This is a genomic window from Achromobacter aegrifaciens, from assembly GCF_902859735.1.
Lineage (GTDB): Bacteria > Pseudomonadota > Gammaproteobacteria > Burkholderiales > Burkholderiaceae_B > Achromobacter > Achromobacter aegrifaciens.
This window is the reverse complement of sequence record NZ_CADIJY010000016.1, coordinates 53541-101540: the sequence shown is the minus strand read 5'-3', so window position 1 is coordinate 101540 and position 48000 is coordinate 53541. Positions and strand designations below refer to the sequence as shown.

At 64.7% G+C, this 48000-nt stretch carries 39 protein-coding genes, 1 tRNA gene and 1 pseudogene; 19 read left to right on the top strand and 22 right to left on the bottom strand.

Annotated features, from left to right (window positions below):
* The 6 genes from HV766_RS26920 to HV766_RS26895 all read right to left on the bottom strand — a co-directional run.
* Nucleotides 1–2895: retention module-containing protein (locus HV766_RS26920; protein WP_175182149.1), on the bottom strand; the 2895-nt coding region annotated here is incomplete at its 3' end.
* A gap of 84 nt (nt 2896–2979) precedes the next feature.
* Complete coding sequence (locus tag HV766_RS26915; RefSeq protein WP_054458286.1) at nt 2980–3636, bottom strand: helix-turn-helix transcriptional regulator; 657 nt, start codon at nt 3634–3636, stop codon at nt 2980–2982.
* A 19-nt stretch (nt 3637–3655) separates the two neighbouring features.
* Entirely contained in the window at nt 3656–5077 is a 1422-nt protein-coding gene (locus tag HV766_RS26910; protein WP_054458285.1) for an HlyD family type I secretion periplasmic adaptor subunit, read from the bottom strand.
* Nucleotides 5078–5084: 7 nt separating this feature from the next.
* The gene (locus HV766_RS26905) at nt 5085–7250 is read right to left on the bottom strand and encodes a type I secretion system permease/ATPase (RefSeq protein WP_370539850.1); all 2166 of its coding nucleotides are present in this window, start codon (nt 7248–7250) and stop codon (nt 5085–5087) included.
* Nucleotides 7234–7446, bottom strand: coding sequence for a hypothetical protein (locus HV766_RS26900; protein WP_042792889.1), 213 nt, complete (start codon nt 7444–7446; stop codon nt 7234–7236). The genes HV766_RS26905 and HV766_RS26900 overlap by 17 nt, the downstream gene beginning before the upstream one ends.
* A gap of 24 nt (nt 7447–7470) precedes the next feature.
* Nucleotides 7471–8964 (bottom strand): TolC family outer membrane protein, encoded by a 1494-nt coding sequence (locus HV766_RS26895; RefSeq protein WP_054458283.1) that lies wholly within the window; start codon nt 8962–8964, stop codon nt 7471–7473.
* 527 nt (nt 8965–9491) lie between these two features.
* Here HV766_RS26895 and leuC point away from each other — a divergent pair.
* The 11 genes and pseudogenes from leuC to HV766_RS26840 all read left to right on the top strand — a co-directional run bounded on the left by leuC (nt 9492) and on the right by HV766_RS26840 (nt 21625).
* On the top strand, nt 9492–10895 hold the full coding sequence (leuC, locus tag HV766_RS26890) for a 3-isopropylmalate dehydratase large subunit (RefSeq protein WP_119451608.1): 1404 nt from the start codon (nt 9492–9494) through the stop codon (nt 10893–10895).
* A 25-nt stretch (nt 10896–10920) separates the two neighbouring features.
* Nucleotides 10921–11571 carry a 3-isopropylmalate dehydratase small subunit gene (gene leuD / locus HV766_RS26885; RefSeq protein ID WP_054458281.1) on the top strand — a complete coding sequence of 217 codons (651 nt, stop codon included), beginning with the start codon at nt 10921–10923 and terminating at the stop codon, nt 11569–11571.
* Nucleotides 11572–11606: 35 nt separating this feature from the next.
* Nucleotides 11607–12683 (top strand): 3-isopropylmalate dehydrogenase, encoded by a 1077-nt coding sequence (leuB, locus tag HV766_RS26880; RefSeq protein WP_042792892.1) that lies wholly within the window; start codon nt 11607–11609, stop codon nt 12681–12683.
* Between the two features lie 249 nt (nt 12684–12932).
* Nucleotides 12933–14063 (top strand): aspartate-semialdehyde dehydrogenase, encoded by a 1131-nt coding sequence (gene asd / locus HV766_RS26875; RefSeq protein WP_054458280.1) that lies wholly within the window; start codon nt 12933–12935, stop codon nt 14061–14063.
* 257 nt (nt 14064–14320) lie between these two features.
* The gene (locus tag HV766_RS26870) at nt 14321–16186 is read left to right on the top strand and encodes a type IV pilus assembly protein FimV (protein ID WP_175182147.1); all 1866 of its coding nucleotides are present in this window, start codon (nt 14321–14323) and stop codon (nt 16184–16186) included.
* Nucleotides 16187–16189: 3 nt separating this feature from the next.
* Nucleotides 16190–16999 carry a tRNA pseudouridine(38-40) synthase TruA gene (gene truA / locus HV766_RS26865; RefSeq protein ID WP_119451610.1) on the top strand — a complete coding sequence of 270 codons (810 nt, stop codon included), beginning with the start codon at nt 16190–16192 and terminating at the stop codon, nt 16997–16999.
* Nucleotides 17000–17051: 52 nt separating this feature from the next.
* Nucleotides 17052–18263: a TRAP transporter substrate-binding protein gene (locus HV766_RS26860; protein WP_054458315.1), complete on the top strand. Its 1212-nt coding sequence runs from the start codon at nt 17052–17054 to the stop codon at nt 18261–18263.
* Between the two features lie 63 nt (nt 18264–18326).
* A pseudogene (locus HV766_RS26855) lies at nt 18327–18995 on the top strand (phosphoribosylanthranilate isomerase); the annotation flags it as partial.
* A 223-nt stretch (nt 18996–19218) separates the two neighbouring features.
* Nucleotides 19219–19295 (top strand) — tRNA-Val (locus HV766_RS26850).
* Nucleotides 19296–19690: 395 nt separating this feature from the next.
* Complete coding sequence (locus HV766_RS26845; RefSeq protein ID WP_217472169.1) at nt 19691–21271, top strand: GGDEF domain-containing protein; 1581 nt, start codon at nt 19691–19693, stop codon at nt 21269–21271.
* A 159-nt stretch (nt 21272–21430) separates the two neighbouring features.
* A complete protein-coding gene (locus tag HV766_RS26840) occupies nt 21431–21625 on the top strand; it encodes a hypothetical protein (protein ID WP_054458275.1) in 195 nt (64 codons plus the stop codon).
* A gap of 90 nt (nt 21626–21715) precedes the next feature.
* Here HV766_RS26840 and HV766_RS26835 read toward each other — a convergent pair whose 3' ends face one another.
* Both HV766_RS26835 and HV766_RS26830 read right to left on the bottom strand, forming a co-directional pair.
* Complete coding sequence (locus tag HV766_RS26835) at nt 21716–22354, bottom strand: LysE family translocator (RefSeq protein ID WP_125471399.1); 639 nt, start codon at nt 22352–22354, stop codon at nt 21716–21718.
* Between the two features lie 111 nt (nt 22355–22465).
* Nucleotides 22466–23962 carry a methyl-accepting chemotaxis protein gene (locus HV766_RS26830; RefSeq protein ID WP_175182145.1) on the bottom strand — a complete coding sequence of 499 codons (1497 nt, stop codon included), beginning with the start codon at nt 23960–23962 and terminating at the stop codon, nt 22466–22468.
* Between the two features lie 208 nt (nt 23963–24170).
* On the opposite strand from HV766_RS26830, the gene HV766_RS26825 reads away from it, so the two are divergent.
* Entirely contained in the window at nt 24171–24563 is a 393-nt protein-coding gene (locus HV766_RS26825; protein WP_125471401.1) for a YbaN family protein, read from the top strand.
* A gap of 9 nt (nt 24564–24572) precedes the next feature.
* Here the strand turns inward: HV766_RS26825 and HV766_RS26820 are convergent, their stop codons facing one another.
* The 4 genes from HV766_RS26820 to HV766_RS26805 are packed head-to-tail and all read right to left on the bottom strand — an operon-like array spanning nt 24573 to nt 29317.
* The gene (locus HV766_RS26820; RefSeq protein WP_054458272.1) at nt 24573–26354 is read right to left on the bottom strand and encodes an IlvD/Edd family dehydratase; all 1782 of its coding nucleotides are present in this window, start codon (nt 26352–26354) and stop codon (nt 24573–24575) included.
* A 58-nt stretch (nt 26355–26412) separates the two neighbouring features.
* On the bottom strand, nt 26413–27429 hold the full coding sequence (locus HV766_RS26815) for a TRAP transporter substrate-binding protein (protein ID WP_054458271.1): 1017 nt from the start codon (nt 27427–27429) through the stop codon (nt 26413–26415).
* Between the two features lie 22 nt (nt 27430–27451).
* Nucleotides 27452–28732 carry a TRAP transporter large permease gene (locus tag HV766_RS26810; RefSeq protein ID WP_054458270.1) on the bottom strand — a complete coding sequence of 427 codons (1281 nt, stop codon included), beginning with the start codon at nt 28730–28732 and terminating at the stop codon, nt 27452–27454.
* Nucleotides 28733–28774: 42 nt separating this feature from the next.
* The gene (locus HV766_RS26805) at nt 28775–29317 is read right to left on the bottom strand and encodes a TRAP transporter small permease (RefSeq protein ID WP_054458269.1); all 543 of its coding nucleotides are present in this window, start codon (nt 29315–29317) and stop codon (nt 28775–28777) included.
* Nucleotides 29318–29449: 132 nt separating this feature from the next.
* Here HV766_RS26805 and gntR point away from each other — a divergent pair, with 132 nt between their 5' ends.
* The gene (gntR, locus tag HV766_RS26800; protein WP_054458268.1) at nt 29450–30475 is read left to right on the top strand and encodes an HTH-type transcriptional regulator GntR; all 1026 of its coding nucleotides are present in this window, start codon (nt 29450–29452) and stop codon (nt 30473–30475) included.
* Between the two features lie 10 nt (nt 30476–30485).
* On the opposite strand, the gene HV766_RS26795 is transcribed toward gntR, so the two are convergent.
* The 8 genes from HV766_RS26795 to HV766_RS26760 form a co-directional block, all read right to left on the bottom strand.
* Nucleotides 30486–31373 (bottom strand): DMT family transporter, encoded by an 888-nt coding sequence (locus HV766_RS26795; RefSeq protein WP_175161098.1) that lies wholly within the window; start codon nt 31371–31373, stop codon nt 30486–30488.
* 14 nt (nt 31374–31387) lie between these two features.
* On the bottom strand, nt 31388–32452 hold the full coding sequence (locus HV766_RS26790; protein ID WP_175182144.1) for a histone deacetylase family protein: 1065 nt from the start codon (nt 32450–32452) through the stop codon (nt 31388–31390).
* 17 nt (nt 32453–32469) lie between these two features.
* Nucleotides 32470–32760, bottom strand: a complete 291-nt coding sequence (locus tag HV766_RS26785) for a cupin domain-containing protein (RefSeq protein ID WP_054458265.1) — start codon at nt 32758–32760, stop codon at nt 32470–32472.
* A 39-nt stretch (nt 32761–32799) separates the two neighbouring features.
* Nucleotides 32800–34431, bottom strand: coding sequence for an ABC transporter ATP-binding protein (locus tag HV766_RS26780; protein WP_054458264.1), 1632 nt, complete (start codon nt 34429–34431; stop codon nt 32800–32802).
* 9 nt (nt 34432–34440) lie between these two features.
* Nucleotides 34441–35280, bottom strand: coding sequence for an ABC transporter permease (locus tag HV766_RS26775; protein WP_059380519.1), 840 nt, complete (start codon nt 35278–35280; stop codon nt 34441–34443).
* On the bottom strand, nt 35277–36284 hold the full coding sequence (locus HV766_RS26770) for an ABC transporter permease (protein WP_054458263.1): 1008 nt from the start codon (nt 36282–36284) through the stop codon (nt 35277–35279). The genes HV766_RS26775 and HV766_RS26770 overlap by 4 nt, the downstream gene beginning before the upstream one ends.
* A 102-nt stretch (nt 36285–36386) precedes the next feature.
* Complete coding sequence (locus HV766_RS26765; RefSeq protein WP_054458262.1) at nt 36387–37961, bottom strand: ABC transporter substrate-binding protein; 1575 nt, start codon at nt 37959–37961, stop codon at nt 36387–36389.
* Nucleotides 37962–38101: 140 nt separating this feature from the next.
* Complete coding sequence (locus HV766_RS26760; protein ID WP_175182143.1) at nt 38102–38833, bottom strand: FadR/GntR family transcriptional regulator; 732 nt, start codon at nt 38831–38833, stop codon at nt 38102–38104.
* A gap of 291 nt (nt 38834–39124) precedes the next feature.
* On the opposite strand from HV766_RS26760, the gene HV766_RS26755 reads away from it, so the two are divergent.
* The gene (locus tag HV766_RS26755; RefSeq protein ID WP_254593365.1) at nt 39125–40618 is read left to right on the top strand and encodes a glycosyltransferase family 39 protein; all 1494 of its coding nucleotides are present in this window, start codon (nt 39125–39127) and stop codon (nt 40616–40618) included.
* Nucleotides 40619–40625: 7 nt separating this feature from the next.
* Here HV766_RS26755 and HV766_RS26750 read toward each other — a convergent pair whose 3' ends face one another.
* A complete protein-coding gene (locus HV766_RS26750; RefSeq protein WP_054458311.1) occupies nt 40626–40892 on the bottom strand; it encodes a hypothetical protein in 267 nt (88 codons plus the stop codon).
* 167 nt (nt 40893–41059) lie between these two features.
* Between HV766_RS26750 and hemN the strand changes: the two genes are divergently transcribed.
* Entirely contained in the window at nt 41060–42490 is a 1431-nt protein-coding gene (hemN, locus tag HV766_RS26745) for an oxygen-independent coproporphyrinogen III oxidase (RefSeq protein ID WP_175182142.1), read from the top strand.
* A 30-nt stretch (nt 42491–42520) separates the two neighbouring features.
* On the opposite strand, the gene HV766_RS26740 is transcribed toward hemN, so the two are convergent.
* The gene (locus HV766_RS26740) at nt 42521–43261 is read right to left on the bottom strand and encodes a response regulator transcription factor (protein WP_054458258.1); all 741 of its coding nucleotides are present in this window, start codon (nt 43259–43261) and stop codon (nt 42521–42523) included.
* A 589-nt stretch (nt 43262–43850) separates the two neighbouring features.
* Here HV766_RS26740 and thrS point away from each other — a divergent pair.
* The 4 genes from thrS (at nt 43851) to HV766_RS26720 (ending at nt 47921) form a co-directional block, all read left to right on the top strand.
* Nucleotides 43851–45803: a threonine--tRNA ligase gene (gene thrS, locus HV766_RS26735; RefSeq protein ID WP_175182141.1), complete on the top strand. Its 1953-nt coding sequence runs from the start codon at nt 43851–43853 to the stop codon at nt 45801–45803.
* A gap of 20 nt (nt 45804–45823) precedes the next feature.
* The gene (infC, locus tag HV766_RS26730) at nt 45824–46375 is read left to right on the top strand and encodes a translation initiation factor IF-3 (protein ID WP_080551054.1); all 552 of its coding nucleotides are present in this window, start codon (nt 45824–45826) and stop codon (nt 46373–46375) included.
* 154 nt (nt 46376–46529) lie between these two features.
* Nucleotides 46530–47501, top strand: a complete 972-nt coding sequence (gene gshB, locus HV766_RS26725) for a glutathione synthase (RefSeq protein WP_054458256.1) — start codon at nt 46530–46532, stop codon at nt 47499–47501.
* Between the two features lie 18 nt (nt 47502–47519).
* Entirely contained in the window at nt 47520–47921 is a 402-nt protein-coding gene (locus tag HV766_RS26720) for a PTS sugar transporter subunit IIA (RefSeq protein WP_054458255.1), read from the top strand.
* The last annotated feature ends 79 nt before the right edge of the window (nt 47922–48000 follow it).

Below are 48000 nucleotides of genomic sequence, written 5' to 3'. Positions count from 1 at the left end.
GTTGATGGTGACGGTGATGGTGGTGGTGCTGACGTCGCCGTCGGCATCACGGATCGTGTAGGTGAAGGTGTCCTTGAGCTGCTGTCCATCGAGCAGCGCGTTCACGCGCGGGTCGTTGTTGTTCAGCTCGTAGGTGTAGGTGCCGTCGGCCTTGAGGACGATCTTGCCGTACTCGCCGTTGACGGCGGTGTTGACGTTGCCGGTGACGTTCTGGCCGGCGGGGACGGTGCCCTTGGCCACGCCCACGACGTTGGTGACGTCCGCGCCGAGGGTGTCGGCGCCGGTGCCGCTGATGACGTTGCCGGAGGCGGTCAGTGCGGTGTCTTCCGTGACGGAAGCGGTGTCGGGCTTGGCTTCGGGCGCCGTGTCGGTGATCTGGATGACCAGGTCATTGCTGCGGGTCTCGCCGGCAAAGTCCGTAACGGAAACCTGGAAGAGGTCGCGGACCGAATCGTCGCCATTGGAGTGATCGGCGGCTCCGCCAGTTTCCTGGTAGGAGTAGGTGATCTTGCCAGTGGCGGCGTCGTAATTGGTGACGGTCAGCACCCCCTTGTCGGTGGCGATGACTACCGGGTTGGCGGCGCTGGCGTTGCTGACGTCCTTGCCGCCCACCGTGACCTTGTCGACGCCGGCCTCGGCGGAGACGGTCACGGAACCGGTGACCGTGGCGCCAGACGCTTCGGCCACATTGTTATGACCCGCCGTCACATCGCCGTCGCTGTCTTCAGGCGTGATCACCGGAGGAGCGTCGGTCTGGCCGGTGACCGTAATGGTCAGGGTGGCAGTGCTGGTCGCGCCTTGCGCGTCGGACACGGTGTACGTGATCGACGTCGTTGCGGTCTGGCCGTCATTCAAATACTGGAATGCCGTGCCGGGATTGAACGTGTACGTGCCGTCGGCGTTGAGCGTGAACGTGCCGCCATTCGAACCGACGACAGGCTTGCCGACGTCGGCGTCGGCGCCATTGACTTGCGAAACACGGATGGTATCGCCGTCCGGATCGCGGTCGTTGCCCAGCACGCCTTCGGTAACGTGGTCAACGACCAGGGGCTTGTCTTCACCGGTGGTGCCTTCGTCATTGGTGGCGACCGGGACGGGGTTGCCCACGGTCCAGACGAAGGTCTGGGAGACGGTTGCGCCCGACTTGTCGGTGGCGGTGACGGTGATGAGGTACTCGCCCTTGACGCCCGTGTTGGTGTGATCGGACGCCCAGTTGGCGAACTGGCCGGTGAAGGTGCCGGTGGTGGGGTCGAACTTCAGGCCGCCGGGGATGTGGTCGACCGAGTAGACCAGGGAGTCGCCGTCGTCGAGGTCGCTGAAGAAGCCGGACAGGTTGTAGTTGACGACATCGCCGTCCATGTTGTTCTGGTTCTGCAGGGCAACTGCGGTCGGCGCGTCGTTGGTGCCGGTGATTTCGACCGTCAGCGTGGCGGAGCTGGTGCCGCCTTGGCCGTCCGTGACGGTATAGGTGATCGAGCTGGTCGCCGTCTGGCCCGCGGCCAGGTGCTGGAAGGCATTGCCGGGATTGAACGAGTACGAGCCGTCGGGATTCAGGGTGAACGTGCCGCCGTTGGAGCCGGCCGTCGGCGTGCCCACGTTGCCAGTGGCGCCGTTGACTTGCGACACGGTCAGGGTGTCGCCGTCCGGGTCCACGTCGTTGGACAGGACGCCGTTCTGGGCGCTGACGTTGAGCGTGGTGTCTTCGTCGGTGGTGCCGTTATCATCGGCCGCCGTCGGCGCAGGGTTGGTGACGTCCCAGTTGAAGTCCTGGGAAGTCGTGGCGCCGGACGGGTCGGTGGCGGTCACCGTCACCGTGTAGACGCCATTGTTGCCGCCTTGCGAGGCGGAATGGTCGATGGTGCCGGTGATGATGCCGGTGTTCGGGTCGATGGTCAGGCCGGGCGGCAGGCCGGTGGCGGTAAAGGTGAGCTTGTCGCTGGTGTCCGGGTCCGAGAAATGGCTGGAGACGTTGTAGCTCACGCCGGTCTGGGCGTCGATGCCCGAGGTGTCGGCGATGGAGGTGGACACCGGGCCGTCGTTGGTGCCGGTGATCGTCACGACGACGTTCGCCGTGGAGGTGGCGCCGCTGGGATCCGTGATGGTGTACGAAACGGTACTGGTGGCCGTTTCGCCCACGGCCAGGTGGCCGTATTCGTTACCCGGGTTGAAGACGTAGCTGCCGTCGGGCAGGACCGTGAAGGTGCCGCCGTTGCTGCCGTTGACCGTGATGCCGGCCGGGGTCATGGGGCGGCCGCTGACCGAGACGATCGCCAGCGGGTCGCCATCGGGATCCGAGTCGTTCAGCAGCAGGTTGCCGCGCACCAGGCTGTTCTGTTCGCCGCTGCCGGTATCGTTCAGCGCGTTGGGCGGGGTGTTGACGGTGGCCGGAGTGGCTTCATCGTCGCCGCCGGCGCCGGTGCCGGACAGGCGGGGCAGGATCTCCTGGCCACGGCTGGGGTTCGGGTAGGCCAGGTCGAGCGGGGTGGTGGTTTCCAGGATGCGGGCCAGGCGCACGAAGCTGCTGCCGCCGGCATCGCCGCCGCCGGCCACGACGGCAGCGGTGGGATCCAGTTCATCGAACGGGTCGCGGCCGTCGCGCAGGGCGGCCAGCAAGCGGTCGGAGTCGGTGCCGGAGGGCGGAGCCACAGCCGCTTCGGACGGGTCGGCCAGGGGGCCGGTCATGTCGCCGGTCACGGCAACCTCGCGGCCTTCGCCGATGACGATCGGCATGCCGTTCTCGACCTGAAGCGAAACCGTGGCGCCCGAGGCAGTGACCACGTCGCTGCCTGCGGGGACCTTGCTGCCTTGATGCAGTTCAGTCAGGGAACCGTCGCTATTGCGTATCCACGCGCGACCGGAGATTTCGTTGACGACTGCGGGAGAGGTGTTGGCCATGTTGGTTCCGTTTCAGGGAGTTATCCAAGATGGCCAGATACTAGATTGCGCCGCCGGCGCGGGATATTGTCCTCAAGGACAGTATCAGGAAGTAATTTTGATTTTGGCGTCGGCGGGGGCAGATATGCCGTGGACGAGCAGGGCGAGCTGCAGGCGGTCGGTTACGCCCAGCTTTTCGAAAACGGCTGACAGGTGGGCCTTGACCGTGCGTTCGGTGATGCCCAGGGCTTCGGCGATCTGCGCATTGGCCTGGCCGCTGGAGGCATAGCGGGCCACGGTGATTTCACGCTCGGTCAGCACGCCGCCATCCCAGGCGTGCTCGTCCTGGGCGCGCTCGGCGACCAGCTTGAGCAGCCGCGACACCAGCGAACGGCCCATCCAGATGCCGCCGGAGGCGACGACTTCCAGCGCCTGCGACAGCGAGGCGGCCGAGGCATAGCCGTGGCAATAGCCATGTGCGCCGGCGCCCAGCACCCGGGTGCCTTGCTCGTCGTTAGGACTGGGGCTGGCGACCACCACGTGCAGGTCCGCCAGGGTCGCGGCCCAGATGGGATCCTGCCAGGACGGCAGCCGGGGCAGGTCCGCATCCAATACCGCCAGAGTGCGGCCCTGTTCGCGCCAGCGTTGCAGGTCGGCCAGGCCGCGCCCGCGGGCCGCCAGCCAGCGGGCCGGATTCAGGCCGCGCCAATGCTGCCACAACAGGTCGTCGTGCGTAATCAACAGGACAGGAACGGGTTTCATAAGGCCTTGCAGCCCTCCTTTAACGTTCGGTAAAGGCATTCGCCTTGGCGCGCAGTATGGGCTTGAGCAGGTACTGCAGCACCGTGCGCTTGCCAGTCAGGATATGAACCTCCGCCACCATCCCGGGGATGATGGGCAACAGTTTGTCGCCTACCGTGCTGCGATCCGTGCGGACCCGCACCACATAGTAGGAATTGCCTTTCTCGTCGGTCACGGTGTCCGCGCCGATCTGTTCCACCTTGCCTTCGAGGCCGCCGTAAATGGCGAAGTCGTAGGCCGTGAATTTCACTTCTGCCTTCTGGTCGGCATGCAGGAAGCCGATGTCGCGCGGCTGGATGCGGACCTCGAGCAGCAGCGTGTCGTCCTTGGGCACGATCTCGATGATGTCCTTGCCGGGCTGGACCACGCCACCGACCGTGTTGTTGAACAGCGTCTTGACCGTGCCGCGCACCGGGGCGCGGACCTCGGCCAGCTTCACGCGGTCAGCCAGCGCCAGCTTGCCTTGGCGCAGGGTCGCCAGCTTGGTGTTGGTTTCCGACAGCTCGTTGCGGGCCTGGTTGCGGATGTTCAGCTCAGCTTCCTGAAGCTTGCTTTCGGCTTCCTTGATGGAGGCCTGGAAGCGGTCGATCTGGGCTTCGGCGCCTTTTTGTTCGCCGCAGTAGCGGGCCACGTCGCGTTGCAGGCGCAACAGGTCGACTTCGGACACGGCGCCGCTCTTGAGCAGGGGACGGGTCACTTGCAGCTCGCGCGAGGTCAGGCCGCAGCTGGCCGCGGCCTGGTCGCGCTTGGCGATCGTTTCGCGCAGATCTTCCTGGCGTTGCTTGAGTTGTTCGCGTGCGACGTTGACCGTGGCGTTCAATTCAGTGGTGCGCGCTTGCCAGGCATTGCGCTCCATTTCCACCAGCCCGGGCGCCTGCGTCAGCACTTCCTCGGGAGCCACGAAGGGTTCGCCCGTGGCCAGGGCCTGCAGGCGGGCGGCCTTGGCGAGCAGGGAAAGGTATTCGGCGTTGTTCTCGCCCAGCGACGAGGCGAACCGGGTGGAGTCGATCTTCAGCAGGATCTCGCCCGCCTCGACTTCCTGGCCCGGGCGCACCAGGATTTCTTCGACGATGCCGCCGTCCAGACTCTGGATGATCTGGACCTGGCGCGAGGGCACGACCTTGCCTTCGCCGCGGACGACTTCGTCAATGCTGCCGGTGCCGGCCCACAGCAGCAGGCCGCCGGTGGCCAGCAGGCTGACCCACAACAGGATGCGCGAACCGCGCGCCTGCGATTCATGGATGACCCATTCGGCGTTGCCGACGTAGTCGGAGCGTTGCTGGGGCTTGCCTTTTTCGGCGCCGTCCAGCAAGCGGTCGAAGAAGAACACGAAGACGCCGCGCAGCATGCGCCACAGGCTTCCAAACAGGCCGTGCCGGGTTTCGCCAGGATTGTTCAGCATGGTTTCCTCAGCTTCCGCGTCCGACGCGTCCTTGACGCAGTGCCTCGACCACTTGCTCCTTGGGACCGTCAGCCACGATATGGCCGTTGTCGATCACGATCAGGCGGTCGACCAGGTCCAGCAGGGCGGTGCGGTGCGTGACCAGCAGGATCGTCTTCGTGGCGCTGGCTTCACCCAGCCGCTTGCGCAGCTGCGCTTCACTCTGGTGATCCATGTTGCTGCTGGGTTCGTCCAGCAGCAGGATGGGCGGATCGTTGATCAGGGCGCGGGCCACCGCCACCGACTGGCGCTGGCCGCCGGAGAGGGACTCGCCGCGTTCGCCGATGACCATGTCGAAGCCGTCGGGGTGCAGGTTGGCGAAATCGGTGACGCCCGCCATGTTGGCGGCTGCCAGGATGCTGGCGTCGTCAGCGTAGGGCGCGCCCATCGCCAGGTTGTGCTTCAGGCTGCCATAGAACAGCAGCGGGTCCTGCGGCACGTGGCCGATGGCGCGGCGCACGTCGGCCGGATCGATCTGCCGCACGTCCACGCCGTCCAGCAGGACTGCGCCCTCGGTGGGCTGGTACAGCGCCAGGGCCAGCTTCTCCAGCGTGGTCTTGCCGGAGCCGATGCGGCCAATGATGCCGACCTTTTCGCCCGGCTTCAGCTTGAAGGACACTTTCTTCAGCACCGGCTGCTTGCTGCCAGGATAGCTGAAGGTCACGTCGCGGAATTCAATGCCGCCATGGAAGACGGGACGATGCAGGAATTCGGCTTCTGCCGGACGTTCGATCGGCAGCTTCATATAGTTGTCGATCGAGCCCAGCGAGGTGCGAGCGTTCTGGTACTGCATGAGCAACCCGGCGACCTGGCCGAGCGGGGCCAGGCAGCGCCCGGCGATCATGGAGGCGGCGATGATGCCGCCCATGGAAATGGCGGATTCCTGGGCCTGGTAGACGCCGATGATGACGACGGAGATCGACACCAGTTGCTGGACGGCCTGCACGAAGCCGACCGTCGAGGACGAAATCAGCTTCAGTTTGCCGCCGGTCAGGGCGATGTACTCGGTGGCGCGTTCCCAGTTGCGCTGGATGGATCCCTGCGCGTTGAGCGTCTTGACGGACTCCAGGCCGGTCAGGGCCTCGACCAGGGTCGCGTTGCGCTGCGACGACGCTTGGTAGGAGGCCATGGTGAGGGATTCCATGCGGGCTTGCGCGGCCAGCGACACCAGCAGGATCAACACGATCGCGACCAGCGGCGGCAGCACCATCCAGGGCGAAATCCAGGCCAGCGCCAGCAGGAACAGCAGAATGAAGGGCAGGTCCACCAGGGTGGTGATGGTGGCTGACGCGATGAAATCGCGAATGGATTCGAACGAACGCAGGTTGGCGGCGAAGGATCCCACCGACACCGGCCGGCCCTCCATGCGCAGGTCCAGCACGCGTTCCATGATCTGCGCGGACAGGCGCACGTCGACCCGTTTGCTGGCGCTGTCCACGACGTGGGAGCGAGCGGTGCTCAGGATCATGTTGAAGATCACGACCAACGTGATGCCGATGGCCAGCACCCAGAGCGTTTCGACGGCGTTGTTCGGCACGACGCGGTCATACACGTTCATGGTGAACAGCGGCATCGCCATTGCGAAGACGTTGATCAGCAGGGCGGCGATCAGCGCGTCGCGGTACAGGCGCCGGTTTTCCATGATGGCGGCCCAGAACCAATGGCGCTCGCGCACCTTGGCGACTTCGGGCGCGCGCGCGTCGAAACGGAACTGCGGGCGCACGAAGCACACCAGCCCGGTGTATTGGGCCGACAGTTCAGCGGCGCTCATTTCCATCGAGCTGCCGCCCAATTCGGGGTGGCTGACGACGTAGTTTTCGCCGTCTTTCTTCAGCAGCAGGCAGGCGCGTTCGCCGTTGAGCAGCAGGATCGCGGGCAGCAGGTCCTGCGAAATGCTGTCCAGCGTGCGCTTGACCACGCGGGCGGAGAGCTGCGCGCGCGCGGCGGCGCGCGGCAGCAATGCCGGCGTCAGTTTGTGTTCTTCCAGCGGCAGGCCGGCCGACAGCGCCTGGGCCGTCGCCGTCACGCCATGGAGCCGGGTGATTTCAACCAGGCAATCGAGCAGCGGGTCGTCATGCGCCGCGCGCGCGTCCGCGCGCCACTCCCGGGCCGCCATTTCAGATAACTTGTCCATCTTCGTCATCCAGCAGGTCGAGGTGTTCGGAGAGGCGCGCGCGCTGTTGCTTGCGCTGGGTCAGCTTTTGTTGAGCCTGGATAGGCAGGTCGGTCATACGCAAGGTGCCATTGGCTATCAGCGCGTCGATCAGGTCTTCCAGGACGCGGACGAAGTCCGCATCCAGTTGTGAGAAGTCGTTGCCCTGTTTCTGCATATGGTCTCCTTGCGCTTGCGTCACCTAGGGTTTGGCCTTGGGCGAGTTTACCGGGATGAACGTGGGCGGCAGATTGCCCTCGTTGTATTGCACGCGCACGGGCGCCAGGCGGGCCGAGTCGGGGATCGTCGAATTGCAGAGCTTGATGACTTCGTCGGAGACTTCCAGCTTGCCGTTTTCCTCGGGCATTTCGTTGCGCGCGGGCTGCAGCGACAGCGCCGGCAGCAGTGCGTGCGACAGCGCCAGCCAGCGGTATTGCGCGATCTGCAGGTCATACAGCGCGTTGGTCAGGGCGCGGCGCGATTCGAACAATTCGTTTTCGGTGTCCAGCAAGTCCAGCAGCGAACGCTGGCCGATCTGGAATTGTTGGCGGTAGGCTTCGCGCACCTTGGTGGTGGCCACTTCGTGGTCGCGCAGGAAGGGCAGCTTCTGGTTCAGGCTGGCGACGTTGTTCCAAGCCACGGCCAGGTCCTGTTGCACATTGCGGCAGGTGTAGTCGCGGATGTCGCGCGCAGCATAGGACTGCGCGGAGGTCTGGCGCACGCGGGCGGAGTCGGAGCCACCGCGGTACAGGTTGTAGCTCATGACAACCTGGACGCTGGAGTTCTGGATGTCGCGGTTTTGCGGCGTGGGATCGTTCTGGTCGCGGCCGGTGGCGGCCACGAATTCGAACTTCGGCGAGAAGGCGCCCTTGGACGAGGCGACGCCCGCTTGCGCGGCCTGCAGCCCGGCCTGCTTGGACAGGAAGCTGGGGTTGCGGCGCAGCGACTCGTTGAAGTCGGCGGGCTTGACCGGCAGCTTGCCGCTGATATCGGGCGTAGGCTGCATCGCTTCAGGGGGCAGGGCGCCGGTGACGCGCTGGAAACGCTGCTGCACGTCCAGCAGGTTGGCGGTCTCGGTCATCAGATTGGTCTGGGCCAGCGCCAGGCGCCCGCCGGCCTGTTCCAGGTCGACGCGGCGGCCCACGCCCGATTCGGCGCGCTCGTTGATCTGCTTGAGCGTTTCTTCGTGCAGGGTGTAGTTCTGGCGGGCCAGCAGTTCCATGTCGCGGTAGCGCTGCAGGTCGATATAGGCCTGCACTGCGCTGAACGCGGTGTTGTCGCTGGTGGCCAACAGGTCATAGAAGCGCGCCAGCTTGTCGAAGCCGGCTTGCTTGACGTCGTTGCTCGTACGGAAGCCGTCGAAAATCAGCTGACGCAATTCCACGCTGTAGCCGGGACGGCTCCAGCTTTGCGACCCGACTCCGGGCACGTTGTTGCGGTACTCGCGACCCACATAGCCTTGCGCATTGATCTGCGGGAAGAACGCGCCGCGGGCAACGGCCTGGCCTTCCAGCGAAGCCTGGAAATCATGGTACTTGGCCTGGATTTCCGGGTTGCTGAGCAGGGTCTGCTCAACGACCTGGTTCAGTGTGACCCCAGCTGCCCCGGAGGCGGGAGCTGCTGACTGTGCAAATGCCGCAGGAACGAATGCCAGGGCAAGGACCGAAGTCGTGCTTTTGAGCAAAAACGAAGCCATAGTGATTATTCGCGAGTCGAGTTAGGAATTAATGGTCGCCATATTGTGTGGAAATGTCAGATTTGACGAGTCAATATTTGTTAATTCTTGACGAAGTTTTCCGGTCGGCAGTTTGAGTTTCTTCGCGCATCATCTCTTAATTAGCTTGAATTTGCACTAATTTCGCCATATCCCGGATTTTTGATCCGGTTTAATGCAGGATAAATGCGGTTTATTGCGCTTTATTTCGTCGTTTGGGTGAATCCAGCGCACAACGATTATATCGGTTTGATAATTTTGTATCTGTTTTAAATACCCGAATTTGTATCTGTAACTGTTTGATTGCAGTTCGATTGAAGTATGGAAATAGGACGAAGTGACCCTCGCCATGTCCTAGCATGGTAGTGTTAGTACTGGTATATAAGGTGTAGTTGTACTAGGTTGAGACCCTGTGCATAATTCGCTCATGCCGCAGTGGCTGGCGCCCGGGGATCATTGTTTGAACCGCGCGCGGCACGAGCCGGATTGTCTATTTGCAGAGCGCATCCATGGCCCAAACTCTTTACGACAAACTCTGGGACGCCCACGTCGTCCACCAGGAATCAGACGGCACCTGTCTGCTCTATATCGACCGCCACCTGGTGCACGAAGTCACCAGCCCCCAGGCGTTCGAAGGCCTGGCGATGGCCGGCCGCAAGCCGTGGCGCACGGGCGCCAACCTGGCGGTGGCGGACCACAACGTGCCGACGCTGAACCGCGCCCAGGGCATCGACGATCCGATTTCGCGCCTGCAGGTGGACACGCTGGACGCCAACTGCGAAAAGTACGGCATTACCGAATTCCGCATGAATGACCTGCGCCAGGGCATCGTGCACGTGATCGGCCCGGAGCAGGGCGCGACCCTGCCCGGCATGACCGTGGTCTGCGGCGACTCGCACACCAGCACGCACGGCGCGCTGGGCGCGCTGGCCTTCGGCATCGGCACCTCCGAAGTGGAGCACGTGCTGGCGACCCAGACGCTGCTCATGAAGAAAGCCAAGAGCATGCTGATCAAGGTCGACGGCGAATTGCCCTTCGGCTGTACGGCCAAGGACGTGGTCCTGCACATCATCGGCATCATTGGCACGGCCGGCGGCACGGGCTACGCCATCGAGTTCGCCGGCAGCACGATCCGCGCCCTGTCCGTGGAAGGCCGCATGACCGTCTGCAACATGGCCATCGAAGCCGGCGCCCGTTCGGGCATGGTGGCGGTGGACGACAAGACCGTCGAGTACTTCCGCGGCCGTCCCTTCGCGCCCACGGGCGTGCTTTGGGATCAGGCGGTGGGCTACTGGCGCACCCTGCATACCGATGAGGGCGCCAAGTTCGACGCCGTGGTGGAAGTCAACGCCCGCGACATCAAGCCGCAGGTCACCTGGGGCACGTCCCCGGAAATGGTGCTGCCGGTGGATTCCCGCGTGCCGGACCCCGATCGCGAAAAAGACGACGTGCGCCGCAGCGGCATGGAACGCGCCTTGCAGTACATGGGCCTGAAGCCCAACACGCCGCTTACCGATATCCGTGTGGATCGCGTGTTCATCGGTTCTTGCACGAATTCGCGCATCGAAGACCTGCGCGCGGCTGCGGCGGTCGCGCGCGGCAAGCATGTGGCCTCCAATGTGCGCCAGGCCATGGTGGTGCCGGGCTCGGGCCTGGTCAAGCAGCAGGCCGAGCGCGAAGGCCTGGACAAGATCTTCATCGAGGCGGGCTTTGAGTGGCGCGAGCCGGGCTGCTCCATGTGCCTGGCCATGAACGCCGACCGCCTGGAACCGGGCGAACGCTGCGCCTCCACCTCGAACCGCAACTTCGAGGGCCGGCAAGGACAGGGCGGGCGCACCCATCTGGTCAGCCCGGCCATGGCCGCCGCCGCCGCCGTCGCCGGCCATTTCGTCGACGTCCGCACTTTCCGTTAAGCGTCACGCACCGAGTACCGACATCATGCAAGCATTTACCACTCACGAAGGCCTGGTGGCTCCGCTCGACCGCGAAAACGTCGATACGGACCTCATCATTCCCAAGCAGTTCCTCAAATCCATCCAGCGCACCGGCTTCGGTCCGAACCTGTTCGATGAACTGCGCTACCTGGACCATGGCGAACCCGGCATGGACAACAGCAAGCGTCCGCTGAATCCGGATTTCGTGCTGAACCAGCCGCGTTACCAGGGCGCTTCGGTGCTGCTGGCGCGCAAGAACTTCGGCTGCGGCTCCAGCCGCGAGCATGCGCCCTGGGCGCTGACGCAGTTCGGTTTCCGCGCCATCATCGCGCCGTCCTATGCCGACATTTTCTTCAACAACAGCTTCAAGAACGGCCTCTTGCCCATCGTTCTGTCGGAACTGGAAGTCGCGCGCCTGTTCGACGAAGTGAAGGCTTTCCCCGGCTACAAGCTGCGCGTCGACCTCGACCGCCAGGTCGTGGTGGCGGCGGATGGGCGCGAGATGGGTTTCGACATCGAACCGTTCCGCAAATACTGTCTGCTCAACGGCTTTGACGATATCGGGCTGACCCTGCGCCAGTCGGACAAGATTCGCGCCTTCGAGGCTGAGCGCCTGGCCCGCCATCCATGGCTGGAAAGCCGTCCCATCGCCTGACGCCACCATTCTTCTGATTACAGGATCGTTTTCGTATGACTCACAACATCGCAGTCTTGCCGGGTGACGGCATCGGCCCGGAAATCGTCGAACAGGCCGTGCGCGTCCTGAAGGCGCTGGACGTGTCCTTCGATATCAAGCAAGCGCCCGTGGGCGGCGCCGCCTTCGATGCGTTCGAACATCCGCTGCCGCCGGCCACGTTGAACCTGGCCAAGGAGTCGGACGCCGTGCTGTTCGGCGCCGTGGGCGACTGGAAGTACGACAGCCTGCCGCGCGAGTTCCGCCCCGAGCAGGCCATTCTGGGCCTGCGCAAGGCGCTCGGCCTGTTTGCCAACCTGCGTCCTGCCATCCTGTATCCGGAACTGGCCAGCGCCTCGTCGCTGAAGCCCGAGATCGTGTCCGGCCTGGACATCCTGATCATCCGCGAGCTGACTGGCGACATTTATTTCGGCACGCCGCGCGGCGTACGTTCTTCACCCGACGGCGCCTTCGCCGGCGAACGCGAAGGCTACGACACCATGCGCTATGCGGAATCCGAAGTGCGCCGCATTGCGCGCATCGGTTTCGAATCGGCCCGCAAGCGCAACAAGAAGCTGTGCAGCGTGGACAAGGCCAACGTGCTGGAGACCTCGCAGTTCTGGCGCGACATCGTCATCGAAGTCGCGCGCGAGTATCCCGACGTGGAGCTGTCGCACATGTATGTCGACAACGCCGCGATGCAGCTGGTGCGCAACCCGCGCCAGTTCGACGTAATCGTGACCGGCAACCTGTTCGGCGACATCCTGTCCGACGAAGCCGCCATGCTGACCGGTTCGATCGGCATGCTGCCTTCGGCTTCGCTGAACGCAGGCGGCCAAGGCTTATATGAACCCAGCCATGGCTCCGCGCCCGATATCGCCGGCCAAGGCATCGCCAATCCGCTGGCGACCATCCTGTCCGCGGCCATGCTGCTGCGCTATTCGCTGAATCTGGCGCCGCAGGCCGACCGCATCGAGGCCGCCGTGCGCCGCGTGCTGGCCGACGGCCTGCGCACCGCCGACATCTTCGAACCGGGCACGACCAAGGTCGGCACGGCGCAGATGGGCGACGCGGTGCTCAAGGCGCTGGCCTGATCTTCTCGGGATCGAGCCGCCGGGCGCTAGCGCGCGTGGCGGTTGAAGCACCGTAAAACAAGGGGTGGCCCGGCTGGGCCGCCCCTTGTTTTGCTGTTGTGGCGTCGCCTCGAAAGCGCCCTGTATCCATTGCGGCCCCTATTATTTCTAGCTGCGCCGCAACATCCGGCCGTGCATTCTGATAAATTGTTGAATTGCACGGCTTTTTCCCCTGGACCCTAGTCTCCACACCTTTAAAGAGCGATTGAAATGAATCAAGCAGTAGGCCTTGTCGGCTGGCGCGGTATGGTCGGCTCGGTGCTCATGCAACGCATGCGCGACGAGAACGACTTCGCACTGATCGAACCGGTGTTTTTCTCCACCAGCAACGCTGGCGGCGCCGCGCCCACTTGGGCCACTGGCGCAGGCCCGCTGCAAGACGCCTACAACATTGACGCTCTGAAAAAACTGCCGATCATCGTGACGGCGCAAGGCGGCGACTACACCTCCGAGGTCTATCCCAAGCTGCGCGGCGCAGGCTGGAACGGCATCTGGATCGATGCCGCCAGCACCCTGCGCATGGCCGATGACGCCATCATCGTGCTGGATCCGGTCAACCGTCCGGTCATCGACGCGGCGCTCAAGCGCGGCGTGCGCAACTTCATCGGCGGCAACTGCACGGTCAGCTGCATGCTGATGGGCCTGGCCGGCCTGTTCAACAACGACCTGGTCGAATGGATGACCTCCATGACCTACCAGGCGGCTTCCGGCGGCGGCGCGCAACACATGCGCGAACTGCTGACCCAGTTCGGCGAGATCAATCAATCGGTCAAGTCGCTGCTGGACGATCCCGCGTCGGCCATCCTGGAAATCGACCGCGGCGTGCTGGCCAAGCAAAAGGACCCGGCGCTGCCCCACGAGCACTTCGGCGTGCCGCTGGGCGGCAACCTGATTCCCTGGATCGACAAGGACCTGGGCAACGGCATGTCCAAGGAAGAGTGGAAGGGCGAGGTCGAGACCAACAAGATCCTGGGCCGCGGCGCAGCCTTCGGCACGCCCGCTACGCCGATCGACGGCCTGTGCGTGCGCATCGGCGCGATGCGCTGCCACAGCCAGGCGCTGACCATCAAGCTCAAGCGCGATGTGCCGCTGGACGAGATCGAAGCGCTGATCGCCGAAGGCACGCAGTGGGCGAAGGTCGTGCCCAACACCAAGGAAGCCACGGTTTCCGCGCTGACTCCGGTCGCCGTTACCGGCACGCTGGACATTCCGGTGGGCCGCCTGCGCAAGCTGTCGATGGGCTCGCAATACCTGGGCGCTTTCACCGTGGGCGACCAGTTGCTGTGGGGCGCCGCCGAGCCGCTGCGCCGCATGCTGCGCATTGCGCTGGCCGAAGCCTGATGCCGTCGCAGGCGGCGTTCGGCGCCGCCTGACCAGGCGCGCAAGGCAAGCAAGGGCACCTCAGGGTGCCCTTGCCGTTTGCGCAGAGTCTGTGCTGTATCGGCGGACAGGCCCGCCAGCAAACGCGGCCGGGCCTTTCAGGTTTGTGAAATGCGCATGATCCATTACACTTTTCCCGTGAATTGATGCCTGTTCTCACCGAGATGGCGTGAGCCGGCTCCAGCCCGCAAGTCGACTACAAGACGGAATTCCAGCTTATGACCCAGCGTTCGCGCCAAGTGAAGCATGCCCGCCGTTTAAAAGCCCTGCAGTGGGCGATTGCGCTGGCGATTGGCTCAAGCGTGTGCAGTACCGCCATGGCCATGCGCGTGGGGCATTCGCGGGTGGTTTCCGTGCCGGGCGCGCCGCTGCAGGCGGTGGTGGGATTGCAGGAGCTCACGCCCGAGGAAATCGCATCGCTCAAGGTGTCGGTGGCTGACGAGGCCTCCTGGCAACGCGCAGGTCTGAAGCCGCCGGTTCCACTGGCAAGCATGGTGGTCCGGGTCGAGGACGGCCTGGACGCCACGCGCAAGAATCTGCGCGTGCGGGCCTCGCAGCCGCCGGCCAGCGGCGCGGTTGATCTGCTGCTGAATATCAACTCCAGTTCCGGGCAGCGCCAGGTGCAGGTCAGCATTCTGGTGCCGTTGCGCGGCACGACGGCTGACGTGACGCCGGCTGCGGTCGGCACGCCGGGGCGCGCGGCGGGATCGCGTTCGGTCAACGTGAAGTCCGGCGACAATCTTTTCGCTATCGCGCAGCGCAATGCGGTGCCCAACGCATCGGTCTATCAGATGCTGGTGGCCTTGTGGCGCGCCAATCCCGAGGCCTTCATCCAGAACAATATGAATCTGGTGAAAGCCGGCCAGAGGCTGACGATTCCCGATGCGGCTACCGTGCGCGCGGTGGATCCGGCCGAGGCGCGGCGCATCTTCAATGAACATGCCGAGGCGTTCGCGAAGTACCGCGCCCGCATCGGCGCGGCGGCCGGCGCGAATCCCTCCGTGGTCCAGGGGCAGGGCGCGGCTTCGGGCAGCGTCGCGCCTCCTGCTGATGCCGGGGCGGCCAGCGCATCGCCGCCGCAGGATCGCGTGCGGCTGTCCTCGGGGCAGGCGCAAGACAGCGCATCGGCGCAAGCAGAGGCGCAGGCCGATGCCAAGACGTCGACTGAGCGCGCCATGGCCGATGTCCAGGGGCGCGTGAGCCAGTTGCAAAGCAACGTCGACGATTTGAACAAGGCGGTGGCACAGCAAGGCGCCGCTGGTGGCGCTTCTGGTACTGCGGCGTCGCCGGGCGCGGCAGGCGCTTCGGGTGCAACAGGCGCTTCGGGTGCAACAGGCGCTTCGGGTGCAACAGGCGCTTCGGGTGCAACAGGTGCTTCGGGTGCAACAGGTGCTTCGGGTGCAACAGGCGCTTCGGGCGCAACAGGCGCTTCGGGTGCAACAGGCGCTTCGGGTGCAACAGGCGCTTCGGGTGCAGCAGGCGCTTCGGGAGCGGCAGGCGCTTCGGGAGCAGCAGGCCCTTCGGGTGCGGCAGGCGCTTCGGGTGCGGCAGGCGCTTCGGGTGCGGCAGGCGCTTCGGGAGCTGCAGGCGCTTCGGGAGCAGCAGGCACTTCGGGAGCAGCAGGCACTTCGGGTGCAACAGGCGCGTCGGGCGCGGCGGGCGCTTCGGGCGCGACAGGCGCGTCGGGTACGCCGGGCGCTCCGGGCGCAGCAGGTACGCCCGGCGCAACAGGGTCGGCAGGACCTGCGAACACCTCGAGCGCCCCAGGCGCTTCTGGGGCATCTACGCCAGATCAGGCCGCTGGCACGCCGGCAGGCAAGGATTCCGCTTCGGACATGCCCGGGTGGCTGGCCGACAATCTGCTCGTTATCGTCACTGCAGTGCTGGCGCTGATCGCATTCGCGATTGCCTGGCTCTTGCGCCGGGCCGGTGCGCGGCGCGGGGACGATGACGAGGAAACCTACGAATTCAACGAGCCAGCGCTGGATACGGCGGCGCTGAACCGCAAGCTCGGAAGCATCAATCTCGACCTGGACGAACCGCCCACGGACGAACCGCACCGTGTCGGCGGGCCACGGGTTTGATACATGTCTAGAGTTGCATTGGGGCTGGCGTACGACGGCTCCGCCTGGCAGGGTTGGCAGACACAGCCGCATCGGCAAACGGTGCAGGACACGTTGGAGGCCGCCCTAGGCAGTTTTTGTGGTGTGGAAGGGCCGGTGGCGACGATCTGCGCCGGCCGCACCGATACCGGGGTGCACGGCGCGATGCAGGTGATCCATCTGGACACTGAACTCGACCGCCGGATGGAGTCCTGGGTCCGGGGGGTGAATGCTTTCCTGCCTCCCAGCATTTCAGTCCAGTGGGCGCAGCCGGTATCGGACGAATTCCACGCGCGGTTTTCCGCGCGCGCCCGTACCTACGTATATTTGTTATGGCGCGGCCGGGTGCGGCCGGCATTATGGGCGGGCCGGGCGGGCTGGTGCTTTCAACCGCTGGACGTCGATGCCATGCGGGCCGCGGCGAATGCCTTGCTGGGCGAGCACGATTTTTCCAGCTTCCGTTCCTCGCAGTGCCAGGCCAAGCATCCTGTGCGCCATCTCTACCGGCTGGATATCGATGAGCGCGGGCCGTTCCTGGTGTTCACGCTGAAGGCCAATGCCTTCCTGCATCATATGGTGCGCAACATCATGGGCGCGCTGTTGCAGATCGGGCAAGGGCGCGAATCGGTGGACTGGATGGCGCAGTTGCTGTCCTGGCGCGACCGCAAGCGGGGCGCGCCGACCTTCGCACCCGATGGGCTGTACCTGTCCGCCATCGATTATCCGGAAGAGTTCGGCCTGGATGAGCTCGACGGGGGATCGCAGTTGCTGTCGCCGTTTACTCAAACCTATTAGGGATGCCGCCGGCAACGGCGATGCCTGCCCGTATCCGATGGAGGCTTTTGCCATGCAACGCCGCGCGTTTTTGAAGCAGACCGCCCTGGGCGGCGCCGCTCTGGTCGCTCCGGCGTTCGCGCAGGAAGTTCCGTTGGCCGAGGAAAACGCCAGCCCGGCCCCGTCGGCGCCGCCAGCGGGACCGCAAGAGGCTCCGCCCAGCCCGCCGCCCGCTCCGGCCGCCGCGCCCGAAGCGCCGGCGGTGGTGGCAGCCCCAGCCAAGGTCGCTTGGCGGCTGGCCTCCAGTTTTCCCAACGAGTCTCCCACCTTGTTCGCCGGCGCCGAAGACGTGGCGCGTTACGTGAACGAGGTGACGGACGGGCGCTTCAGCATCGAAATCTTTCCCGCCGGCGACCTGGTGCAGCCGGGGCAGGTGCTGGAAGCCGTGCAGCATCGCGTCGTCGATTGTGGCCATACGGCGTCGACCCGCTACTTCGATGTCGACCCCGCGCTGTGCTTTGACGCCGGCGTGCCGTTCGGCCTGAACACGCGGCAGATGAACGCCTGGATGACGCAGGGGGAAGGCCTGGCGCTCACGCGCGTGCTGTTCGACAAGTACAACATCCTGAACTTTCCCTGCGGTTATACCGGCGCGCAGATGGGCGGCTGGTTTCGCGGGGAAATCAAGACCGTGGACGACCTGCGCGGGCTCAAGGTGAAGGCGGGCGGGTTTGCCCGCCATGTGCTGGCGCGGATGGGCGCCACGCCCGTGGACGTGCCGGTGGCCGAAGCCTATGCCGCGCTGGAGCAGGGCGTCGTGGACGCCGTGGCTTGGATCGGCCCTTACGACGATGAAAACCTGGCGCTCTATAAAGTTGCCAGGAATTACTACTTTCCGGGCTGGTGGGCGGGCACGCTGCAGCTATCCTTGTATGTGAACCAGGACGCCTACGACGAACTGCCCAAGCCGTATCAGTCCGCTTTGACGCTGGCATGCCGTATGGCGACTGCCAACATGATCGCCAAGTACGACGCGGGCAATCCGGATGCGCTGCGCCGACTGGTGTCGCGCGGCGCGCAGTTGAAAGCGTTTCCCAAGCCGGTCCTGCAGGCGAGCTACGAAGCCTCGCTGGCCGCCTACCAGGAAATGAGCGCCAAGGATCCCATGTTCAAGAAGCTGTACGACAGCATGGCGGCGTTTCGCGACAAGGAAACGCCCTGGTTCCGTCTGGCCGAGGGCAGCTTCGACAATCTCGTGGCCACCGTGGGTCAGCCCGGCGCGTAGGCGCTGCCTGCACGCCGGATATACTGATTCGACCGGCCGCGCAGGGCGGCCAAGCCAGCGAAGAGTTTCATGCGCACACGCATCAAGATCTGTGGATTGACCCGGGAACAGGATATCGACGCCGCCGTCGCGGCAGGCGTCGATGCGATCGGCTTTGTGTTTTACCCCAAGAGCAAGCGTTGCCTGACGCCGACGCGCGCAGCCCAGTTGCGGCGCATGGTGCCCGCCTTTGTCGACGTGGTGGCCTTGTTCGTGAATGCGCAAGAGGCCGAGGTGCAGGCCGTGCTGGACCAGGTCAAGCCGGAGCTGCTGCAGTTCCATGGCGATGAAACGCCGCAGGACTGCGCGCACTACGGTCATCGTTTTTTGCGGGCATTCCGTGCCGGCGCGCCCGGCCTGGACACCGCGGAAAACCTGGCCTCCACATGCCGCGCCTATGGCGAAGCCGCGGGCTGGCTGTTCGACAGCTACAGCGCGGGCTACGGTGGCAGCGGTCATGGTTTCGACTACGCGTTGCTTGACGAAGTGAGGGCCGATCCGGTGTCTCGGCCCCTGATCCTGTCGGGCGGCTTGAACGCGGAAAACGTCGGGCAGGCCGTGGAATTGGTCAGGCCTTGGGCGGTCGATGTAAGTAGCGGCGTGGAGCTTGAGCAAGGAATTAAAAGTTCTGATAGAATCTCGTTCTTCGTTGCTGCGGCGCAAGCGGCAGACGCGAAGCTGAAGGGAAATTAGTAGTGTGGTGCAGGCGGTTTGAAGTAGTGGGGCAAGGCTGAAAAGCGGCGTCCAAGGTTCCCAGGAACTGGCACTTCAAAACGCGTTGCGCAGACAAGCTTGAAGGCATGCGAAAGTAAACCTCGCAAACGCCGCAAACTTCGAAGCGCAATAAATAATGCAAAAAATCTTGCCAGACGATTTGCATAGTTTAAAAAAGCACTATATAATTCTTCTTCTTTGCAGGCGGTTAGCTCAGCTGGTTAGAGCGCCACGTTGACATCGTGGAGGTCGTTGGTTCGATTCCAATACCGCCTACCAAATTCCTGCAAAGTGCTGTCAAGCACGGCAAAGAGAAAGCCGCTAGATCAATGATCTGGCGGCTTTTTTGTTTGGGTTTCGTCCGTTGCATGCCACGCGCCATGCCACAAAGCATGGTTTTCGCGGGGCAATGGCAAAGGCGCGAAAACTCTTCAGCTATCGACGCCAGCCGTTAGCCCTGCATTTACACAAGCCTGTGCGTTCTGCGCAGTTCGCGGTAAATCGCCGAATCATATTGAAGTAAGCCACGCATAATGGAAATATGGCGATTCATTAGCGTGTGGCCGAACATTTTGGCCACGTTCCATTGACCGGCCGCCAGACATTTCCTTTCAGTACAACTGGCGGATTGGCCGATGATTGCCTAAGGCCGTTGGTTTGAATCAGGGGACCCTGTGAGCGAAGAATTGTCGCGACAAGGTAGACGTGAACGGCAGGGCCATTCCCTCGTGCGTCGCGTGACGCTCGGTCTGGCCCTGGCATGGTTTGCGTTGGTGATAGCTATTGCACGCTGGATGTCGCAGGGAATGGAGGCATCGCGGCTGGACAGCCTAGCCGCCAGCGCCGAATACGAGGCAAGAATTACTGCGCGCGTCATGGATCGGTTATTCACCGAGATGGTGAGCGTAGCGAACATGGTGGCCCGCCAGGGCCAAGTGATCCAGCTTGCCGTCCGTTACCGTACGGATCCACCCGGCGCAGCCGACTTGTCTCGAGAGCAGCGAGCGGCCCTGTTTACGCGGGATCCATTGGTGCGCAGGGTAGGCGACTTCATGAATGAGCTGGCCAGCGATCTGCGATACGCCCGCATTTATATGAACAATATGTCGGACGATACGGTGACGGCCAGTAACTGGGCGGAACCCGACAGCATCGTCGGCATGATCTATTCGGGTCGGGCTTATCTCGAAGACGCATTGCGTGATGGCTATGGCAGTTACTTCGGCATTGCCCGGTTGAACAAGAGTCCATCGTATTTCGTCGCCAGCCGCATCGAAGACTCGAATGACATGCCGCAGGGCTCGGTGACGGTAAAGTTCGATGCGCCGGATGTGGCGCTTTACCTGGCCGGGCGACATATCGCGTTGGTTGTGAATCGCCAGGGAAGGGTAACCACGGCTTCGTCCGAGCCGTTCATGCTGCGTAATGTCGCAGCCCTTTTACCTGCCGATTCGGTACTGCCTTCCGATGGCGATGAAGACCTCGGCGAACCCCTGGATATTCGCGCCATACCCGGCTCCATCCAATCCGGCCGTTGGCTCATCGATGGCAGGCCCTATCTGGCGAGGCGGCAGGCGCTGGCTAATGGGCAATACCACTTGATCACGCTGGCCTCGCTGGAATCTTTGGCGCCCATGCGCAAGCGGCATATGTGGGCGACGGGATTGGTGGCGATGGTCGGTCTGGTCCTGATCCTTCTCTCCAGCCATGTGGTCGCGCAAATGGTGAGACGCCGCCAAGATGAACGGCATGCCGCCAACCATGATGCGCTTACCGGCTTGCCGAATCGGCGAGCGATCATGGCGGAGTTGGAGCGGTATTTCTCGGAAGCGAATCGGACGCAGCGGTCTGTTCAAGTCGCGTTTATAGATCTGGATGGGTTCAAGACGATTAACGATACCTACGGCCACGACATCGGCGACAAATTCTTGATCGAGGTTGGCCGACGTCTGTCGGCAGGCCTGCGTTCTGGAGAGGTGCTGGGTCGATGGGGGGGCGACGAATTCGTCGTCGTTGGCTTGGGCGCAAGGTCAGGGCCGACGGCTGATGCTGTGGTTGAAACAATGCGCACGCGCCTGGCCCCGTTGCTCAGCGGCATCTACACCCTGGACGACTGCAGTTTTCACTACGCCGGCGCGAGCTTTGGCATTGTGAATGCCGACCCATCGGCCAGCGCGCTGCAGGCCGTCCTCAGGGAAGCAGATCAATTGATGTATGCAGACAAGCAGGCGCGGCGTGAGATGCAGATTGCGTAACCGCCTGCCGGGCTGAGCCCGGGAATACCTGCATCCGTCAGCCTTCTCGATACCCCCTAGGCCGTCATGCTGCGGCTCAATATACTGTATAAAAATACAGTATATTTGAGGTCGGCAGCAGCGCAATTCGGCCCGGTTTCGGCCGAGAGGGGACGAAGCATGATCGATGAGGAATGGACGCAGCGGGACGACTATTACTGGCAAGGGCCAGCGGGCTGGACGATCTCCCGGGTCTTCGTGGACGGGATGTGGCAGTACGAACTATGGTTCAGCCGCGGCGGCGGAGGCACGATTTACGGAATGCGCGCCTCATTGGAAGGCGCGCAAGAGCTCTATCAGCAAAAGCTGCGGTAAGTTCTTGCCTGTCTGCAGGGAAGCGCCACCCGCGGCGTGGCTTCTATCTGCTGCGGCTGCTCGTGTTGCGCATCGGAAACCCGACTTTTCCTAGATTCCGTTTTTGGGCGCATTAAGAATCAGCCGCAAGCCCAGCGCCGCAATAACGCCCGCCGCTGCCCGGTCTATCCATTGCTTCGCCCGTAGATAAACCTCGCGCGGGCCCTTGGTCGAAAAACAGAGCGCCACGATCGCATACCAGCCGAATTCGACCAGGAACACCAGGGGCGGCAGCGCGAAATAGGTCCATGCCGGCGGATGCTGAGGCAGCAGCGCGGCGAAGATGCTGCCATACCAGATGGCCGTCTTGGGGTTGCTCAACTGGGTCGTGAGACCGATCCAGAAGGAACGACGTCCATTGCGTGATGCTGGCGCGCTGCTGCCGGGCATGGCAAAAGGCTGCCTGGCGTTGCGCCAGATGCCGGCAGCCACGTAAAGCAGATAGGCGCCGCCCGCGATTTTCAGCGCGACGTACAGCCATTCCACGCTTTGCAACAGGGAATACAGCCCCGCCAGCGCCAGGCCGGCGAACAGCATGCCGCCTGCGCCCATGCCGAAGGCCGAGGCCAGGCCGTCCCAGCGGGACTGGCCGATGGCCTTGCGCGCGACGATGATGAAGCTTGGTCCCGGCAGCATGGCTCCGAGCCACAGCGCACCGAGGATAGCGAGTATGGAAGCAAAGGGAGTCATGGTCGTTGGGGGCTGGAGCCATGGGAGACAATGATTCTTCCATGAAAGTCCGGCCCTGCAAAGGACGGTGAAGCGGCTGCTGGCGGCAGGCGTTTCGCGCAATTCCGGGTCTTAGCCGCTCGCCAGCGCCAGCGGCGCGGTGCGCCCTGGAGCGGCCGCCCTCGGGGCGGACTGCGCTTGCGGCTGCCGTTCATCCTGCAGGCGGAATACGCCCACGGCTTGCAGCAGCTCGGTCGCCTGCGATTGGAGGGCCGCCGAGGCGTCGGCGGCCTGGGCTACCCGGGCCGCGTTCTGCCGGGTCAGTTCGTCCATCTGGGTCACGGCCTGGTTGACTTCGTCGATGTCCGTACCCTGGACCCGGCCCGCGTCGCCGATCTGACCGACGATGGCGGCCACGCGCTCGATGCTGGCCACGACTTCGCGGATCACGCCGGCGGCATGGTCGGCCTGGCGGAAACCGCTGCTGGTCTTCTCCAGCGAGCCGTCGATCAGGGTGCGGATCTCGCGCGCGGCGCTGGCGCTGCGTTGGGCCAGCGCGCGGACCTCGGTGGCGACGACCGCGAAGCCTCGCCCGCTTTCACCGGCGCGGGCTGCTTCCACCGCCGCGTTCAAGGCGAGGATGTTGGTCTGGAATGCGATGCTGTCGATCAAGCCGGTGATTTCGGAGATCTTGTTGGCTTCCTGCTGGATTTCTCCCATCACCGTCGCCACGCCTGCTACCGCGGCGCTGCCCGTGTCCGCGATGCGCCGCGCTTCGTCGCTCAGCTGCCGGGCCTGCAAGGCGTTGCCGGCGTTGTCATGGACATTGGCGGCCAGGTCGCGCATCGATGCAACGGTCCGCTCCAGGGAGTCGGCCTGGGTCCGGGTGCGTTCTTCGAGCTGCTGGTTGTCCTGCATGATGTCGCGCGAGGCGGCGGAAAGAGCGGTGGCGGTGTTCCTTACGCCGCTCAGGGTCCGGTGCACGGCGTCCATCGTGGCCTTGAAGCTGCGGCCCAGGCTGCTGTCCATGCTCATGCCGCCAAAGCGCAGGTCGAACACGCCAGCCTCACGGCCGATATGCGCACTGAGTCGGGCCAGTTCCTCGGCCGCCACCGCGGCCCGTTCCATTTTCCAGGCCAGCCAGCCTAGCGCGGCAGCCTGCACCACCACATAGGCTGCGTGCAACAGCACCATGGGCAGGCTCGGCTCGGTGAAGCAAATTGTTCCGTAGCCCCATTGCTGCAGGAAGTTGAAGGACAGGTGATGCAGCGCGATGACGACGGCCGCGCACAGGATGGTGCGCCAGTCGCGATAGGCCAGCAGCAGCGAGAGCAGCACGAAGATGCCGAAATGGATCTCGGCCATGCCGGACATCAGATGGATATGGAGCGCGGCCAGCACCATCAGGCTACAGGCCACGACCAGGCGGGTACTCAAGCGGCCGGGCCGCCAGAGTATCAACAGCGACGGTATGCCTGCGGCGGCCAAGCCGACGCCGATGGCGGCGCCCCAGCGTCCGTATTGTGGGGCCAAGCACAGGCCGACGGCAAACAGCAGCCAGAGCAGAGGCAGCATCGCCCGGTCGGTGCGGCGGTAAGAGTCTTCCAGCAAATCGCTAGCGTTGCGCATGGCAGTTCCTTGCTACGGGAAGCGCGGGGACCCGCGCACGTTCGATTTTTATTCAATAATTCCAATTTGTGAATATATATTCCAAATTATTCTCTACTGTTGCCGCGACGCGGCTAAGTGATCCGCCCCATACCGGCGGCCGGAAAACCGGCGCTTTGCGCGGCGCGTTTGAAGCGAGCGGAAAACCTGGGATATCCTGCTGCCCATCATGATGAGAGTACTGTGGCTCTGCCTGGGTTGCCTGATGCTGGCATTGGGTGTGATCGGCGCGTTTCTGCCCGTCATGCCTACGACCATTTTCCTGATCCTGGCGGTGGCCTGCTTTTCGCGCTCTTCGCCGCGGCTGGAGAAATGGCTGCTGGATAGCCCGACCTACGGTCCCGCCCTGCGCGCCTGGCGGGATCAGGGCGCGGTATCGCGCAAGGGCAAGACCTACGCCTGCCTGGGCATGGCGCTGGGCTATGTGCTGTTCTGGTGGGGCGCGCATCCGTCGTGGATGCTGGCCGCCGGTGTGGCCGTGTTCTTCCTGGCTAGCGCGGCCTATGTTGTCACGCGGCCGGCGCCGCAGGGGCCGCAGGCCGGCAGCGGACAAGCGCGGTAGCCGCCGGCGTCAATGCGAATGCCGGGGATCGCCCCGCGTTTCCACGACCTTCAGATACAAGGTGGCGGGCTCCAGGCAGCCACCGGTTGAAAGCTGGCCGACCAGTTGCCGGTACAGCTCTTGCCACGGCGTCTGAGATTCCGGCGCCTGGTAGGGCGGCTCCAGCTTGCGGCGTTCCATTTCTGTTTCATCCACCAGGGCGGTGACCGAGCGCTGATTCAGGTCGACGCGGATGCGGTCGCCCGTGCGCAACAGCGCGAGGCCACCGCCCACCGCGGCTTCCGGCGACATGTTCAGGATCGAAGGGCTGGCCGAGGTGCCGCTCTGGCGGCCGTCGCCCAGGCAGGGCAGAGAGTCTATGCCGCGCTTGAGCAGATGCGAGGGCGGCGCCATGTTGACCACTTCCGCGCTGCCGGGGTAGCCGACGGTGCCGGCGCCGCGGATCACCAGGATGCAGTGCTCGTCGATGTTCAGGGAGGGGTCTTCGATGCGCGCGTGGTAGTCCTCGGGGCCTTCGAAGACGATGGCGCGCGCCTCGAAGGCGTTCTCTGAACCGGGCTCCGACAGATAGGCGCGGCGGAAGGCTTCGCCGACGACCGACATCTTGATGATGGCGCTGTCGAAGAAGTTGCCCGAGAGGACGATGAATCCCGCGCGATGCCTGAGCGGCGCGTCGCAGCTGCGGATGACGTCCGCATTGTTGGTCTTGGCCGTAGCCGCGATCTCGCCGATGGTCTTGCCGGACACGGTGCCGCAATCGGTATGCAGGCGGCCTGCTGCCGCCAGTTCGTGCAACACCGCCGGGACGCCGCCCGCGCGGTGAAAGCCTTCGCCCAGATGCTCACCCGCAGGTACACAGTTGACCAGCAGCGGCACGTCTTCGCCCAAGCGCTGCCAGTCGTCCAGGCTCAGGTCGATGCCGGCGTGGCGGGCCATGGCGATGAGGTGCGGCGGGCAGTTGCTGGAGGCGCCCAGCGCCGAGGCCACGACGATGGCGTTCTCGAAAGCCTGCCGCGTCAGGATATGGGATGGGCGCAAGTCCTCGCGCACCATGTCGCAGATACGCAGCCCGGTGGCGTAGGCCATCTGGCCGCGCTCGCGGTACGGCGCGGGAATGCTGGCGCAGGTGGGCAGCGACATGCCCAGCGCTTCGGCCAGCGAGTTCATCGACAGCGCCGTGCCCATGGTGTTGCAGTGGCCGACGGACGGCGACGACGCCGTGGCCAGCGTCATGAAGCCTTCGTAGTCCAGCTTGCCCGCGGCCATCAGATTGCGCGCATGCCAGATGACCGTGCCGGAGCCGACGCGCTGGCCGTCGTGCCAGCCGTCCAGCATCGGCCCGCCGGACAGCACGATGGCGGGAATATCCACGGTGGCCGCGGCCATGAGGCAGGCGGGCGTGGTCTTGTCGCAGCCGGTGGTCAGGACCACGCCGTCCAGCGGATAGCCGTGCAGGATCTCTACCAGGCCCAGATAGGCCAGGTTGCGGTCCAGCGCGGCGGTGGGGCGCCGGCCCTGTTCGGCCAGCGGGTGCACGGGAAACTCCATGGGGATGCCGCCCGCGTCGCGGATGCCGGCCTTGATGCGCTCGGCCAGCGCCAGGTGATGCCGGTTGCAGGGCGCCAGGTCGCTGCCGGTCTGAGCGATGCCGATGATCGGCCGCCCAGATTGCAGTTCCTGGCGCGTCAGGCCGTAGTTGAGGTAGCGCTCGACATAGATGGCCGTCATGTCGGCGTGGGCCGGATCGTCGAACCACTTCTGGCTGCGCAGCTTGCGGGGAGTCTGGGACATGGGATTCTCGTTTACAGCGGTTGCGTGGCGGCCCGGCGCGCGTGCGGGCCGCAAAGGCTTAGTTGCGCGCCTTCTGGATCTCGTCGTTGAGCTGCTTGACCAGCTCTGGGCCGAGGTCCTGCGTGTACTTGTCGACCACCGGCTGCACCTTCTGGCGCATGCGCGCGATCTCTTCGGGCGAGACCGTGTTGATCTTCATGCCGGCCTTTTCCAGCGTGGTCATGGCCTTTTGGGAGTCCGCACGGCTGTCCTGGCGCTCAAAGTCGCGCGAGGATGCGGCCGCCTGGCGGATCAGCTTCTGTTCTTCCGGCGACAGGGTGTCCCACCATTTCTTGGACGCCAGCACCACCCAGGGCGTGTAGACGTGGCGGGTGATGGTCAGATAGGGCTGAACCTCGTAGAACTTGCTGCTCTGGATGGTGGTGATGGGGTTTTCCTGGCCGTCCACGGTGCGGGTTTCCAGCGCGGTGAACAGCTCGGAGAACGGCATGGGCACGGCGTTGGCGCCCAGCGTATTGAAGACGCCCAATGCGATCTGGTTCTGCATCACGCGCAGCTTGATGCCTTGCAGGTCTTCCGCGCGCGCGATGGGGCGCTTGGAGTTGGTCATGTTACGAAAGCCGTTTTCCCAATAGACCAGGCCGATGATGCCCTTGGCTTCCAGCTTTTTCAGCATGTCCTGGCCCAGAGGCCCGTCCAGCACGGCGTCCGCTTCCTTTTCGCTGTTGAAGAGGAAGGGCAGGTCGAACACGCCGAACTCCTTGACCATGCCGGCCAGGGGCGCGGTGGACCCCACCATCATTTCCTGCACGCCGCCCACCAGCGCGCTTTGCATCTGCTCGTCCGAGCCCAGGTTGGCCGAGCCGAAGGTCTTCATCTTGAGCTTGCCGCCGCTGATTTTTTCCAGCTCCTGCGCCAGGTGGCGCGCGGCGCGCCCCTGGACGCTTTCCTCGTTCAGGCCATAGCCGAAACGGATCAGGCGCGGTTTGACGTCGGCGGCGGACGCGACGCCGGCGACGGCGCAGGACAGCGCCGTCGCCAGGACAAGAATGCGGGTCTTGAAACGGGTGATCATGGTGCTCCTCCTTGGGGTTTTTCTAATGCATCCAGCGTGCGGGGACGGTGATCAGCTCGGGGAAGATCACCAGCAGGATCAGCAGCAGCGTGTAGGCGACGACATAGCGCCACACGCCCCTGCAGATGGTTTCCATATTGATGCGGGCGACGCCGCAAACCACGTTGAGCACGGTGCCCACCGGCGGCGTCAGCAGGCCCACGCAACCCACCATGACGAACATCACGCCGAAGTAGACGGGGTCGATCCCGGCCTTGGTGACCACCGGCATCAGCACCGGCGCCAGGATCAGGATGGTGGGCGTCAGGTCCATCACCGTGCCCACCAGCGTCAGCAGCACCAGCAGGGCGAACATCAGCAGCTTGGGTTGGTCCAGCACGGGTTCCAGCAGCGCGATCAGGTCCTGCGGCATGTCGGCCAGAGTGATCATGTAGGACGAGACCATGGCGGCGGCCACCAGGAACATGACGATGGCGGTGGTGCTGGCGGCGTTGATGAAGAGCGGCGCCAGGTCGCGCACGCCGATTTCGCGGTAGACGAACAGGCTGACCAGCAGCGCGTAGACCGCGGCGACGACGGCCGCCTCGGTCGGCGTGAAGATGCCGCCGCGCAAGCCGCCGATGATGATGACGGGCAGCATCAGGGCCCATAGCGATTCGCGCAGCGCCTTCCAGCGCTTGCTCCAGGGTTCGCGCGGCGAGGGCTTGATGCTGCCATGCTTGCGCGCCACCCAGGTCCATACGGCGACCAGGGTCAGGCCCATCATCAGTCCGGGCGCGATGCCGGCGAAGAACAGCTTGGTGATCGACACGTTGGTGGCGACGCCAAAGATGATGAACGAGATCGAGGGCGGAATGATGGGCGCGATGATGCCGCCGGCCGCGATCAGCCCGGAGGCCTGGCCCGCGTCGTAGCCCCTTTCGCGCAGCATGGGGATGAGCAGCGAGCCCAGCGCCGCGGCGTCGGCCACGGCCGAGCCGGACAGCGCGGCCAGCAGCACGCTGGCGAAGATGGCCACATAGCCCAGGCCGCCCTGGATGTGGCCCACGAAGGTGCTGGCCAGATTGACGATACGGCGCGAAATGCCGCCGGCGTTCATCAGTTCGCCGGCCAGCATGAACAGCGGCACAGCCATGAGGGTGAAGCTGTTGGCGCCAGACAGCATGTTCTGCGCCAGGATCTGGGTATCGAAAAAGTCCAGCTGGAACATCATGGCGATCGCGCTGAGCAGCAGCGCGAAGGCGATAGGCATGCCCAGGGCGATCAGCCCCAGCAGCACGAGCAGGAAAACGGTCAGGATCATTGCGGGCGTCCGGGCGGGGTAGGGGAGTTGGAGGCGGAGCCGTCAGACCAGCGGGTCTTCGGGGCTGGATTCCGCCGGCAAGGGCCCGCCCGCAAGGACGCGCACCAGATCGATCAAGGTCAGGATGCCCATGGCGGCGGCCGCATAGAGGGCCGCGGCGTTGAACACCGCCAGCGACATGCCGGTGACAGGCAGCACGGTGTCCAGGCCGATGACGGTCTGGGTCCAGCTGCCCTCGGCCATCAGCCACAGCACCCACAGCGTCAGCAACTGGCAGAACACGTGCGAGGCGCGACGGGCAGCGGGGCCGAAGCGTTCGACCAGCATGGTGACGCCGATGTGCTGATGCGAGCGCAGCGCTATCACCGAGCCCAGGAAGATCATCCAGACGAAGGCCAGCCGCGAGATCTCATCAGAGACGTTGATGCCGGAGTTGAACAGGTAGCGCAGCGCGACGTTGCCGAACAGCAGCACCACCATGACGGCCAGACAGGTCACCATCAGCCAGGTCTGCAGCGCGAAGCACCAATTGGCGGCGCGGGCCAGCGGCGTGCCGCCAGGCCGCCCCGGTGGGGAAGCTTGCATGTTTGTCTCCTATCCGTTTCCCGGAATTTTTTAGGGTTATGCTGTGCGAAATGTTAGCGCTAACATTTTGCGTTTGGCAAGCCCCAGTTTTTTGCGTCAGACTACGCGCTCACCAACCCATGCCGAGGACCGATGTCCATCCGTAAACCCCGCAGTTCACGCGCCGGCCGCGTCACCATGCAGGATGTCGCGCGCCGCGTGGGCGTGAGCGCGATCACGGTATCGCGCGCCTTGCGCACGCCGGACAAGGTGGCGGAAGAACTGCGGCTGCGCATCGCGCGGGTGTGCCAGGAACTGGGCTACGTGCCCAACCATGCGGCCAGCGCGCTGGCGTCGGCGCGTTCGCAGACCATCGTGGCGCTGATTCCGTCGCTGAGCAACGTGGTGTTCGTCGACATCATCGCGGGGATCAAGGAAGAGCTGGACCGGCACGGCTACCACATGCTGATCGGCGTGACCGGCTATTCGCTGGACGAGGAGGAGGCTCTGCTGCGCAAGTACCTGCAGCACGCGCCCGACGGCCTGATCCTGACCGGCATCGACCACAACCCTGGCGTATGGGACCTGCTGGACACGCAGCGCATTCCCACCGTGCACACGATCGAGACGCTGGACGGCGGCGAGCACATGAGCGTGGGTTTTTCGCAATTCGATTCCGGCTATGCCGCGGGCCGCCATCTGGTGGAGCGGGGCTACCGCCGTATCGGCATCGTCGGCGCGCAACTGGATCCGAGGTCGCTGCGCCGCTGCGAAGGCTGCCGCCAGGCGCTGCGGGATGCGGGCCTGTATGACGCGGCGCTGGAAATCATGACGCCGGAGAAATCATCCATCGGCCTGGGAGCCTCGCTGCTGGAAGCGCTGCGCGAACGTCATCCCGACTGCGATGCGCTGTTCTTTTGCAACGATGACCTGGCCCAGGGGGCGGTGTTCCAGTGCGGAAGGCTGGGCGTGCCGGTGCCGGAACGCATGGCCATCGTCGGCTTCCACGACGTGGCGGGCACGGCCTGGACCACGCCGCCGCTGTCGACCATCGCCACGCCGCGCTACCAGATCGGCGTATCGGCCGCGGGCCTGCTGATGCGCCATCTGGCCGGCGAGCCCGTCGCCGAGCGCCATGTGGACCTGGGCTTCAAGCTGGTGCAGCGCGAAACCAGCTGAACGCCAAGCCTCAGCCCCGGCGCAGCGCCAGGAATACGCCGGAGGCGATGATCAACCCCATGCCGGCCAGGGCCAGCCCATCGGGCGGGCGCTGGAACCAAAAGGTGCTGAACAGCACCGCCAGCAGCAGCTGGAAGTAGTTCAGGGGCGCCAGGGTCGCCGCCGCCACGCGCTGGAAGGCGGATATCAGAAAGATCTGCGCCAATCCGCTGCAGGCACCCAAGCCGACGATGAAAAGCATGTCGGTAAGATCCGGCCACGGATCCGGCAGGAAGAAGGGCGCGGGCAGCCCGGTGACGACGAGGCAGATGAAGGCCGTGTAGGCATACTGGATGGGCCCGGGCACCTTGCCCGAGAGCCTGCGCGTCAGCACCTGGAACACTGCGTAACTGACCGCGGACACCGCCATCAGCAGCGTGCCCAGCCACGGCAGGTTGGAGCCCGGCCGCACGATCAGCAGCATGCCGCCAAAGCCCGCCGCCACCGCTGTCCACTGGGCGGGTCGCACCCGCTCGCCCAGCAGCCAGGGCGACAGCGCCACCATGATCAGAGGCGAGGTGAAGTAGATGGCGGTGGCTTCCGACAGCGGCATCCAGATCAGCGCCGTCATGAAGCAGGTACCGACCGTGGCCAGCAGCAGGCCACGCAGGATCAACAGCGGCTTTTCGGGCGCATCGCGCAGACGCAGTCCGCCGCGGTGCCGCCACAACAGCGCCACCGCCAGCACGGCCACCGCCGAATAGCGCATGATGTTCAGGAAGGGCGCGGGATAGCGCGCCAGCATGTGCTTGGACCCCGCATCGAAGGTGGCAAAGGCCACCAACGCTGCGAAGAACAGCAGGATGCCCGTCTGGCGCGCGGCGGCGGGCGAGGGTAACGCGATGGGAACGGAGCTCATGTGGGCGGGAGGACTCAGGCTGCCGCCTGGCCCGCGCCCTGCAGGAACGCGTCCAGAGCCGGGCCGATGGCCTCGACCATGTAGCCGCCTTCCTGCACGATCACGGTGGGCAGTCCCAGGCTGGCGACGCGCGCGCCGATGTCGCGGTAGGCATCGATGTCGAGCTTGAGCACGCTGATGGGATCGTCCTTGTAGGTGTCAAAGCCCAGGGCCAGCACCAGCGCCTGCGGCGCGTAGCCGGTCAGGGCGGCGAGCGCCGTATCCAGCGCCCGCAGGAAGGAGTCGTTGCCCGAACCGTGCGGCAGCGGCAGGTTCAGGTTGCAGCCTTCGCCCGCGCCGTAGCCGCGCTCATGCGCATAGCCGGTATAGAAGGGGTAGTAGCCGGCGGGGTCGGCGTGCAGGGATACCGTCATGACGTCGCCGCGCTGATAAAAAATGTTCTGCGTGCCATCGCCATGGCGGGCGTCGACGTCCAGCACCGCCACCTTGGACCAGGTCTGAAGCAACCGGCTGGCCGCGGCCGCGCTGCTGTTCAGATAACAGAAGCCGCCCGCGCGGTCGCGGTGGGCATGGTGGCCCGAGGGCCGGCACAAGGCATAGGCCATGCCCCCGGCGCTGGCGACGTGGTCGGCGGCGGCCACCGCGCTATGCGTGGAGCGCAGCGCCGAGCGCCAGGTCTGCGGCCCGATGGGACACGATAGATCGCTCAGGTAGTAGCCGGTCTGGGCCACGATGGAGGGCGACGGGCAGGGGCCGCGGCCAGCCAGCTCGATGCGGCCGTTGTAGTACGGCGAAAGATTGGGCAGCACTTCGGGGCCCGGATCCACGCCAGGCGAGCGCAGGGCCTGCCAGCGCGCATAGGCCGATTCCAGATAGTCCAGGTAGTCCCGGCTGTGGATGTCCTGCAGCGGCTTGCGGCCGTAGTCAGCCGGCGCTTGGACGCGGATGCCGCGCGCGGCCAGCGCGCCGTGCAGGCTTTCCGCCCGTGCCGGCAGATCGGTGGGCGCGCTGATGCGCCCAAGCCGCATGAACTGCCGCGGCGTATGCAGCAGCTGCTCTTCCGAGAAAAACGCCTTCATGGCTGCCCTCGCTGGCGTTATGCGTGCTTGAGTTCGATTTCGACGAACACGAACTCCGTGTCGCCGGGATTGATCACGTTGTGCTCTACACCCACGGGCCGGTAGTAGGCCACGCCGGTGGTGAGCTGGCTGGTGATTTCGCCGTCGGGCGTGTCCAGCAAGAGCGGGCCGGTGGTCTGCGGGACCACCACGTAGTTCATTCCATGGCGGTGCCATCCCGTTTCGCCGCCGGGCGGGAAACGCCATTCGGTGACGGTGACCATGTCATTGTCGATCTGCACGGTCGGTATGGCGGCGGGGCGTTGCATGGGGCGTTCTCCTTGGAAGTATGAATATTCTTGTGCGCTTCAGGCCGCTTGCGCCTTGGTCGGGTCCCAGTGCTGGCCGGGGACCGCGGCGATCAGCTGCCGCGTATAGGCGTGTTGCGGGTTGTCGAAGATCTGCGCGGGCGAGCCGTACTCGACCACCTTGCCGCGATGCATGACCAGCACGGAATTGCAGATCTGGGCCGCCACGCGCAAATCGTGGGTGATGAAGACCAGTGCGATCTTCAGGCGTTGCTGCAAATCGTGCAATAGCTGCAGTACTTGCGCCTGAACCGAGACGTCCAGCGCCGACACTGATTCGTCGGCCACCAGCACCTTGGGCTCCAGCGCCAGCGCGCGCGCGATGCCGATGCGCTGGCGCTGTCCGCCCGAAAACTGGTTGGGATAGCGATCGAAGGCCGACGGGTCCAGCCCGACCAGCGACAGCAGCTCGCGCACCCGCGCTTCGGCCTGGGCGCGTGGCACGCCGTTGGCGACGGGGCCGTCGCTGATGATGCGGCCTACGGTATGGCGCGGGTTGAGCGAGGCGAACGGATCCTGGAAGATCATCTGGATGTCGTGGCGCAGCGGCCGGAAGCGCGATTCCGGCATGGCGGCGATGTCCTGGCCGTTGAAGATCAACTGCCCGCCGTTGATGCCCACCAGCTTGAGCAGGCATTTGCCGATGGTGGACTTGCCCGAGCCTGATTCGCCCACGATGCCCAGCGTCTCGCCGCGCCGCACGCTGAAGCTGACGCCGTCGACCGCGTGAACCTCGCGTTTGCCGCCCAGCCAGCCGCGGCCCACCACGTAGGTCTTCTTCAAGTCGCGCACGTCCAGCACGGGCTGGTCGTGCGGGGCGGACTCGCGCTCGGCGCCACGGCGGTGCGGCACGGCCGCGATCAGGCGTTGCGTGTAGGGGTGGCGGGGCCGGTTCAGCACTTCGTCCGCCGGCCCCTGTTCGACCAGGACGCCTTTTTCCATCACGGCGACCCGGTGCGCGATTTCGGCCACCACGCCGAAGTCATGGGTGACGAACATCACGCCCATGCCTTTCTCTTTCTGGATGCGGGCGATCAGCGCCAGGATCTGCGCCTGGGTGGTGACGTCCAGCGCGGTGGTCGGTTCGTCGGCGATCAGGAGTGCAGGCTCCAGCGCCAGGGCCATGGCGATCATCACGCGCTGGCGCTGTCCGCCCGACAGGCGGAATGGGTAGACGTGGTAAAGCGTGGCGGGGTCGGGCAGCCCTACGAAGGCCAGCAGCTCCAGCGTGCGGGCCATGCGCTGCGCGCCCGGATACGCGTTATGCACGCGCATGACTTCGCTGATCTGCTCGCCTACCGTCATCAGGGGGTTGAGCGCCGACAGGGGCTCCTGGAAGATCATCGCCATGTCCTTGCCGCGCATGGCTTGCAGCGTGGCTTCGTCCTGCCGCAGCAGGTCCTGGCCGCGGAACAGGATGCGGCCCTGCTGCGGCGTCAGGTAGTCGGGTAGCAGGCCCATGATGGCGTTGGCGCTCATGGACTTGCCCGAGCCCGATTCGCCGACGATGCAGAGGATCTCGCCGGCGCGGATGTCGTACGACACGTCCTGCACGGCATAAGGGCGGTCGCCGCCTTTGGGCAGGGCGATGCTCAGGTTCTGGATGGATAGCAAAGGAGTGGAAGCGTTCATGCCGTCCTCCTATTCGCCGCGCTTGCGCAGCTGCGGGTTGAGGGCATCGTTCAGGCCTTCGCCGATCAGGTTGATGGCCAGCACGGTCAGCAGGATCGCCACGCCGGGCCAGACGCTCATCCACCAGGCTTCGCGGATCATGGTGCGGGCCGCGCCGATCATGAAGCCCCAGCTCATCAGGTTGCGATCGCCCAGCCCCAGGAAGGACAGCGACGATTCCGTCAGGATCGCGGTGGCGACCATGAACGACGCCGACACGATGATGGGCGACATGGCGTTGGGCAGGATCTGCGTGCCGACGATGCGGGCCGGCGTCTGCCCGATGACAATGGCGGCCTGCACGAACTCACGCTGCTTGAGCGTCATGAACTCCGAGCGCACCAGCCGCGCGGCCGGCGGCCACGACACCACCGCGATGGCCCCCATGATGGAATAGACGGATGGACTCAGGATCGCCACCAGCACCACGGCCATGGCCAGCTGCGGGATGGTCTGGAAGAACTCGGTGAAGCGCATCAGCGCGTCGTCAACCCGGCCGCCGCAGTAACCCGCCACCGAGCCGACCACGATGCCGAAGACCAGCGCCACGGCGGTCGACAAGAGGCCCACCATCAGCGAGACCCGGGCGCCCCAGACCAGCCCGGCCGTGATGTCGCGGCCCAGCATGTCGGTGCCGAAGGGGTAGTCGGCATTGGTGAACGGCGGAATAAGCGGATCCGCCACCATCATCCAGGGGGATTCTTCATACAGCAGCGGCGCGGCCAGGGCCACGACGATCACGACCAGCATGATGGCCAGTCCGGCCACCGCTCCGTAGTTGCGCATGTAGCGCCGGGCAAATGACTTCATGCGGCGGCTCCTTGCTGCGCGCCCGCGCCGATGCGCGGATCGATGAGTCGGTACAGCACGTCGGTCAGCAGGTTGAACACCACCACCATGATGGAGGTGACCAGGAAGATGCCCAGCAGCAGCTGGTAGTCGCGCTGCAGCAGCGCGTCGAACATCAGCCTGCCGATGCCGGGCCAGGCGAACACGGTTTCGGTCAGCACCGCGCCGCCCGCCATCTGCCCCAGCTGGATGCCGGCGAAGGTGATGACCGGCAGCAGCGCATTGCGCAGCACGTGGGCGCGGATCACGCGGCCGGGGCTTACGCCCTTGGCGCGCGCCGTCTTGACGAAATCCATGCCTATCACTTCCAGCATGGAGGCGCGGGTCAGCCGCACGTAGACCGCCATGAAGAAGCAGCCCAGCGTCACGGTGGGCAGGATCAGGTGCTGGGCGATGTCGCCCGCGCGCGCCCAGCCCTTCAGGTTGGCGCCCACGGTCTCCATGCCGAAGGCCGGCAGCCAGCCCAGCACCACCGAGAACAGCAGGATGCCCATCAGCGACAGCCAGAACAGCGGCGTGGCGTACAGCACCAGCGCGCCCGTCATGACGGAGCTGTCGATCCAGCGGCGCTTGTTGCGGTAGCGGGCCTTGGCCGCCACCACGCCCAGGAAGACGCCCAGCACGATGGAGAACACGAAGGCGCAGGACATCAGCAGGAAGGTGGCGGGCAGGCGTTCCAGGATCAGGTCCAGCACCGGCACATGGTTGCGGTACGAGAAACCCAGGTCCAGTTGCACCACGCCCTTCAGGTACAGCATCAGCTGGGTCAGGATGGGCTTGTCCAGGCCGAAGGCCACGCGCAATTGTTCGACGTAGGCGGCGTCGCCCGCGCCGGCCTGGCCCGCCAGCACGGCGGCGGGGTCGCCGGGGGCCAGGCGGATCAGGAAGAAATTGATGATCACCACGCCCAGCACGACCACCAGGGCCTTGCCGATGCGGGAAACGAGGAAAGACAGGAATTTCATGCTCGGGGTCCTCTCTGGTCGGGCGCGGCCTGCCTGGGGCAGCCGTTGTCCGGCCGGCATCCGCCGCCGCGGCAAGCCTGCCGCGGCGGCGTCCTGCGGCGCTTACTTTTCGATGTACACGTCGTCGAAGCTCTCGTTCAGGCCGATGGCGGTCTTGACCAGATTCTTGACGTTGCCGCGGTAGAGCGTCGGAAACTCCATGTCCACCAGGAAGCCGTTGGCGATCTCATTGACCAGCGTGGTCTGCAGCTTGGTGTAGAGCTCCTGGCGCTTGGCGGGATCCACCTCGGAAGCGGCCGCCTCCCATTGCTTGTCGGTCTCAGGATTGCTGTAGCCCTGCACGTTGGCGAAGGGCGAACCCTTGACGATGTTCGACGAGACATACAGCCGTTGCACGCCCAGCGCGGGATCGCCGTACTGGTAGGTGAAGGTGGTCGTCATGTCGAAGTCCCAGTTGCCCGTGCGGCTGGCCCAGCCGCCGGCGTCGGTGGCTTCCAGGTTGACCTTGAAGCCCAGCTGCTCCAGCGCCTGCTTGGTGTATTCGCCCAGGCGGTCCCAGGTGGAGCCGTAGGGGAAGCTCAGCTGGCGGATCGTGTAGTCCTCGGGCTTGATGCCGGACTCCTTGATCAGCGCGCGCGCCTTCTTCATGTCGAACGCCAGCGGCGGCATGTTCTTGTCATAGAACATCTCGGTGGTGACGAAGGGGCTGGTGGACACCTTGCCCAGGCCGAAGAAGATGTTATTGACCACCATGTTGCGGTTGATGGCCGCCATCACGGCCTGGCGCACCTTCAGGTTGTCGAAGGGCGGCTTGCGCATGTTGAAGATCAGGTAGGCCTGGGGCGAGAACATCTCCCAGCCGGCCGTGGTGTATTCGACCTTGGGCAGGGCGCGCAGGCGCTTGATGTCGACGTTGTCCACGTCGCCGCCGCGCAGCACGTCCACGCTGCCGCGCTCGAAAGCCACCGCGCGCGAGGCCGAGTCGGGGATGACGTTGAACACCAGTTCATCCAGATAGGGCTTGCCGGGCTTCCAGTAGTCGGGGTTGCGGGTCAGCTTGATGTATTCGCCGCGTTTCCATTCCTTGAACATGAACGGGCCCGTGCCGACCGGCTTCTGGTTGGCGGGATTGGTCATGTAGTCGGTGCCGGCATAGATGTGCTTGGGCATCATGGGCGCAAAGCCCGGTTCGAACATCAGCATGAAGGCCGGGAAGGGCGTCTTCAGTTTGACGACGACCGTCTTCGCGTCCGGCGCCTGCACCGATTCCACGAACTTGTTCAGGATCACGCGGGCGCGCGCATGGGTCTTGGGCAGCATGTCCGCCAGCGAGAACACCACGTCCTCGGACGTGAAGGGCTTGCCGTCATGCCACTTGACGTTGTCCTGCAGGTGGAAGGTGTAGGACAGGCCGTCGGGCGAGGCGTCCCACGACTTGGCCAGGCCGGGCTGGGGCTTCAGATCGGTGGAGTAGGTCAGCAGGCTCTCGTAGATCTTGCCGGCGACGAACTGCGTGGGCCCCTGCTGATTGATGGCGGTGACAATCACCGGCGGTTCGGGCTGGACGATCATGTTCAGCGTGCCGCCCTTGGTCTGCGCCAGGGCTTGCGTGGCGGGCAGCGCGGCCGCGAGGACCAGTGCGCCGATGCTTAGGGAGAACCATTTCTTCGATTTCACTGCGAGCCTCCGGGCTGGAAAGGGTCTGACAGGTGTCCGCGTCGCGGATGCCGTGCACTGGCAAGCAAACCTCATGCCACCTGTGTTTTCAGGGGTACTACGGGTGGAGCCGCTACAACAATGCTTCGTACAGGTGCTCTTCAGCGTGCCGCGCACCATTGCGGAGCGCCGTTCTCGTCGCCAAAGTCTTCCCGCAGGCGGGCCAGGATGCCTAGCAGATGCGCATGCATGGCATGGCGCGCGCGGATCGGATCGCGCGCCTGTATGGCCGTCAGGATGCGCTGGTGTTCGGCATGGGCGATGGCCCAGACCTTGGTGTCGACGAAGTAATCCTCCATGCGGCTGTACACGGGGCTGGCCTGCGTCAATTCCCACAGATGGGCCACCGAGGCCGCTACTGCGGCGTTGCCGCAAGCCGCGGCAATGGCGTTGTGGAATTCGCGGTCGTGGCGGCCGGGCGAGTTGCCCAGCGACATGCCCTCGTGGGCGTCGCGGATGGCGGCAATCTGGGCGGGCGACCCATGCTGCGCGGCCATGCCCGCGCACTCGGGTTCGATCAGCATGCGCGCTTCCAGCAGGTCGAACGGGCCGATGCCGTCCTGTCCTGGCGCGGCGTACGCGGGAGCGATGGCTTCCCGGATGGCAGTGACGAACACCCCGGTGCCCACGCGCACCTCGACATAGCCTTCTATTTCCAGCGCGATCAGTGCCTCGCGGATAGACGCGCGGCTGACCTGCAGCTGTTCGGCCAGCTCCCGCTCAGAAGGCAGGCGCCCGCCGCGGGGGAATTCCCCGGCCCGGATCCGGCCGGCGATCTGGTCGGCGATGACTCGGTACAGGCGGGTGACAGCGGCAGCTTGGAAGGTGTTCATCGACGATAGGGGCGGGAACGGAGAGCCAAGTGGTCAGGCCACCAAATATAGGCATCTCATCCTTGAATAAGAAGGGAAATTTTCCATTTCAAGGGAAAACGATCACAGGGATTCCACCTCTTTCTTTGAAGTGGTCAGGCCAGCTAGGAATGTCTCGGGCGCTTTACAGTTTCCAGACAAATCCCGCACAGAAGCCCCGCTGTTGCGGGCGGACGCCATCCCATACTCCGTTGCGCCCGATACCGGGCATGTGGCAAGGCAGCGCGCTGCGGCGGCAGGAAGGGGTAGGACGTGCAGGAAGTGACGAAGCGGGCGTTCCGGTCCGAGGGCTGGTGGATAGGCTTGGGCATGGCGGTCTTCGCCCTGGCGTGGTTGACGCTGCTGGACAAGGCGGCCCTCGCGCCGCCGACTGACAATATCGAGCAACTGACCTGGGTGCGCAGCCTGGAATGGGGCTATTACAAGCATCCGCCTCTGCCGACCTGGCTGCTGTGGCCAGCGGTGCAATTGCTGGGCTGGTCGGCGTGGACGAGCTACATCGTCGGTGCGCTCTGCACCCTGGGCGCCTTCGCGTTGTTGTGGCGCTGGCTGCGGGGCATGCGCGGCAGCGGCCATGCGCGGGCGGCGTTGCTGGCCGGCCTGTGCATCACCTTCTACAACGGCCGTCTGCATTTCTACAACCACGAGATCGTGCTGATTCCCCTGGCGGTGGGCTGCGCCGTCGCGTGCTGGAAAGCCTGGACCACGCGCCGGATCGGTTGGTGGATCGTGCTGGGCGCGTGCCTGGGCCTGGGGGCTCTGTCCAAGTACCAAAGCGCGGTGACGGGCGCCGCCGTGCTGGTCTTCTGGCTGAGCCAGCGCGGCTGGCGCGACTCCATGCACCGGTTCGGGCTGCAGGTTGCGGGGTTGACCGCGCTGGCGGTCTTCGCGCCGCATCTCTGGTGGCTGGCGTACAACGGCTTCGAACCCCTGAACTACGCGATGACTTCATCGCTGGCCGCCGGCCTGCCTTGGGTTCAGCGCGCGGCGGAAGTGGCGCGGTGGTGGGGCGATCAGATGCTGAACCGCGCGCTGCCTGCGTGGGTGTTCCTGGGCGTCTTGTGCTGGTTGGCGCGCCGCCGCGCCGCGGTGGCTGCTGTGACGGCAGACGCGCCGCCGCGCGATGCGGGCCGCGCCATCCTGCTGTCGTTCGGTTTTACGCCCTTGGTGTTCGTCAGCATCATGACGCTTGCCAGCGGTTCCCATGTGCAACTGCACTGGGGCACGCCTTATCTGCTGTTCATGGCGCCGGCGATGATGGAACTGGTGCGTGGCGGCGTCTGGGAGCGCGTGCGGCCGCGCGATGCCGTGGCGGTATTTGCATTGGTCCAGGCGCTGTTGATGGTCCGGGTCGGGCTGACTTCGCCGGGCGGGGCGGGGCTTGCGCGCAAGGCGTCGGATTGGCGCTATTTCGATTCCCGGGCGCTGGCCCTGGCTGTGCACGAACCCGCCAAAGCGGCGCTTGGCGGGCCGGTCAGGGTGATATCGGGGCCGCCGGCCGAGGCCGGCGCGCTGGCCCTGAGGCTGCCGGAACAGCCGCTGGTGCTGATAGACGGACAGCTCCGTTTCAGTCCCTGGGTGCCGAAAGACGTGGCCGAGGCTTGCGGCGCATTGGAGCTGGAGCTGGAACCGAGAACGTCCGGAGCGGGGTTTGTCGCCGTCGGAAAGGACTTTCCTGGGCTGCACTGGCGTGTGACGCCGTCTTCCCGGCTTTGCGGCACGGCGTCTGGCGTGCCTCGCCCCTAGGGGCAGGCTATTGCGCCTCGTCGTCCGGTTCAGGCGTCTGCGTGAAGGCGCGCACCAGGCGCGCGATGCCGTCCAGTTCGTCGTGCGCGCCCGCTACCCATTCCGGCTTCTCGAACGGGCTGTCCGAAGGAGCGTTGTCCATGCTTGCCTTCAGGTCATTAAGCAGTTCCAGCGCCATGTCGGTGGCCTGGGGGCTGCTGCGGGTCGAGAGGGCGATGGCGATCGCCAGCGCCTGGCGCATGGCGAGCAGGCGGCCGTCCAGTTCAGTGCCCATGATGGTTTCCTTGTTGTGCATCTTTGTGACAGGCGCATTTTACGGGGACGAGGCCGCTAGCGCCGCGGGGTGTTTTCTGGGTGGGCAGGTGGACTGGCGGGGGGCAACACGCTGGCGTTTGCGCAAGATCAACCCGGACTGGCCGGCACAGGCGAATAATTCCAGGTATGCAAGCCGCCCTACGCCCGTCACAGACAGAATCCCGCGAGCCCTCCGCCGCCAGCCCATTGTTCCCGCCGCAATTGCTGGCGCGGCTGGACAAGAACGGGCCCCGCTATACCTCGTATCCCACGGCTGACCGGTATCACGGCGGCTTCGGCGAGCAGGAGTACCGGCAGGCGCTGCAGCAGCGCCGCGCGACGGCGCCGGCCGAGCCTTTGTCGCTCTACGTGCACATCCCGTTCTGTGAATCGGTCTGTTATTACTGCGCCTGTAACAAGGTGGTGACTCGCCACCACGACCGCGCCGCCCGCTATCTGGACGCCCTGGCGGCCGAGATCGAGCTGCATGTGCGCGAACTGGGCGAGGGCGTACCCGTATCGCAGTTGCATTTCGGGGGCGGCACGCCGACCTTTTTGTCCGACGAGGAATTGTCGCGTCTGATGGAGAACCTGCGACGCGCCTTCCGCTTCGAACCCGACGCGGAAATCTCGATCGAGGTAGATCCGCGCACCGCCACGCCCGACCGCCTGGCCCATATGCGCGAACTGGGCTTTAACCGCCTGAGTTTCGGCGTGCAGGATTTCGATCCCCGGGTGCAGGCCGCTGTGCACCGCATGCAGTCGTTCGAAGACGTGCGGGCGCTGATGCAGAGCTCCCGGGCGTTGGGCTATGCCTCGGTCAACGTGGATCTCATCTATGGCCTGCCGCTGCAGACTACGGAGTCCTTTGCCCGCACGATCGCTCAGGTCATCGCGCTGCGGCCCGACCGCATCGCGCTGTATGCCTACGCCCACCTGCCCGCGCGCTTCAAGCCGCAGCGCCGCATCAACGAGGGCGACCTGCCCGACAGGGAGACGCGGGTGGGGCTGCTCAGCGCCGCCATCGATGGTTTTCTGAAGCAGGGCTACGCCTATATCGGCATGGACCATTTCGCGCTGGAAACCGATGCGCTGGCGATCGCCAAGCGCAAGGGGGCGCTGCACCGCAACTTCCAGGGCTACAGCACGCAGCCCGACCGCGACCTGGTCGCGCTGGGCGTGTCCGCGATCGGCCGCATCGGCAATACCTACAGCCAGAACGCCAAAGTCCTGGACGAGTATTACGCGGCAATCGAAGCAGGGCGCTTCGCCGTCGAAAGAGGGTTGGCGCTGAGCACGGATGATCTGGTTCGCCGCGAGATCATCATGGACATCATGTGCCAGGGCCGCGTGGACTACAGCCGGATAGAGGCGCGCCACGGATTGCGGTTCGCCGACAGCTTTGGCCCGGAACTGCTGCAGATGGCGAATCTGGCCGAGCTGGGCCTGGTCAACCTGCACCCCGGCGAACTGCAGGTGACCGGCCTGGGCTGGTACTTCGTGCGAGCCGTCGCCATGGCGTTCGACGGCTACCTGCGGGCGCCGGGCACCGCGGCCAGCTACTCGCGGATCATCTGAGCCGCGGCGTCGCGCAGAGCCCGGCGGCGCTCATTCAGCGAATTTCTCCCGCAGATAAAGCGCCAGCGACAAATCGTCGGACAACTGCAGCTTGCGCATGGCGCGGCGCTTGTGGGTGCTGATCGTTTTCTTGCTGCGCATCAGCCGCGCCGAGATCTGCGTGACGGACAGCCCTAGGCTGATGTGGCGCAGTATCTCCACTTCCGAAGTCGTCAATGCCGCGTGAGGATGCGTCGGCTGCTGCGGCCGGATCTTGCCGTCCTGCACCGTGAGGAACTCTTCCTTGCCCGCCAGTACGCCGCGGATCATCTCCGGCAGCAGCACCATGCCGCATTCCTTGGCGAAATAGCCATTCGCGCCTGCGCGGAACGCCGCGTACTGAGTTTCCTGGCGGCTGCCCGCCGAGAAGGTGATGAGCGCCATCCCGGGGTGGTAGCGGCGCAGGCGCCGCAGATAGTTCACGCCATCCCAGGGTTCCAGGGGCAGGTAGAAATCGACCAGGGCAACTTCGCAGGGTGAGTGGGTAAGTTTCTCCAGGAGGGACCGTGCCGAGGTCTCCCGGTGCACCACCCGGAAGCCCGGTCGGCTCTCCAGGTAGGCGCCCACGCCCACGGCAACCACGGGGTGGTCGTCCAGGATCGCCACCTTGATGAGAGGCGGCGGCCGGGACAGGAGCAGGTGCCGGCGCGTGCCCGGGCGGTCGCCGCTTTCGGCGGGCTCGGGGTTGATGTGCGGGGGCGCTTTGAGGGTGAGCGCTGAGACAGTTTTCATCGATGCTCCACATGCAGGATGGGGGAACGCCGGCGGTCGATTGCGCAGGTCGCGGGTGTCCTGAATTTGCGAAGGCAGATTACGTTTTCGCATGGCCCGCGGGAGATGAATCGCGCCAATATCAGACTGTTGCACCGTCGACCTGTCATATATGCGAGAAGCACGCGTGCAACAGCCGGGATTTAGGCCGCGACGGCAGATGAGTTTTTGAGTTATGGCGCCGCCGGGCGCACCTCGCACGCGCTCCAGGGCGCGCTGTGGCGCTTTAGCCACGGAAAAGGCGTAAATAGTGATACAATCGTCGACGATAAGCACAGCTTCTGTTGCGCAGTGCATTGTTTGCTGTTTTTGATCCCTGCCGCTGCGGCGAGCATCATTAGGTCCAGACACCATGTTTTTCCCGCTGGCACGAACTACGACCCGGAACTTTCGCCCTATGTCGCGTTAAGTTTTCGTGCGTCGGGTTTCACCGTGTCAGGTCAGCGGTAGGACTCAGCAAGACAATCCAAGGAACGCGGCTCTCAGGCCGCGTTTTTCGTTTCCGTAATTTGTTTGTTTAGTTCCCAGAACCCCCCAGGAAGCACTCCCGATGGTACAGATCACATTGCCCGATGGTTCGCAGCGCCAATATCCGGGGCCGGTAACGGTTGCCGAAGTGGCGCAATCGATCGGTACGGGCCTGGCGAAGGCCGCCTTGGGCGGCCGCGTGACGTTTGAGGGCTCGGACTCCAGGCTGGTCGACACCAGCTTCCGCATCGAGGGCGACGCGCGCCTGGCCATCGTCACCGCCAAGGACGCCGACGGCCTGGATCTGATCCGCCACTCGACGGCGCACTTGCTGGCCTATGCCGTCAAGGAGCTGTTTCCGGATGCGCAGGTCACCATCGGTCCGGTGATCGACAACGGCTTCTACTACGACTTCTCGTACAAGCGCCCGTTCACGCCCGAAGACCTGGCCGCCATCGAGAAAAAGATGGCCGAACTCGCCAAGAAGGACGAGGTCGTCACGCGCGAGGAATGGTCGCGCGACGCCGCCGTCGAATTCTTCAAGAGCATCGGCGAAAAGTACAAGGCCGAGATCATCGCCTCGATTCCGTCGAACGAGCCGCTCAGCCTGTACCGCGAAGGCGACTTCATCGACCTGTGCCGCGGCCCCCACGTGCCGTCCACGGGCAAGCTGAAGGTCTTCAAGCTCATGAAGGTTGCCGGCGCCTACTGGCGCGGCGACAGCAAGAACGAGATGCTCCAGCGCATCTACGGCACGGCCTGGGCAACCAAGGAAGAACAGGAAGCCTACCTGCACATGCTGGAAGAGGCCGAGCGCCGCGACCACCGCAAGATCGGCCGCGAATTGGACCTGTTCCACTTCCAGGACGAGGCCCCTGGTCTGATTTTCTGGCACCCCAAGGGTTGGGCGCTGTGGCAGCAGGTGGAGCAATACATGCGCTCCGTCTACCGCGACAACGGCTACCAGGAAGTGAAGGCGCCGCAGATCCTCGATATTTCGCTCTGGAAGAAGACGGGCCACTGGGACAACTACCGTGAAAACATGTTCACGACGGAGTCCGAGAACCGCGTTTACGGCCTGAAGCCGATGAACTGCCCCGGCCACGTGCAGATCTTCAACGCCGGCCTGCATTCCTATCGCGAATTGCCCCTGCGCTACGGCGAATTCGGCCAGTGCCACCGCAACGAGCCCTCGGGCTCGCTGCACGGCATGATGCGCGTGCGCGGCTTCACGCAGGACGACGGCCACATCTTCTGTACCGAAGAACAGCTGCAGGACGAGTGCGCCGACTTCACCGCGCTGCTGCAGAAGGTCTACCGCGACTTCGGCTTCACGGAAGTGCTGTACAAGGTCGCCACGCGTCCTGAAAAGCGCATCGGCACGGACGAAGTCTGGGATACGGCCGAAGCCGCCCTGATGGAGAGCCTGCGCCGCACGGGTTGCGAATTCGAGATCTCGCCGGGAGAGGGCGCGTTCTATGGCCCCAAGGTGGAATACACCCTGAAGGACGCCATCGGCCGCCACTGGCAGTGCGGCACGATCCAGGTCGACTTCTCCATGCCCGTGCGCCTGGGCGCCGAGTACGTGGACCAGAACGACCAGCGTCGCCCGCCGGTCATGCTGCACCGCGCGATCCTCGGTTCGCTGGAGCGTTTCATCGGCATGCTGATCGAAAACCACGCCGGCGCCATGCCTCCCTGGCTGGCCCCGGTGCAGGCCGTCGTATGCTGCATTTCCGAACCTTCGGCCGATTATGCGGCTGAAATCACGCAAAGCCTGAAAAAACAAGGCTTTAGAGTAGAGTCCGATTTGCGCGGTGAAAAAATCACTCGTAAAATTCGGGAGCACAGCCTGCAAAAGGTGCCGTACATCCTCGTCGTCGGCGACAAGGAAAAGCAAAACGGCACTGTAGCCGTACGCGGACTGGGCGGATTGGACCTCGGAGCCATCGCATACGACGAATTCGTCGCGCGCTTGTCCGAGGACGTTTCCACCCGTCGCGACGTCGTTCATCCTGATAGCAGCGCTGCTTAACATTTCTAGGAGCTTTCAACATCGCCACTGAAAAAGCCAATCGCATCAACGGTGAAATCCGCGTCCCCGAGGTGCGCCTGATAGGTCTGGACGGAGAACAGCTCGGCATCGTCAAGATTGCCGACGCCTTCCGTCTTTCCGAGCAAAGCGACGTGGATCTGGTGGAAATCGCGCCGAACGCCGAACCGCCGGTCTGCCGTTTGATGGACTACGGCAAATTCAAGTACCAGGAGCAGAAGCGCCAAGCTGAAGCTCGTTCCAAGCAGAAGGTCATCCAGGTCAAGGAAGTCAAATTCCGTCCGGCCACCGACGAGGGCGACTACCAGGTCAAGCTGCGCAATCTGCGCCGCTTCCTCGAAGAAGGCGACAAGGCCAAGGTGACGCTGCGTTTCCGTGGCCGCGAAATGGCCCACCAGGAACTCGGTATGCGGGTGCTTGAACGTGTGCGCGACGATCTGCTGGAACTTGCCCAGGTCGAAGCCATGCCGAAGCTCGAAGGCCGTCAGATGGTCATGGTGCTGGCGCCGAAGAAAAAGGCCGTGCCTGCGGGCAAGCCTGAGTCGGCTGCCTGAGCTCCTGCCGTAGTCTCCCCAGGGAGGCTACGCCGCCTGTGCGATCTGCCGCCTGCCATGGCGCCGGCGGGTTCGCTAATTGGGCGGCTCTGCGCTACGATGTCATAAAGCCGCCTTCCCGCGAGGGAAGGCGGTGTCCGTTCAGGGTGTCGCGATGCATGTATTGTTCGTTTTGGATCCCTTGCCGCTGCTCAAGGCGTACAAGGACAGCTCTGTCGCCATGATGCGCGCCCTGGTGGCGCGCGGCCATACGCTAAGCGTGGCCATGCAGGGCGATCTCTATATCGAGGCGGGCACGGTCAAGACCGCGGCCACCCCCATCGAACTGGTCGCGGACGCCGATCTGCACGGCCACGACTGGTGGCGCGAGTCTGCCGCCCGGGATCTGCCGCTGGCGGAATTCGGCGCGGTGGTCATGCGCAAGGATCCGCCGTTCGACATGGAATACGTCTATTCCACGCACCTGCTCGAATATGCCGAGGCGCAAGGCGCCCGCGTGTTCAACAGCGGCGCGGCGATCCGCAACCATCCCGAAAAGCTGGCCATCACCGAAATCAGCGAGTTCACCGCGCCCACGCTGGTGACCCGCAGCATGGCCCGCCTGAAGGCGTTCCACGACGAGCATCACGATGTCATCGTCAAACCGCTGGACGGCATGGGCGGCACGGGCGTGTTCCGGCTGCAGCCCAAGGATCCCAACCTCAACGCCATCCTGGAAACGCTGACGGACAATGGCGCGCGCACCATCATGGCGCAGCGCTACATTCCCGACATCGTCAAGGGCGACAAGCGCATCCTGCTGATCGGCGGGGTGCCGGTGCCGTACTCCCTGGCCCGTATTCCGCTGGCCGGTGAAACCCGCGGCAACCTGGCGGCCGGCGGCCGCGGCGTGGCCCAGGAACTTTCCCCGCGCGACCGCGAGATCGCCGAGGCCGTGGCTCCCAAGCTAGCCGCCCGCGGTCTGCTGCTGGTCGGCCTGGACGTCATTGGCGATTACGTCACTGAAGTCAACGTCACCAGCCCCACCTGTTTTGTGGAAATCGCGGAGCAAACCGGTTTCGACGTCGCCGGCATGTTCGTCCAGGCGCTGGAAAAGGCCGTGGCGACCCCTGCCGCTGCCGCTTGACCCGCCAGGACCCCTGTCATGACCACCGGTATAGTCATCGTCGTGCACGCGCCCCTGGGCGCCGCGATACGCGATTGCGCCAGCCACGTCATGGGCAACCTGGACGGCATGCTGGCCATACACGACATCCAGCCTGAAGACCGGCCGGACGACCTGGCGCCGCAAGTCCTGAAGGACATCCTGGAGCAGGAACATGGCGCGGGCGTGCTGGTGCTGACCGATCTGATCGGCGCCACGCCCGCCAATATCGCCAAGCGCGCCGTCTCCGATGCCCAGGCCCAGGGCATCCAGTGCTGCGTGCTGGCCGGATTGAATACCCCGATGCTGCTGCGGGCCCTGACCTATCGCAATCTGCCCTTGGCCGAAACCCGCGAGAAGGCGCTGGCCGGCGGGCTTCAGGGCGTCTTACGTGTAGACTGACGGGCGGAAGTTTGCCCTATTATGTCGGCTATCCATTCAGGCCGATTGACGGTTCGACGGTTTGCTGTGATCAACACTG

Bases quoted from the DNA above. Each gene is read 5' to 3' on its own strand.
- HV766_RS26915 (WP_054458286.1), bottom strand. From the start codon at position 3,636: ATGAAACCCGTTCCTGTCCTGTTGATTACGCACGACGACCTGTTGTGG.
- HV766_RS26910 (WP_054458285.1), bottom strand. From the start codon at position 5,077: ATGCTGAACAATCCTGGCGAAACCCGGCACGGCCTGTTTGGAAGCCTG.
- HV766_RS26905 (WP_370539850.1), bottom strand. From the start codon at position 7,250: ATGGACAAGTTATCTGAAATGGCGGCCCGGGAGTGGCGCGCGGACGCG.
- HV766_RS26900 (WP_042792889.1), bottom strand. From the start codon at position 7,446: ATGCAGAAACAGGGCAACGACTTCTCACAACTGGATGCGGACTTCGTC.
- HV766_RS26895 (WP_054458283.1), bottom strand. From the start codon at position 8,964: ATGGCTTCGTTTTTGCTCAAAAGCACGACTTCGGTCCTTGCCCTGGCA.
- leuC (WP_119451608.1), top strand. From the start codon at position 9,492: ATGGCCCAAACTCTTTACGACAAACTCTGGGACGCCCACGTCGTCCAC.
- leuD (WP_054458281.1), top strand. From the start codon at position 10,921: ATGCAAGCATTTACCACTCACGAAGGCCTGGTGGCTCCGCTCGACCGC.
- leuB (WP_042792892.1), top strand. From the start codon at position 11,607: ATGACTCACAACATCGCAGTCTTGCCGGGTGACGGCATCGGCCCGGAA.
- asd (WP_054458280.1), top strand. From the start codon at position 12,933: ATGAATCAAGCAGTAGGCCTTGTCGGCTGGCGCGGTATGGTCGGCTCG.
- HV766_RS26870 (WP_175182147.1), top strand. From the start codon at position 14,321: ATGACCCAGCGTTCGCGCCAAGTGAAGCATGCCCGCCGTTTAAAAGCC.
- truA (WP_119451610.1), top strand. From the start codon at position 16,190: ATGTCTAGAGTTGCATTGGGGCTGGCGTACGACGGCTCCGCCTGGCAG.
- HV766_RS26860 (WP_054458315.1), top strand. From the start codon at position 17,052: ATGCAACGCCGCGCGTTTTTGAAGCAGACCGCCCTGGGCGGCGCCGCT.
- HV766_RS26840 (WP_054458275.1), top strand. From the start codon at position 21,431: ATGATCGATGAGGAATGGACGCAGCGGGACGACTATTACTGGCAAGGG.
- HV766_RS26835 (WP_125471399.1), bottom strand. From the start codon at position 22,354: ATGACTCCCTTTGCTTCCATACTCGCTATCCTCGGTGCGCTGTGGCTC.
- HV766_RS26830 (WP_175182145.1), bottom strand. From the start codon at position 23,962: ATGCGCAACGCTAGCGATTTGCTGGAAGACTCTTACCGCCGCACCGAC.
- HV766_RS26825 (WP_125471401.1), top strand. From the start codon at position 24,171: ATGATGAGAGTACTGTGGCTCTGCCTGGGTTGCCTGATGCTGGCATTG.
- HV766_RS26820 (WP_054458272.1), bottom strand. From the start codon at position 26,354: ATGTCCCAGACTCCCCGCAAGCTGCGCAGCCAGAAGTGGTTCGACGAT.
- HV766_RS26815 (WP_054458271.1), bottom strand. From the start codon at position 27,429: ATGATCACCCGTTTCAAGACCCGCATTCTTGTCCTGGCGACGGCGCTG.
- HV766_RS26810 (WP_054458270.1), bottom strand. From the start codon at position 28,732: ATGATCCTGACCGTTTTCCTGCTCGTGCTGCTGGGGCTGATCGCCCTG.
- HV766_RS26805 (WP_054458269.1), bottom strand. From the start codon at position 29,317: ATGCAAGCTTCCCCACCGGGGCGGCCTGGCGGCACGCCGCTGGCCCGC.
- gntR (WP_054458268.1), top strand. From the start codon at position 29,450: ATGTCCATCCGTAAACCCCGCAGTTCACGCGCCGGCCGCGTCACCATG.
- HV766_RS26795 (WP_175161098.1), bottom strand. From the start codon at position 31,373: ATGAGCTCCGTTCCCATCGCGTTACCCTCGCCCGCCGCCGCGCGCCAG.
- HV766_RS26790 (WP_175182144.1), bottom strand. From the start codon at position 32,452: ATGAAGGCGTTTTTCTCGGAAGAGCAGCTGCTGCATACGCCGCGGCAG.
- HV766_RS26785 (WP_054458265.1), bottom strand. From the start codon at position 32,760: ATGCAACGCCCCGCCGCCATACCGACCGTGCAGATCGACAATGACATG.
- HV766_RS26780 (WP_054458264.1), bottom strand. From the start codon at position 34,431: ATGAACGCTTCCACTCCTTTGCTATCCATCCAGAACCTGAGCATCGCC.
- HV766_RS26775 (WP_059380519.1), bottom strand. From the start codon at position 35,280: ATGAAGTCATTTGCCCGGCGCTACATGCGCAACTACGGAGCGGTGGCC.
- HV766_RS26770 (WP_054458263.1), bottom strand. From the start codon at position 36,284: ATGAAATTCCTGTCTTTCCTCGTTTCCCGCATCGGCAAGGCCCTGGTG.
- HV766_RS26760 (WP_175182143.1), bottom strand. From the start codon at position 38,833: ATGAACACCTTCCAAGCTGCCGCTGTCACCCGCCTGTACCGAGTCATC.
- HV766_RS26750 (WP_054458311.1), bottom strand. From the start codon at position 40,892: ATGGGCACTGAACTGGACGGCCGCCTGCTCGCCATGCGCCAGGCGCTG.
- hemN (WP_175182142.1), top strand. From the start codon at position 41,060: ATGCAAGCCGCCCTACGCCCGTCACAGACAGAATCCCGCGAGCCCTCC.
- HV766_RS26740 (WP_054458258.1), bottom strand. From the start codon at position 43,261: ATGAAAACTGTCTCAGCGCTCACCCTCAAAGCGCCCCCGCACATCAAC.
- thrS (WP_175182141.1), top strand. From the start codon at position 43,851: ATGGTACAGATCACATTGCCCGATGGTTCGCAGCGCCAATATCCGGGG.
- gshB (WP_054458256.1), top strand. From the start codon at position 46,530: ATGCATGTATTGTTCGTTTTGGATCCCTTGCCGCTGCTCAAGGCGTAC.
- HV766_RS26720 (WP_054458255.1), top strand. From the start codon at position 47,520: ATGACCACCGGTATAGTCATCGTCGTGCACGCGCCCCTGGGCGCCGCG.